At 68.2% G+C, this 56,507-nt stretch carries 56 protein-coding genes, 2 tRNA genes and 1 pseudogene; 29 read left to right on the top strand and 30 right to left on the bottom strand.

Annotated elements, in window-relative coordinates:
• Positions 1–97: 97 nt before the first annotated feature.
• From A5758_RS18770 to A5758_RS25880, 3 genes are read right to left on the bottom strand one after another with little or no spacing between them, the layout of a single operon-like run.
• Entirely contained in the window at positions 98–889 is a 792-nt protein-coding gene (locus A5758_RS18770; RefSeq protein ID WP_067206225.1) for an MBL fold metallo-hydrolase, read from the bottom strand.
• The gene (locus A5758_RS18765) at positions 886–1,350 is read right to left on the bottom strand and encodes a RidA family protein (RefSeq protein WP_067206222.1); all 465 of its coding nucleotides are present in this window, start codon (positions 1,348–1,350) and stop codon (positions 886–888) included. Before A5758_RS18765 ends, A5758_RS18770 begins: the two co-directional genes overlap by 4 nt.
• The gene (locus A5758_RS25880; RefSeq protein ID WP_007166633.1) at positions 1,351–1,512 is read right to left on the bottom strand and encodes a DUF4177 domain-containing protein; all 162 of its coding nucleotides are present in this window, start codon (positions 1,510–1,512) and stop codon (positions 1,351–1,353) included. It lies immediately after the preceding gene.
• A 77-nt stretch (positions 1,513–1,589) separates the two neighbouring features.
• Here A5758_RS25880 and A5758_RS18760 point away from each other — a divergent pair, with 77 nt between their 5' ends.
• Entirely contained in the window at positions 1,590–2,612 is a 1,023-nt protein-coding gene (locus tag A5758_RS18760; RefSeq protein WP_067206217.1) for an ArsA family ATPase, read from the top strand.
• Positions 2,609–3,778 (top strand): ArsA family ATPase, encoded by a 1,170-nt coding sequence (locus tag A5758_RS18755; protein ID WP_067206213.1) that lies wholly within the window; start codon positions 2,609–2,611, stop codon positions 3,776–3,778. The genes A5758_RS18760 and A5758_RS18755 overlap by 4 nt, the downstream gene beginning before the upstream one ends.
• A 21-nt stretch (positions 3,779–3,799) precedes the next feature.
• On the opposite strand, the gene A5758_RS18750 is transcribed toward A5758_RS18755, so the two are convergent.
• On the bottom strand, positions 3,800–4,150 hold the full coding sequence (locus tag A5758_RS18750; protein WP_067206210.1) for a WhiB family transcriptional regulator: 351 nt from the start codon (positions 4,148–4,150) through the stop codon (positions 3,800–3,802).
• Between the two features lie 364 nt (positions 4,151–4,514).
• On the opposite strand from A5758_RS18750, the gene ponA2 reads away from it, so the two are divergent.
• From ponA2 to A5758_RS18725, 5 genes are all read left to right on the top strand, one after another.
• Positions 4,515–6,944 carry a transglycosylase/D,D-transpeptidase PonA2 gene (gene ponA2 / locus A5758_RS18745; RefSeq protein ID WP_067742996.1) on the top strand — a complete coding sequence of 810 codons (2,430 nt, stop codon included), beginning with the start codon at positions 4,515–4,517 and terminating at the stop codon, positions 6,942–6,944.
• A gap of 68 nt (positions 6,945–7,012) precedes the next feature.
• Positions 7,013–7,972 carry a metallophosphoesterase gene (locus A5758_RS18740; protein ID WP_067742993.1) on the top strand — a complete coding sequence of 320 codons (960 nt, stop codon included), beginning with the start codon at positions 7,013–7,015 and terminating at the stop codon, positions 7,970–7,972.
• On the top strand, positions 7,969–9,084 hold the full coding sequence (locus A5758_RS18735) for a PLP-dependent cysteine synthase family protein (RefSeq protein ID WP_067206204.1): 1,116 nt from the start codon (positions 7,969–7,971) through the stop codon (positions 9,082–9,084). The genes A5758_RS18740 and A5758_RS18735 overlap by 4 nt, the downstream gene beginning before the upstream one ends.
• A 61-nt stretch (positions 9,085–9,145) precedes the next feature.
• Positions 9,146–9,219: transfer RNA gene (locus A5758_RS18730), tRNA-Pro, on the top strand.
• A gap of 82 nt (positions 9,220–9,301) precedes the next feature.
• Positions 9,302–9,877, top strand: a complete 576-nt coding sequence (locus A5758_RS18725; protein WP_067742990.1) for a hypothetical protein — start codon at positions 9,302–9,304, stop codon at positions 9,875–9,877.
• A 41-nt stretch (positions 9,878–9,918) separates the two neighbouring features.
• Here the strand turns inward: A5758_RS18725 and A5758_RS18720 are convergent, their stop codons facing one another.
• The gene (locus A5758_RS18720) at positions 9,919–10,221 is read right to left on the bottom strand and encodes a DUF4193 domain-containing protein (RefSeq protein ID WP_067206198.1); all 303 of its coding nucleotides are present in this window, start codon (positions 10,219–10,221) and stop codon (positions 9,919–9,921) included.
• 74 nt (positions 10,222–10,295) lie between these two features.
• Positions 10,296–10,586: a hypothetical protein gene (locus tag A5758_RS18715; protein ID WP_067742987.1), complete on the bottom strand. Its 291-nt coding sequence runs from the start codon at positions 10,584–10,586 to the stop codon at positions 10,296–10,298.
• 352 nt (positions 10,587–10,938) lie between these two features.
• Here A5758_RS18715 and A5758_RS18710 point away from each other — a divergent pair, with 352 nt between their 5' ends.
• A complete protein-coding gene (locus A5758_RS18710) occupies positions 10,939–11,631 on the top strand; it encodes an HAD family hydrolase (protein WP_067742984.1) in 693 nt (230 codons plus the stop codon).
• On the opposite strand, the gene A5758_RS18705 is transcribed toward A5758_RS18710, so the two are convergent.
• Both A5758_RS18705 and A5758_RS18700 read right to left on the bottom strand, forming a co-directional pair.
• Positions 11,599–12,099 (bottom strand): DUF6328 family protein, encoded by a 501-nt coding sequence (locus A5758_RS18705; protein WP_067206190.1) that lies wholly within the window; start codon positions 12,097–12,099, stop codon positions 11,599–11,601. The genes A5758_RS18710 and A5758_RS18705 overlap by 33 nt on opposite strands.
• Before the next feature lie 182 nt (positions 12,100–12,281).
• Positions 12,282–12,650, bottom strand: coding sequence for an STAS domain-containing protein (locus tag A5758_RS18700; RefSeq protein WP_156622699.1), 369 nt, complete (start codon positions 12,648–12,650; stop codon positions 12,282–12,284).
• A 162-nt stretch (positions 12,651–12,812) separates the two neighbouring features.
• On the opposite strand from A5758_RS18700, the gene A5758_RS18695 reads away from it, so the two are divergent.
• From A5758_RS18695 to A5758_RS18670, 6 genes are read left to right on the top strand one after another with little or no spacing between them, the layout of a single operon-like run.
• On the top strand, positions 12,813–13,715 hold the full coding sequence (locus A5758_RS18695; RefSeq protein WP_067206184.1) for an STAS domain-containing protein: 903 nt from the start codon (positions 12,813–12,815) through the stop codon (positions 13,713–13,715).
• A gap of 22 nt (positions 13,716–13,737) precedes the next feature.
• Positions 13,738–14,127, top strand: coding sequence for an STAS domain-containing protein (locus tag A5758_RS18690; RefSeq protein WP_067206181.1), 390 nt, complete (start codon positions 13,738–13,740; stop codon positions 14,125–14,127).
• Positions 14,117–14,527, top strand: a complete 411-nt coding sequence (locus tag A5758_RS18685; RefSeq protein WP_067206260.1) for an anti-sigma regulatory factor — start codon at positions 14,117–14,119, stop codon at positions 14,525–14,527. Before A5758_RS18690 ends, A5758_RS18685 begins: the two co-directional genes overlap by 11 nt.
• A 46-nt stretch (positions 14,528–14,573) precedes the next feature.
• Complete coding sequence (locus tag A5758_RS18680; protein WP_369816463.1) at positions 14,574–15,146, top strand: SpoIIE family protein phosphatase; 573 nt, start codon at positions 14,574–14,576, stop codon at positions 15,144–15,146.
• Positions 15,143–17,359 (top strand): SpoIIE family protein phosphatase, encoded by a 2,217-nt coding sequence (locus A5758_RS18675; protein WP_067742982.1) that lies wholly within the window; start codon positions 15,143–15,145, stop codon positions 17,357–17,359. The genes A5758_RS18680 and A5758_RS18675 overlap by 4 nt, the downstream gene beginning before the upstream one ends.
• Before the next feature lie 49 nt (positions 17,360–17,408).
• Entirely contained in the window at positions 17,409–18,428 is a 1,020-nt protein-coding gene (locus A5758_RS18670) for an iron-containing redox enzyme family protein (RefSeq protein ID WP_067743084.1), read from the top strand.
• Here the strand turns inward: A5758_RS18670 and A5758_RS25370 are convergent.
• The 9 genes from A5758_RS25370 to fdh all read right to left on the bottom strand — a co-directional run bounded on the left by A5758_RS25370 (position 18,376) and on the right by fdh (position 28,649).
• Positions 18,376–18,624 carry a CDGSH iron-sulfur domain-containing protein gene (locus tag A5758_RS25370; RefSeq protein ID WP_082939325.1) on the bottom strand — a complete coding sequence of 83 codons (249 nt, stop codon included), beginning with the start codon at positions 18,622–18,624 and terminating at the stop codon, positions 18,376–18,378. The genes A5758_RS18670 and A5758_RS25370 overlap by 53 nt on opposite strands.
• Positions 18,621–19,310, bottom strand: a complete 690-nt coding sequence (locus A5758_RS18665; protein ID WP_067206171.1) for a HemK2/MTQ2 family protein methyltransferase — start codon at positions 19,308–19,310, stop codon at positions 18,621–18,623. The genes A5758_RS25370 and A5758_RS18665 overlap by 4 nt, the downstream gene beginning before the upstream one ends.
• Before the next feature lie 99 nt (positions 19,311–19,409).
• Positions 19,410–19,964, bottom strand: a complete 555-nt coding sequence (locus tag A5758_RS18660) for a type 1 glutamine amidotransferase domain-containing protein (protein ID WP_067742979.1) — start codon at positions 19,962–19,964, stop codon at positions 19,410–19,412.
• 24 nt (positions 19,965–19,988) lie between these two features.
• Complete coding sequence (locus tag A5758_RS18655; RefSeq protein WP_067206165.1) at positions 19,989–21,161, bottom strand: zinc-dependent alcohol dehydrogenase; 1,173 nt, start codon at positions 21,159–21,161, stop codon at positions 19,989–19,991.
• The gene (locus A5758_RS18650; RefSeq protein ID WP_067206161.1) at positions 21,158–22,084 is read right to left on the bottom strand and encodes an SRPBCC family protein; all 927 of its coding nucleotides are present in this window, start codon (positions 22,082–22,084) and stop codon (positions 21,158–21,160) included. The genes A5758_RS18655 and A5758_RS18650 overlap by 4 nt, the downstream gene beginning before the upstream one ends.
• A gap of 181 nt (positions 22,085–22,265) precedes the next feature.
• Complete coding sequence (locus tag A5758_RS18645; protein WP_067206158.1) at positions 22,266–23,252, bottom strand: LLM class F420-dependent oxidoreductase; 987 nt, start codon at positions 23,250–23,252, stop codon at positions 22,266–22,268.
• Positions 23,253–23,298: 46 nt separating this feature from the next.
• The gene (gene nrfD, locus A5758_RS18640) at positions 23,299–24,384 is read right to left on the bottom strand and encodes an NrfD/PsrC family molybdoenzyme membrane anchor subunit (RefSeq protein ID WP_067206156.1); all 1,086 of its coding nucleotides are present in this window, start codon (positions 24,382–24,384) and stop codon (positions 23,299–23,301) included.
• 7 nt (positions 24,385–24,391) lie between these two features.
• Positions 24,392–25,363: a 4Fe-4S dicluster domain-containing protein gene (locus tag A5758_RS18635; RefSeq protein ID WP_067743081.1), complete on the bottom strand. Its 972-nt coding sequence runs from the start codon at positions 25,361–25,363 to the stop codon at positions 24,392–24,394.
• Positions 25,326–28,649, bottom strand: a complete 3,324-nt coding sequence (gene fdh / locus A5758_RS18630) for a formate dehydrogenase (RefSeq protein WP_231987355.1) — start codon at positions 28,647–28,649, stop codon at positions 25,326–25,328. The genes A5758_RS18635 and fdh overlap by 38 nt, the downstream gene beginning before the upstream one ends.
• A 252-nt stretch (positions 28,650–28,901) precedes the next feature.
• On the opposite strand from fdh, the gene A5758_RS18620 reads away from it, so the two are divergent.
• From A5758_RS18620 to A5758_RS25360, 3 genes are read left to right on the top strand one after another with little or no spacing between them, the layout of a single operon-like run.
• Positions 28,902–29,522, top strand: coding sequence for a hypothetical protein (locus A5758_RS18620; RefSeq protein ID WP_067742971.1), 621 nt, complete (start codon positions 28,902–28,904; stop codon positions 29,520–29,522).
• Positions 29,515–30,513, top strand: a complete 999-nt coding sequence (locus A5758_RS25365) for a ParA family protein (RefSeq protein WP_197503975.1) — start codon at positions 29,515–29,517, stop codon at positions 30,511–30,513. Before A5758_RS18620 ends, A5758_RS25365 begins: the two co-directional genes overlap by 8 nt.
• 3 nt (positions 30,514–30,516) lie before the next feature.
• Entirely contained in the window at positions 30,517–31,197 is a 681-nt protein-coding gene (locus A5758_RS25360; RefSeq protein WP_082939760.1) for a RelA/SpoT domain-containing protein, read from the top strand.
• Positions 31,198–31,309: 112 nt separating this feature from the next.
• Here A5758_RS25360 and selD read toward each other — a convergent pair whose 3' ends face one another.
• Positions 31,310–32,302 carry a selenide, water dikinase SelD gene (gene selD, locus A5758_RS18615; RefSeq protein ID WP_067742968.1) on the bottom strand — a complete coding sequence of 331 codons (993 nt, stop codon included), beginning with the start codon at positions 32,300–32,302 and terminating at the stop codon, positions 31,310–31,312.
• 27 nt (positions 32,303–32,329) lie between these two features.
• On the opposite strand from selD, the gene A5758_RS18610 reads away from it, so the two are divergent.
• The 3 genes from A5758_RS18610 (at position 32,330) to A5758_RS18600 (ending at position 35,420) form a co-directional block, all read left to right on the top strand.
• Positions 32,330–32,424: transfer RNA gene (locus A5758_RS18610), tRNA-Sec, on the top strand.
• Positions 32,425–32,442: 18 nt separating this feature from the next.
• Complete coding sequence (gene selA, locus A5758_RS18605) at positions 32,443–33,723, top strand: L-seryl-tRNA(Sec) selenium transferase (RefSeq protein WP_067742965.1); 1,281 nt, start codon at positions 32,443–32,445, stop codon at positions 33,721–33,723.
• On the top strand, positions 33,711–35,420 hold the full coding sequence (locus A5758_RS18600) for a selenocysteine-specific translation elongation factor (RefSeq protein ID WP_067742963.1): 1,710 nt from the start codon (positions 33,711–33,713) through the stop codon (positions 35,418–35,420). Before selA ends, A5758_RS18600 begins: the two co-directional genes overlap by 13 nt.
• On the opposite strand, the gene A5758_RS18595 is transcribed toward A5758_RS18600, so the two are convergent.
• A complete protein-coding gene (locus tag A5758_RS18595; protein WP_067206135.1) occupies positions 35,404–35,868 on the bottom strand; it encodes a GatB/YqeY domain-containing protein in 465 nt (154 codons plus the stop codon). The genes A5758_RS18600 and A5758_RS18595 overlap by 17 nt on opposite strands.
• Before the next feature lie 112 nt (positions 35,869–35,980).
• Here A5758_RS18595 and A5758_RS18590 point away from each other — a divergent pair.
• From A5758_RS18590 to A5758_RS18570, 5 genes and pseudogenes are all read left to right on the top strand, one after another.
• Positions 35,981–37,020 (top strand): annotated as a pseudogene (locus A5758_RS18590) (hypothetical protein).
• Between the two features lie 14 nt (positions 37,021–37,034).
• The gene (locus A5758_RS18585) at positions 37,035–37,688 is read left to right on the top strand and encodes a DUF4129 domain-containing protein (protein ID WP_067208899.1); all 654 of its coding nucleotides are present in this window, start codon (positions 37,035–37,037) and stop codon (positions 37,686–37,688) included.
• Positions 37,688–38,833, top strand: coding sequence for a DUF4350 domain-containing protein (locus A5758_RS18580; protein ID WP_067208956.1), 1,146 nt, complete (start codon positions 37,688–37,690; stop codon positions 38,831–38,833). The genes A5758_RS18585 and A5758_RS18580 overlap by 1 nt, the downstream gene beginning before the upstream one ends.
• A complete protein-coding gene (locus tag A5758_RS18575; RefSeq protein WP_067742951.1) occupies positions 38,830–39,807 on the top strand; it encodes a MoxR family ATPase in 978 nt (325 codons plus the stop codon). The genes A5758_RS18580 and A5758_RS18575 overlap by 4 nt, the downstream gene beginning before the upstream one ends.
• Complete coding sequence (locus A5758_RS18570) at positions 39,807–41,129, top strand: DUF58 domain-containing protein (protein WP_067742948.1); 1,323 nt, start codon at positions 39,807–39,809, stop codon at positions 41,127–41,129. Before A5758_RS18575 ends, A5758_RS18570 begins: the two co-directional genes overlap by 1 nt.
• 72 nt (positions 41,130–41,201) lie before the next feature.
• On the opposite strand, the gene A5758_RS18565 is transcribed toward A5758_RS18570, so the two are convergent.
• Positions 41,202–42,194 (bottom strand): stage II sporulation protein M, encoded by a 993-nt coding sequence (locus tag A5758_RS18565; RefSeq protein ID WP_067742945.1) that lies wholly within the window; start codon positions 42,192–42,194, stop codon positions 41,202–41,204.
• Positions 42,195–42,230: 36 nt separating this feature from the next.
• Here A5758_RS18565 and A5758_RS18560 point away from each other — a divergent pair, with 36 nt between their 5' ends.
• Complete coding sequence (locus A5758_RS18560; protein WP_067742941.1) at positions 42,231–43,109, top strand: RDD family protein; 879 nt, start codon at positions 42,231–42,233, stop codon at positions 43,107–43,109.
• On the opposite strand, the gene A5758_RS18555 is transcribed toward A5758_RS18560, so the two are convergent.
• The gene (locus tag A5758_RS18555) at positions 43,106–43,498 is read right to left on the bottom strand and encodes a hypothetical protein (RefSeq protein WP_067742938.1); all 393 of its coding nucleotides are present in this window, start codon (positions 43,496–43,498) and stop codon (positions 43,106–43,108) included. The genes A5758_RS18560 and A5758_RS18555 overlap by 4 nt on opposite strands.
• A 209-nt stretch (positions 43,499–43,707) precedes the next feature.
• Here A5758_RS18555 and A5758_RS18550 point away from each other — a divergent pair, with 209 nt between their 5' ends.
• On the top strand, positions 43,708–44,424 hold the full coding sequence (locus A5758_RS18550) for a PadR family transcriptional regulator (protein WP_067742935.1): 717 nt from the start codon (positions 43,708–43,710) through the stop codon (positions 44,422–44,424).
• Between the two features lie 27 nt (positions 44,425–44,451).
• On the opposite strand, the gene glpK is transcribed toward A5758_RS18550, so the two are convergent.
• Complete coding sequence (glpK, locus tag A5758_RS18545) at positions 44,452–45,972, bottom strand: glycerol kinase GlpK (protein ID WP_082939759.1); 1,521 nt, start codon at positions 45,970–45,972, stop codon at positions 44,452–44,454.
• An 84-nt stretch (positions 45,973–46,056) separates the two neighbouring features.
• Here glpK and A5758_RS18540 point away from each other — a divergent pair, with 84 nt between their 5' ends.
• The gene (locus A5758_RS18540; RefSeq protein ID WP_067742932.1) at positions 46,057–47,529 is read left to right on the top strand and encodes a glutamate--cysteine ligase; all 1,473 of its coding nucleotides are present in this window, start codon (positions 46,057–46,059) and stop codon (positions 47,527–47,529) included.
• Between the two features lie 20 nt (positions 47,530–47,549).
• Positions 47,550–48,230 (top strand): class I SAM-dependent methyltransferase, encoded by a 681-nt coding sequence (locus A5758_RS18535; protein WP_067208925.1) that lies wholly within the window; start codon positions 47,550–47,552, stop codon positions 48,228–48,230.
• Here A5758_RS18535 and egtE read toward each other — a convergent pair.
• The 8 genes from egtE to A5758_RS18495 form a co-directional block, all read right to left on the bottom strand.
• Positions 48,227–49,390 (bottom strand): ergothioneine biosynthesis PLP-dependent enzyme EgtE, encoded by a 1,164-nt coding sequence (gene egtE / locus A5758_RS18530; RefSeq protein ID WP_369816462.1) that lies wholly within the window; start codon positions 49,388–49,390, stop codon positions 48,227–48,229. The genes A5758_RS18535 and egtE overlap by 4 nt on opposite strands.
• On the bottom strand, positions 49,369–50,334 hold the full coding sequence (gene egtD / locus A5758_RS18525) for an L-histidine N(alpha)-methyltransferase (RefSeq protein WP_067742925.1): 966 nt from the start codon (positions 50,332–50,334) through the stop codon (positions 49,369–49,371). The genes egtE and egtD overlap by 22 nt, the downstream gene beginning before the upstream one ends.
• Positions 50,331–51,044: an ergothioneine biosynthesis protein EgtC gene (gene egtC / locus A5758_RS18520; RefSeq protein WP_067208935.1), complete on the bottom strand. Its 714-nt coding sequence runs from the start codon at positions 51,042–51,044 to the stop codon at positions 50,331–50,333. Before egtC ends, egtD begins: the two co-directional genes overlap by 4 nt.
• Positions 51,044–52,351, bottom strand: coding sequence for an ergothioneine biosynthesis protein EgtB (gene egtB, locus A5758_RS18515; RefSeq protein ID WP_067742922.1), 1,308 nt, complete (start codon positions 52,349–52,351; stop codon positions 51,044–51,046). Before egtB ends, egtC begins: the two co-directional genes overlap by 1 nt.
• Entirely contained in the window at positions 52,330–53,613 is a 1,284-nt protein-coding gene (gene egtA, locus A5758_RS18510) for an ergothioneine biosynthesis glutamate--cysteine ligase EgtA (protein WP_067742919.1), read from the bottom strand. Before egtA ends, egtB begins: the two co-directional genes overlap by 22 nt.
• Positions 53,614–53,778: 165 nt before the next feature.
• Entirely contained in the window at positions 53,779–54,426 is a 648-nt protein-coding gene (locus tag A5758_RS18505) for a sensor domain-containing protein (RefSeq protein WP_156622706.1), read from the bottom strand.
• A gap of 38 nt (positions 54,427–54,464) precedes the next feature.
• Positions 54,465–55,913: a catalase gene (locus tag A5758_RS18500; protein WP_067742913.1), complete on the bottom strand. Its 1,449-nt coding sequence runs from the start codon at positions 55,911–55,913 to the stop codon at positions 54,465–54,467.
• Between the two features lie 119 nt (positions 55,914–56,032).
• On the bottom strand, positions 56,033–56,488 hold the full coding sequence (locus tag A5758_RS18495) for a hypothetical protein (protein ID WP_067742910.1): 456 nt from the start codon (positions 56,486–56,488) through the stop codon (positions 56,033–56,035).
• Between the last annotated feature and the right edge of the window lie 19 nt (positions 56,489–56,507).

The raw sequence follows: 56,507 nt of genomic DNA, 5'->3' as shown, positions 1-56,507 counted from the left end.
ACCCCCGAGCGAGGTAAGCGCGCGAATTGCGTCGAGATCGACGTTATCGACACGTTCACTCGATCTTTTCCGCGATAGCGTCGATTTCGGCGCGAGTTCAGCGCTGCAAATAGTCCAGCTGCGCCTGAACGGACCATTCGGCCGCGTCCCAGAGTTTCTCGTCGACGTCTACATAGACGTGTTCGACGACTTGGCGCGCGGTGGCGTCGTCGCCGATGTCCCGCAACGCCGCGCGCACCTGTTCCAGCCGTTCCTGCCGGTGCACCAGGTACCCGGACGCGACGGCCTCCAGGTCCGGCAGGTCCGGCCCGTGGCCGGGCAGGACCGTACGCCGTCCCAGACCACGCAAGCGCCGCAACGATTCCAGATAGTCGGCCAGGCTGCCGTCTTCGGAATCAATGACGGCGGTGCCGCGGCCCAGCACGCTGTCGGCGGTGAGGACGGCGTCGTCGAGCACAAAGGAGAACGAGTCGGCGGTGTGGCCGGGGGTGGCCATCACCCGGATCTTGAGGCCGGCCGCGTCAATCACCTCACCATCGGTGAGGTGACCGCCAAGGCCGCGCAGAAACCCGCTACCCGCCGACCGCACCGTCGCGCCGGTCCGCTCGACCAGCTTGTCGATGCCGTCGGTGTGATCGCCGTGCCGGTGGCTGATGAGTACCAGCGTGATACGGCCCAACTCGGCGACCCGGGCGATGTGTTCGTCGTCGTCGGGCCCGGGGTCCACCACGACCAACTCGTCGCTGCCCTTGCCGCGCAGCACCCAGGTGTTGGTGCCCTCAAGCGTCATCAACCCGGGGTTGTCGGCCAACAGAACCGAGGCAGTGTCGGTGACCGCCCGCAGCGTGCCGTATGCGGGATGACGCGGCGACTCCGGCACGTCGGTCACGGTCGCGAGCCGACCTCCACGATCAGCTCCACTTCGACCGGCGCATCCAGCGGCAGCTCGGAAACGCCGACGGCCGACCGCGCGTGCGCGCCGTCCTCGCCGAACACCTCGGCGAGCAACTCCGAAGCGCCGTTGACGACGCTCGGCTGGCCGTTGAAACCCGCAGCGGAGGCGACGAAGCCGACGACCTTGACCACTCGGGTCACCGCGTCGATGCCCACCAGCGAATCGACGGCCGCCAGGGCGTTGAGCGCGCAGATCCGCGCCATCGCCTTGCCTTCTTCCAAGCTGACCTGCGCCCCGACCTTGCCGGCCCCGGCCAGCTGTCCCGCCTGCAGCGGCAGCTGACCGGCGGTGTACACCAGGTTGCCGGTCCGCACCGCGGGCACATAGGCGGCCAGCGGCGCCACCACCTCCGGAAGCGCGACCCCGAGTTCCGCGAGCCGGGCGGAAGCAGTCATCTACTTGGGACGCTTCAAATACGCGACGTGTTGCTCACCGGTTGGCCCGGGCAGTACGGACACCAACTCCCAGCCGTCGGCACCCCACTGGTCGAGAATCTGTTTGGTGGCGTGTGTGAGCAGCGGGACGGTGACGTATTCCCATGCGGTGGGTTGGCTCATGGCGCGAGCTTATCGGTCGGATGTGAACGGCTCTGGCCTGCCCGGGGGCCGGACGCCGGTCGGGCTAGCATGCGAAGGTGGCAAACACATCGAGCGGCGGTAGCGCCGTCGGCTGGCCGGCGCGGCTTTCGAAGGCCCGCCTGCATTTCGTCACCGGCAAAGGCGGTACGGGCAAGTCGACGATCGCGGCCGCACTGGCACTGACCCTGGCAGCCGGAGGCCGCAAAGTCCTTCTCGTGGAAGTCGAAGGGCGGCAAGGCATTGCGCAACTCTTCGACGTCCCGCCGCTGCCCTACCAGGAAGTCAAGATCGCGACGGCCGAACGGGGCGGTCAGGTCAACGCCCTGGCCATCGACATCGAGGCCGCGTTCCTGGAATACCTGGACATGTTCTACAACCTCGGTATCGCCGGGCGGGCGATGCGGCGCATCGGCGCCATCGAGTTCGCGACGACGATCGCGCCCGGCCTGCGTGACGTCCTGCTCACCGGCAAGATCAAGGAGTCGGTGGTGCGGCTGAACAAGGGGGCCAAGAACCCCGTCTACGACGCGGTTGTCGTCGACGCACCACCGACGGGGCGGATCGCCCGCTTCCTGGACGTCACGAAGGCCGTGTCGGATCTGGCCAAGGGCGGACCGGTGCACTCGCAGAGCGAGGGCGTGGTGAAGCTGCTGCATTCCGAGCAGACCGCCATCCACGTGGTCACTCTGCTGGAGGCGTTACCGGTGCAGGAAACCCTGGAAGCCATCGAGGAGCTCGCCGAGATGGAGCTGCCGATCGGCAGCGTGATCGTGAATCGCAACATCGCGTCCCATCTGCAGCCCGCCGACCTGGCGAAGGCCGCCGAGGGAGACGTCGACGCGGACTCCGTGCGGGCCGGGCTGGAAATGGCGGGGATCAAGCTGAACGACACCGAGTTCGCCGGGCTGCTGACCGAAACCATCGAGCACGCCACGGTGATCGCCGCGCGCGCCGAGGTCGCGCAACAACTGGACGCGCTGCAGGTGCCCCGGCTCGAGCTGCCGGCGATCTCCGACGGCGTCGACCTCGGGAGCCTCTATGAGCTTTCGGAAGCGCTTGCGCAGCAGGGGGTTCGATGAGTACCACGCCGAATAGGCTTGATATGGCCTCGATCTTGGCCGACACGTCAAACCGCGTGGTGGTGTGCTGCGGCGCCGGCGGGGTGGGCAAGACCACCACCGCGGCCGCGATGGCGTTGCGCGCGGCCGAATACGGCCGCAACGTCTGCGTTTTGACGATCGACCCGGCCAAGCGGTTGGCACAGGCCCTGGGGGTCAACGACCTCGGCAACACCCCGCAACGAGTGCCCTTGGCGCCCGAGGTCCCCGGCGAGTTGCACGCGATGATGCTCGACATGCGCCGCACGTTCGACGAAATGGTGCTCCAATACTCCGGAAACGGCCGGGCGCAGTCGATCCTGGACAACCAGTTCTATCAAACCGTCGCCAGCTCGCTCGCCGGCACGCAGGAATACATGGCGATGGAGAAGCTGGGTCAGCTACTGGCCGAGGATCGTTGGGACCTGGTGGTGGTTGACACCCCGCCGTCGCGCAACGCGCTGGACTTCCTGGACGCGCCCAAACGGCTGGGCAGCTTCATGGACAGCCGGTTGTGGCGGCTGCTGCTCGCGCCGGGCCGGGGCATAGGCCGATTAGTCACCGGCGCAATGGGTTTGGCGATGAAGGCGATGTCCACCGTGCTCGGCTCACAGATGTTGAGCGATGCGGCGGCTTTCGTACAATCGCTGGACGCCACCTTCGGCGGTTTCCGGGAGAAGGCGGATCGGACGTACGCGCTGCTCAAGAGGCGCGGCACGCAGTTCGTGGTGGTGTCGGCGGCAGAGCCCGACGCACTGCGCGAGGCCTCCTTCTTCGTCGATCGGTTGTCTCAGGAAGACATGCCGCTCGCCGGGCTGGTCTTGAACCGCACCCACCCGACGTTGTGCTCGTTGCCCGCCGAGCGGGCGATCGACGGAATCGAAACGTTGGCGGCCGAGCCGGATTCCGAGGCGGCCTCGCTGGCCGCGGCCGTGCTGAGGATTCACGCCGACCGCGCACAGACCGCCAAGCGGGAGATCAGGTTGCTGTCGCGGTTCACCGGTGCCAACCCGCACGTGCCGGTGATCGGCGTTCCCTCGCTGCCGTTCGACGTCTCGGATCTGGAAGCGTTGCGCGCGCTCGCCGATCAGATCACGTCGGCGGGCGACGACGCGACCCGCGCCACGGCCCAGGGGCCCCTTCGCTAAGAGCCCGGCCGAACCGCTGGGTCAGCCGACGTTGCGGGTTCTCCTCTTGTCGAAGAAGTCCGACCAGGACACCACTTCCGGGTGCTGCTTGAGCAGGGCCCGGCGCTGACGCTCGGTCATGCCGCCCCAGACGCCGAACTCGACTTTGTTGTCCAGCGCGTCCGCCCCGCACTCCTGCATGACCGGGCAGTGCCGGCAGATGACGGCGGCCTTGCGTTGGGCGGCCCCTCGAACGAAGAGTTCGTCCGGGTCCGTGGTCCGGCACAGTGCTTTGGAAACCCAGGCGATCCGTTCTTCGGCATCAACGCTGCGGAGTACCCCTTGTGCGGCCGCAATGTTTGTCCTACGCGCCGCAGGCCGTGTTCCTGACACGAACTGTTCCCTTCCCTACCGGCCGCTCTCACGACCGCCCTCCTGGGGTGCAGATCCACACCTGCGATCTACGCCACACTGTGTACATCGGTGTTACCTGAATCTCACCGTGTGTCTAAGTTAGGTGGTCAGCCACCAATTGCGCAACAGTCCGATAACGCCTTTTTTGGGACGGGCGTCCCGTCTCGTCTCAAAAGGGTAGGCGATCGAAGTGATCTTGCACACGTGCGCGGGGGCCCGCCTCACTGACGCACGCGCAAATTTTATCGCACTCGCGGCGGTAAAGCGCTGGTCAATGACAGGGGCAAAAAGTGGGTGAACTCGCAGCGTGGCGGCGTGACTGGGGGCCGCTACTGTAGTAGCCATGTCAGACCGCCCCCCGGCCCTTCTCACGATTTTGAAGCTCGCCGGGTATTGCTTGCTGGCCGGCGTCGTCGCCACGGCGCTGATGTTTCCGTTCGCGGGCGGATTGGGACTGGTGTCCAACCGGGCCTCCGAAGTCGTCGCCAACGGCTCGGCCCAACTCCTCGAGGGTGAGGTGCCCGCGGTCTCGACGATGGTCGACGCGAAGGGCAACACCATCGCCTGGCTGTACTCCCAGCGCCGCTTCGAAGTGCCCAGCGACAAGATCGCCAACACGATGAAGTTGGCGATCGTGTCGATCGAGGATAAGCGGTTCGCCGACCATAACGGGGTGGACTGGAAGGGCACGCTGACCGGGCTGGCGGGCTACGCGCGCGGAGACGTCGACACCCGTGGCGGTTCGACCATCGAGCAGCAGTACATCAAGAACTACCAGTTGCTGGTGACGGCGAAGACCGACGCGGAAAAGCGCGCCGCCGTGGAAACCACCCCGGCCCGCAAGCTGCGCGAGATCCGGATGGCGCTCACGCTGGACAAGACCTTCACCAAGCCCGAGATCCTGACCCGCTACCTGAACCTGGTGTCGTTCGGCAACGGTTCGTTCGGCGTGCAGGACGCGGCCCAAACCTACTTCGGCATCAACGCCTCGGACCTGAACTGGCAACAGGCGGCGCTGCTGGCGGGCATGGTGCAGTCGACCAGCGCGCTGAACCCTTACACCAACCCCGACGGCGCGCTGGCGCGGCGAAACCTGGTGCTGGACACCATGATCGAGAACATCCCTCAGGAAGCCGACGCACTGCGCGCCGCCAAGGCCACCCCGCTGGGTGTGCTGCCGCAGCCCAACGAGTTACCGCGGGGCTGTATCGCGGCCGGCGATCGCGCCTTTTTCTGCGACTACGTCCAGGAGTACCTGTCCCGCGCCGGCATCAGCAAAGAACAGGTGGCCCGCGGCGGCTACCTGATCCGTACCACGCTCGACCCGGACGTGCAGACCCCGGTCAAGGCAGCCATCGACCAGTTCGCCAGCCCGACCCTGCCCGGCATTTCCAGCGTGATGAGCGTGATTCAGCCCGGCAAGACGTCGCACAAGGTGATGGCGATGGCCAGCAACCGCACCTACGGCCTGAACCTCGACGCCGGCGAAACCATGCGACCGCAGCCGTTCTCGCTGGTTGGCGACGGCGCGGGGTCCGTTTTCAAGATCTTCACGACGGCCGCCGCCCTGGACATGGGCATGGGCACAAACGCCACGCTCGACGTGCCGAGCCGATTCCAGGCCAAGGGCATGGGTAGCGGCGGGGCCAAGGGCTGTCCCAAGGACACCTGGTGCGTGGTCAATGCCGGCAACTACCGCGGGTCGATGAACGTGACCGAGGCGCTGGCCACCTCGCCGAACACCGCGTTCGCCAAGCTGATTCAGCAGGTCGGGGTGACCCGCACGGTGGACATGGCGATCAAGCTGGGCCTGCGCTCCTACGCCGATCCCGGCACCGCCCGCGACTACAACCCCGACAGCAACGAGAGCCTGGCGGACTTCGTCAAACGGCAGAACATCGGCTCGTTCACCCTGGGCCCCATCGAGGTGAACGCGCTGGAGCTGTCCAACGTCGCCGCCACGCTGGCCTCCGGCGGCACGTGGTGCCCGCCGAACCCCATCGACAAGCTGATCGACCGGCACGGCAACGAGGTCGCGGTGACCACCGAGACCTGCGACCAGGTGGTTCCCGAAGGCCTGGCGAACACCATGGCCAATGCGATGAGCAAGGACGCGGTGGGCGGCGGCACGGCCTCCGGCTCCGCCGGTGCGGCGGGCTGGACGCTGCCGGTGTCCGGTAAGACGGGCACCACCGAGGCGCACCGCTCCTCCGGCTTCGTGGGATTCACCAACCACTACGCGGCGGCCAATTACATCTACGACGACTCCACGACGCCGACGGACCTATGTTCGTCGCCGCTGCGCCATTGCGGCGAGGGCGACCTGTACGGCGGTAACGAGCCGGCCCGCACCTGGTTCACGGCCATGAAGCCGATCGCCACCAATTTCGGGCCGGTGCAGTTGCCGCCCACCGATCCCCGGTACGTCGACGGGTCGCCCGGGTCGCGGGTGCCGAGCGTCGCCGGCCTGGACATCGACGCGGCCCGGTCGCGACTCAAGGAGGCGGGCTTCCAGGTCGCCGACCAGAACAACTTCGTCAACAGCACCGCGAAGCAGGGCGAGGTGGTCGGAACCACGCCGAGCGGCGCAACGATCCCGGGGTCGATCATCACCATCCAGGTCAGCAACGGCATCCCGCCGGCTCCTCCGCCGCCGCCCGAAGGCGGGCCGCCGCCGGTCGGGTCACAAGTGGTGGAGATCCCGGGTCTGCCCCCGATCACCATTCCGCTGCTGGCGCCGCCGCCCCCCGCGCCGGGGCAGCCGCCTCCGTAGGCCGCCATCTTTGGTGCCGCGGCGCAAGGTATGCGTTGCCAAAGCGCAACCGGCAGTAGGCTGCCAGCATGGCTGATGTTTTGCCCACGCTGATTCGCACCGGTGCCGCCGCACTCGGTTCGGCTGTCGCCGGCATCGGTTACGCCGCCGTCGTCGAGCGCAACGCCTTCGTCCTGCGCGAGATAACCATGCCCGTCCTGGCGCCCGGTTCCACGCCCCTGCGGGTGCTGCATATCAGCGATCTGCACATGCTGCCCAACCAGCGCCGCAAACAGGCTTGGCTGCGCGAGCTGAGCAACTGGGAACCCGACCTGGTGGTCAACACCGGCGACAACCTGGCCCACCCCAAGGCGGTGCCCGCGGTGGTGCAGGCCCTCGGGGATCTGCTGTCGCGGCCGGGTGTCTTCGTGTTCGGCAGCAACGACTACTTCGGCCCGCGCCTGAAGAACCCTCTGAACTATCTGACCAACCCGTCGCACCGGGTTCGCGGTGAGCCGCTGCCCTGGCAGGACCTGCGGGCGGCCTTCACCGAGCGCGGCTGGCTCGACCTCACCCATACGCGGCGCGAGTTCGAGGTGGCCGGCCTGCACGTCGCCGCCGCCGGAGTCGACGACCCGCACATCGACCGCGACCGCTACGAGACGATCGCGGGCCCGGCCAGCCCGGCCGCGAACCTGCGACTCGGGCTGACCCATTCCCCGGAGCCGCGGGTGCTGGACCGCTTCGCCGCCGACGGCTACCAACTGGTGATGGCCGGACACACCCACGGCGGCCAGGTCTGCCTGCCGCTCTACGGCGCCCTGGTGACCAACTGTGGCCTGGACCGGACCCGGGCGAAGGGACCGTCCCGGTGGGGCGTGAACATGCAGTTGCACGTCTCCGCCGGCATCGGCACCTCACCGTTCGCGCCGGTGCGTTTCTGCTGCCGGCCCGAGGCCACCCTGCTGACGTTGATCGCCACCCCGATGGGCGGCCGCGATTCGGCCAGCGACCTAAGCCGTTCGCAGCCAACAGTTTCGGTGCGTTGACCGAGCGGACCCGGATCGCGGTCCGCAGCCGCTCGCGGTGCTGGACGGACAACGCGGTCCGGCTGATCCAGGCCGACGCGCGCCGCAGCGCCGACACGCACCTGTTGCGCTACCCGCTGCCGTCGGCGTGGGCCGGGGACGGTCCCGGCGCTCAGGTGGCGCTGTACCTCAAAGACGAGACCACGCACATCACGGGCAGCCTCAAGCACCGGCTGGCCCGCTCCTTGTTCCTGTACGCGCTCTGCAACGGCTGGATCGACGAGGGCACCACCGTGGTCGAGGCGTCGTCGGGTTCGACGGCGGTGTCGGAGGCGTATTTCGCGGCCCTGCTGGGCCTGCCGTTCGTCGCCGTGATGCCGGCGTCCACCAGCTCGGCCAAGGTGGCACTGATCGAAGCCCAGGGCGGCCGTTGCCATTTCGTGCAGAACTCTGCTGAGGTGTACGCCGAGGCCGAGCGCGTCGCCCGCGACACCGGCGGGCATTACCTGGACCAGTTCACCAACGCCGAACGCGCCACCGACTGGCGGGGCAACAACAACATCGCCGAGTCGATCTTCGAGCAGATGGGCGACGAGACGCATCCCATCCCGGAGTGGATCGTGGTGGGCGCGGGCACTGGCGGCACCAGCGCGACGATCGGCCGCTACATCCGCTACCGCCGGCACGCGACCCGGCTGTGCGTCGTCGACCCGGAAAACTCCGCGTTCTTTCCCGCCTACGCCGACGACCGCTACGACGTCGTGATGCCCACCTCGTCTCGGATCGAGGGCATCGGCCGGCCGCGGGTCGAGCCGTCGTTCTTGCCCGGCGTGGTCGACCGCATGGTGTCGGTGCCCGACGCGGCGTCGGTCGCCGCCGCCCGGCACGTCAGCGCCGTTCTGGGGCGCCGCGTGGGGCCGTCGACGGGTACCAACCTCTGGGGCGCCTTCGGCTTGCTCGCCGAGCTGGTCGCCCAGCGGCGCAGCGGTTCGGTAGTCACGCTGCTCGCCGACAGCGGCGACCGCTACCACGACACCTACTTCAGCGACGAGTGGGTCAGCGCGCAGGGACTTGATCCGAGCGGTCCCGCCGAGGTACTGGCGCAGTTCGAGCGCTCCTGCCTCTGGCAATGAGCCGCCACGCCGCGGTTTGGCCAGCCGATGGGCCGGTGCGATAGGCTGTCGGAGCTTCAAGCGGGGTGTGGCGCAGCTTGGTAGCGCGCTTCGTTCGGGACGAAGAGGCCGTGGGTTCGAATCCCGCCACCCCGACTCAGTTGTATTAGCTGGCGTGACAGCCGAACGCCGAGTTTGACACTGCGGCGTTGCGGCTTTGCCGTTAAGCTCTGCCCGCATGGCGCTGGTAAGCCCGCCGCCCGAGCAGGGCGAGCCACGCGGGGTCGGCCCACAGGTCACCGGATTTGCTGCTTCCCCGGCGCCGGTCCACAGCCCCGGCCACCCCACCCTGGCGGAGATCACCCGGCGACAGCAGGAGATCCAGGCGTGGGAAGCGCTGAACGTCGGGGGCTACCGATTCGCCAAACCCGGCACCATCATCGGCGGCGTGATCTCCGCCGTGCTGGTGGTTCTCGTGCTGACGCCCATCCCTCCGAACTGGCCGTGGGACATCCCGACGATGATCCTGGCCGTCTTCACGGCGGTGGCGACCGTGACCTGCGGCCTGTTGTGGTTCGACAATCCGCACCCCGCTCCCCGCCCCGAGTCGTTGGCGATCGTGCCGTTCTCTCGGGCGGAAAACCTGCGGCTGATGCAAGACCAGCCCGTCGAGCCCTACCGCGCCATCTGTGCCTGCCCCGGCTGTGGCGACTTATCCACGCACCTGATCCGCGAGCCCGTCAAGAACGAACCGGACTGGGCGATGGTCACCCGGCGTTGCGCCGTGTGTCACCGAGAGTGGGCGCAGGCCTGAACCGGTTGTGCGCCAACGATTCAGCCCCGACCATTGCGGCACTAGGCGCAGTCGGCGCAGACGGACCTGCCCCCGTTCGAGCTGTGCAACCGGCTGCGGTGCTGCACCAGAAAACAGCTCGAGCACATGAACTCGTCGGACCGCTGGGGAATGACCGTCACCGACAGTTCCTCGCCGGACAGGTCGGCGCCGGGAAGCTCGAAGAAGTGCACATCGTTGGGGTCCTCATCGACCACCGTGGTGGCGGATCCCTGCAACGTCGGGGCTAGCTCGCGTATCGGGGACTTGTCCTGAGTTTCGGAGTCGGAGACCCGGCGTGCGTCATAGTCGCTTGCGGTCGCCATGGCAGTTCCTTCCTGCTGATGAGCCGGGTTGACGCACTTTCCTGTACTCACCCGTGGCGCAGGCAGTACCCCATTCAGGCGCGAGTTACACCGACCGGCCCGAAAATGTCACCCCGCCGGCCAGTGAGCCGCCTCAGCCGCCTGGCAATCGCGGGGTAATGCGCGAGGGCCAGGCCCAGCCACGGCGCGACGACCGACACGGTCAGCGCGACGATCGCCGCCCCTTCGTGCCCAAACAGCAGCTCGAACAGCCCGACTGCCAGACTGACGGCCCAGACCGCCACGGCCGCGAGGCCGAGCAGGGGGAAATCGCGCTCGTACTCGACCGAGTAGTTTGCTGCTCGTAACGAAACGGGCGCGACCATGATCGGCTTTTACCCGGTCATCGCCGCGATTAAACGTCTCGGCGGGCGGATTCGCGCCGGCCGGTGTTCGTTAGCTCACAGCGGTCAAATGGTCGGCGGCGGGGCGGCCTCATCGGAATTCGCGGCGTGCCAAGCAAGTTCGGCGTCGCGCACCCGTCGGTGCTCATGAGAAAGTCTGTGTATCAGGATGATTCGTGCGGCATGCGGTTCGCCGGCTGGGCCGCCGCCCGACCCGGCGGTTAACGAGCCGTAGCCGATTTGCGGATCACGCTTGGCGGTTACCCGCCGTCCCCGAACGCAAACGACGCGGCACCCCGGTGTCAGCCGGCCCCGGCCTGGGTATGCCGCGCAGATGAAACCCGCCGTTCTCTTCGATGTCGACGGAAGCCTGGTCGACTCCAACTATCTTCACGTCCACGCGTGGCTGCGCGCCTTCGACGACGAGGGCCTGCCCGTCACCGCCTGGCAGATCCACCGGTGCATCGGCATGGACGGCTCCACGCTGGTGCGAACGCTCTCCAACGACGCCCCGGACGAGGTCCAGGAGCGGCTCAGCGACGGGCACAGCCGTTACTACCGGGAGAGCACCCCGCTGCTCACGCCGCTACCGGGTGCCCGCGCGCTGCTGCGCCGCGTCGCCGAGCTGGGGCTGCAGGTGGTGCTGGCCACCTCGGCACCCGACGACGAGCTGGAGATCTTGCGCAAGGTCCTCGACTGCGACGACGTCATCTCCGAAACGACGTCCTCGCGCGACGTCGACACCGCCAAGCCCGAACCCGGCATCGTGCAGGTCGCGCTGGAGCGGGCCGGGGTGGATGCCGACCATGCCGTGTTCGTCGGGGACGCGGTGTGGGACGCACATGCCGCGGCGGGCGCCGGATTGCCCTGCATCGGGCTGCTCAGCGGCGGCATTGCGCGCGAGGAGCTGCAGGCGGCGGGCTCGGCACCGATCTTCGCCGATCCACAAGACCTGCTCGAGCACCTGGACTCGACCCGCATCTCCGAACTCGCGCTACATGCCGCGGGTGCGGAGCAGAATCGGTAGCAGCCACCAGAAGAACGTAAACAGCGTCAGCGCACACGCTCCCGCGATCAGGGCCGGGCTGCGTCCGGCCACCGCGGCGAACACGATGATCGTCACCCCGGTCAGGGCGAGGCCGAGCAGCGCCAGCCCGGCGTACGCGCAGCGGTGCGCGGCCGACACCAGCACCTGGAGACGATGGCGCCGGAAGAGCATCCGGTGCATGCCCACCGGGGCGATCAGCAGCACTGTCGCGCCCACCGAGCACCCCACAGTCGCGAGATAGGCGTCGCGCAGGAGCGGGGCGAGAACGTCGAAACGTTGCTGGAACGGCAGGGTCAGCAGGAAACCGGTGAGCAGCTGCACGCCCGTCTGCACGACGCGCAGCTCCTGCAGCAGGCTGTTCCAATTGCGGTCCAGCCGTTGGATTTCGGTTTCGCCACGCTCGTGGCTATCCCATCGCTGGTCGTCTTGAGGATTGTCGACGTCCATAGGCGTGATCATCGCACCTGTCGCATGCGCCAGCGCCGTTTCACGCAGGATGGTCGCGAAAATTCGTTATCCGCTTTCGCAAAGTGAATTGATTTCCGCGGCCGCCAATTTGGTAGCCATATATCGCAATGGACGCCGGCAATTCACCAAAAACGTTGTTGCGCAACCGCGCGCAGCGACGACTACCGGCTGATGTTGTCGTCCCGCACCGCGGTCAACGCGTCGTCCAGCGTCGGGTACAACGGGAACGTCTTGTCCAGCCCGGTCAGGTGAATCGGCCGCCTGGTCGCCGGGCCGCGCGCGACCACCCCGAACCCCGTCGCCTGGCCCAGCTTCTCGTACGTCGCCGCCAGGATCTTCAGGCCCACCGAACCGAGGAATTCCACCGCGGAGAGATCGATGACCAGTGCCGAGGGGCTCTCCGCGACAACCGCGCCGATGGCCTGTTCCAGGGCCGGCGCCGTGACCAGATCGATTTCGCCGCTGACACTGACCACGGACACCCCATCGTGGTCCTCAACCAACGTGGTAATCGAATCAGGAGCTGACAATGGCGATCCTTTGTCCTGGGCGTCAGGTGTGGTGCAAGCCTAGCCTGCGTTGCGAACTGCGAGAAGAATATGCCCTCAACACCTGCCCCGCGACAACCCAGGCTAGTCTCGCAAAATCGAGCCTGCACACAGCGGGGCGCGGACCGGCACTCGGGAGGCAATATGTCAGATTCGCCGGCGGAGTTCAGCGGCGGGGGCGCCACCGCGCAGGCGGTCAGCATTTCCAGCGAGGGCCTGCTGCCACAGCTCGTCCAGCACCTGCGGCAGAACCGCACCGTGCTGCGCGAGGAGTGGGCACGCAGGATCACCGAGGCCGAACTGCTCACCGCGATGACGCCGGAGGAGCTGTTCTCCGAGGCGACTGCCGTCTACGACAACTACGTGGAGGTGCTCGAGACCGGTAGCGTCGAGGCGCTGCAGGCCTACGCGCGCGACCTATCCGAGCGCATCATTCCGCGGGGCGTGGAAACGGACGAGGTCGTCGGCATCGTGTTGTTGCTGCGTGACGTGCTGGCGCGCTCGTTGTTCGAGAAGTACCAGACCGAATTCGAGATGCTAAATCGGGTTCTGGATGCCTACGAACCCGCGGCCAACCGCATCGCCAACACCGTGGCGGTCAGCTTCGTGCAGGAACGCGAGCGCATCATCCGCCAGCAGCAGGAAGCCATCCGCGAGCTGTCGACGCCGGTGCTGCAGGTGCGCGAACAGCTGCTGATTCTGCCGATCATCGGTGTGCTCGATTCTCAGCGCGCCCGTCAGGTCACCGAGCAACTGCTGAGAGCCATCCGCGCGAACCGCGCGAAAGTGGTGGTCATCGACATCACCGGTGTGCCGACCATCGACTCCACGGTGGCCAACCACCTGGTGCAGACGGTCGACGCGTCGGGTCTGATGGGCGCCAGCGTCATCATCACCGGCCTGTCCTCCGAAATCGCCCTGACGCTGGTGACCATCGGGCTGGACCTGTCGAAGATGAACGCCGTCGGCGACCTGCAGGGCGGCATCGAGGAAGCCGAGCGCCTGCTGGGCTACGAGGTCACTCGCACCGGCGAGCAGCCAGGATAGCTACGAGGAACACGAGCGCGCCATGCCCGTACCGATCCTGAAACAGGGTGCGATCCTCATCGCCTCGGTCCAGGCCGCGCTCAGCGACTCCGACGCCGAGCGGCTCCGCTATGACCTCATGGAGCGGGTCAGCCGGTTCCGCGCGCAGGGCATCATCGTCGACGTCACCGCCATCGACGTGATGGACTCGTTCGCGGCCCGGTCGCTGCGGACCATTGCGCACATGACGCGGCTGCGCGGCGCGGACACGGTGATCGTCGGCCTGCAGCCGGAAGTGGCCTTCGCGATGGTCCAGCTGGGTTTGGCGTTCGACGACATGAATACGGCGCTGGACCTCGAAGAAGGCCTCGCCCTGCTGAATCGCCAACTGACGCAGCGGAAGCCGACGATCGGGCGCGATGGTGGCGACTGATATCGTCGTCGCCATCGACAATTCCGACGACATCGTCGAAGCTCGCAAAGCCGGACACCAACTCGCACTCGATCTGGGATTCTCCCTCACAGACGTCACAATGATCGCGACGGCGATCTCCGAGATCGCGCGAAACATCACCAGCTACGCCGGCCGCGGCAGCGTCCGGGTCTTCGTGGCCGACCGGGAAGGCCGCAAGGCTCTGGTGGTGCGCGCCGAGGATCAGGGACCGGGCATCTTGGACATCGAGCGGGCGATGGAAGACGGGTATTCGACCGGCCGCGGGTTGGGGATGGGCCTACCGGGCTCCCGCCGGCTGATGGACAAGTTGTTCGTGGAGTCCGCGCTCGGCCGGGGGACGGTCGTCGAGATGTGGAAATGGGTCCCTCCCCGTGCGTGACAACGGCCGGTTCGGTCCGATCGAGTGGGCAAGGGCGGGCCGCCCACTGCCCAGCGAGTATGTCTCGGGCGATCGAGGCCTCGCAGTCGACATCGGCCGCGAAGCTGCGCTGTTCGGCGTGGTGGACGGCCTCGGCCACGGTCCGGATGCCGCAGCCGCTGCGCTGCGCGCCATCGAAGCGGTCAAACGCTCCAGTTCGGAGCGGCTCGAAGTATTGATCCAGCTTTGCCATCGTGTGCTGGAGGGCACCAGAGGGGTGGCGATGACGTTGGCACGGGTGGACTTCGCCGCTAACACGCTGACCTGGACGGGCGTCGGCAACGTCACCGCCGACGTGGTGGCCAAGTCCCCGACCGGCGTCCAAATCCGATCCAGCGCACGGCTTACCGCGGGAATCGTCGGCTATCGCATACCGGAAATCAGACCGGCGCAGGTTATTTCGATCCGTCCGGGAGACCTGCTCGTGATAAGCACCGACGGGATCGCCGAAAACTACCTTGACCACATCGACTTCTCGGCCACCGCAGTCGTCATCGCCGAGGAATTACTCGGTAAGGATGCCAAGGAAACCGACGATGCCATGGTGCTGACCGCTCGTCATCGGGGCGTCTCGACATGAGTGATAGCGACGAGTTCCACGCCCAGTACGCCGCGGCGCTGCGCACCTACATGGAGGCGCGTGACGAGGACAGCCTGGCGGCCGCGTATGAGCTCGGCCGCCGAGCCCTGCAGGAGGAAGTCAGCCTGCTCGCGATCATCGAGCGGCACGTCCAGCTGATCCTCGTTCTGGCCAAGGACATCCAGATAGACGCGCCGATCGCGCTGGAATTCCTGTTGCAGCTGCTGGTCCCGCTCGACATCGCCACCCGCGGCTTCCTGGACGGCACCAGGCGCTTCGCGCGCGAGCGCGCCCGCGCCGAGGGACTGGCCGACCGCGACAGATTCCGCACCGCGCTGGTCAATTCGTTGCAGGAGGGCTTCTTCGTCGCCGATCACGAGGGCTCCGTGATCGACATGAACAACGCCCTGATCGAAATACTCGGCTATCCCGCCGAGGGCCTGCCCTACCGGTGGCCGCACCCGTGGTTGGTCGACCAACAGGGCGCCCGCCAACAGCAGGCGCTGGTCCAGAGCATCGGCACCACCACCTACGAGACACCGATTCGGCACCGCGACGGGCACCTGGTCTGGGTGACGGTGAGCATCAACGCGGTGCAGGGCAGCGGCAGCGAACAAGGCGTCTTCGTGGGGACGATCCGTGACATCACCGCCGAAAGGGCCTTCGCCGCAAGGGAAAGCGCGGTGCTGCGGTTGGCGACTGCGGTGGCGGTGGCCAAAAGCGTTGACGAGCTGCTGTCCATCACTCTCGACGAGTGCAGCACGGCCATCGACGTACAACGGGTGGTCGCGATCTCCTGGCCGACCGGCGACGGCGAACCGACCGTCCAAGTGGCGGGCGAGACGTCCAAAACGTCCTGGCGCAAGCTGGATCCGTGGTTGCGTCATACCTTCGAGGTCGCGCGTCACCAGCTGCCGCTGACCGCCAAAACGGTTGAGCGACCAGACAATCCCGGCAAGGCACACGGATTGGTGGCGGTGCTCTCCGGCGCGGGCGACCTGGCGTTGTGGTTGGAGCTGCGCTCGCCGCGCTGGATCAGTGCCGAAGACCGGCTGCTGGTGACCGTCCTCATCGGCCACCTGAGCCTGGCCATGCAACACGTCCGCCAATTCGAAAGCGCCCGCGAGACATCGCTGACCCTGCAGCGCGCCCTACTGCCGACGATGCAGCCGCCCCCGGGCTTCGCCGTGCGCTACGAGCCCGCGGTCCCGCCCCTGGAAATCGGCGGCGACTGGTATGACGTGCTGCCGATCGGCGACCATCGCATCGGCATCGTCGTCGGTGACTGCGTGGGTCGCGGGCTGCCGGCCGCGGCGGTCATGGGCCAGCTACGCAGCTCGGCGCGGGCGCTGTTGATCAACGGGGCAGAGCCCGCGTTGCTGCTCGAGCAACTCGACTCGGCGGCCTCGCTCATCCCGAACGCATACTGCACCACCGTTTTCCTGGCGATCCTCGACACCGAATCCGGTGTCCTGCAATACAGCAACGCCGGCCACATGCCCGCCGTGCTCGTCGGGTCCGAGCCGGGGACGACGCTGATGTTGACCGATGCCGCGTCGGTGCCGCTCGCGGTCCGCCGCCCCGACCCCCGCCCGCAGACCAGCCGCGTGCTGCCGCCCCGCTCCACCCTGATGCTGTTCACCGACGGGCTTGTCGAGCGCAAACACGAGTCCATCGATGACGGGATGGGCCGCGCCGCAGCGGTGCTGGCGAAGACGACGACGTTGCCGTTGGACTCGGTCGCCGATGCGGTCCTGAGTGAGCTGGCGCCCGCGGCGGGGTATGACGACGATGTGGCGATGGTGATCTACCGGCACCAGCAGTCCCCGCTTCGGATCGAAAGTGAAGCCAGCGCAGGGCGGTTGGTTGGCATCCGGCATCGGTTGGCCCAATGGCTGCGCACCGCGGACGTGCCGGACGAACTGGCCGCCGACATCGTGCTGGTCGTCAACGAGGCCTGCACGAACTGCGTCGAGCACGCATACTCCGGACAACCGCCGGGCACGATGCTGCTCGACGTCGAACTCGCCGACGGCGAAATCCTCGCCCGGATCAGCGACCAGGGCTCGTGGAAGCCACCGCAGGTCAACCCCGGCAACGGTGGGCGGGGCCTGGTGCTGATGCGGGCGCTCAGCACCGCGCTCGAACTCGACTGCACCCCCGCCGGGACGACGGCCGACATCACCTTCCGGCTGCCGGCCGAGGGTGGGTAGGGGTGGCGCCGCACCGTTTGTGGCCCCTGGATTGCGGGTAGTCGTGGGCGTGACCCGCGCATCGATCATCACCGAACCCGCCCTGCCGGCGGCACACGGGCCGCTGTCGACCGCAGTCCGTCGCGCGCTGACCGGACCGCCGTCACATGACCACCTGACCCGCATCGGCGCGTCCGTGCGCGATTCGGATCCCTACGGCCTGGATCTGCAGCTGGCGCTGTGCATGTGCTACGAGCTGCACTACCGCGGCTTCGCGGGCGTCGACCCCGGCTGGGAATGGAATCCGGCGCTGCTGGCACTGCGCGGCGAGCTCGAACGCGTTTTCCTGGCCGGCGTGCGCCGCGACGTCGGGCCCATCGCATCGGATCAGACCGCCGCCGCCGAAATGGACGCCATCTCGGTCGAACCGGTCGACGGCACGGGTCCGTCGTATTACCTGCGCGACACCGGAACGTGGCAGCAGATGCGCGAGTACTTCGTCCACCGGTCCGTGTATCACCTCAAAGAGGGCGATCCGCACGCGTGGGCGATCCCGCGGCTGATGGGTGTCGCGAAAGCGGCTTTCGTGGCAATCGAATTCGACGAGTATGGCGCGGGCCAGGGTCCCCGGCTGCACCAGCAGCTTTTCGCCGATCTGATGGCGGCCGCGAATCTGGACACGACGTATCTGGCCTACGTGGACGCAGTTCACGCCGAAGCTTTGGCGGCGGTGAACCTGATGTCGCTGTTCGGGCTGCACCGCGAGTTGCGTGGCGCGGCGATCGGGCACTTCGCTTCGACGGAGATCACCTCCCCGCCGGGATCCCGGCGGATGGTGCAGGCCCTGCAGCGGATGGAGGCACCTTCGGCGTGCGTCGAGTTCTACGCCGAGCACGTCGAGGCCGACGCCGTGCACGAGCACGTGGTGCGCATAGACGTGGTCGGGGATCTCGTCGAGCGGGAGCCGCACCTCGATCGCGACATCGTGTTCGGGATCCGCGCGCACGCGGCGGTCGAAAATCGTTTGGCTGACGCGGTTATGGCGTCGTGGCAGCAGGGTCGGTCGTCGTTGCGGAGGGCGCTGGACTAGACGTCCGGCGGGCCAGGTTCCGGCATCTGCGATGGCTGGTGTCGCATAAGGGATACTTCTCGCTGCGCCGGCAGGTGCAGATCGCCACCATGAACCGGTCGGACTCGACGACCTCCCCGTTCGGCATCTCGATGCGCACCGGGCCGGACACCAGCACCGGCCCGCCGGCAACCACCTGGACCCGGGTGGTAGTCACCGCTTGTCCGCCCGGATCACGATCAGCTCCTCTTCCCGGCGTCCGCGGGGTATCAGGCCGACGCTCTCGAGCCACCTCGCCCGCGCCGTCATCACGGGGCCGAACGGTATCCATTTCGACGCAATGACTTTGGCGTCCATGCCGGCCCACTTCAGGGAATCCAGCGATTGCCGGACACCGGCGAGTGCCGAGTGCACGAGAAGCAGGGATCCCCCGTCGCACAGCAACTTCGGCGCCGCTTCGCACAGCGGGTCCAACACCATCCGGCCATCAGGGCCGGCGTTCCAGGCCCACGACGGGCCGGCGCCGGGGCCGATGTGCTCCGTGTCACCGTTCGGCGGTGTCGGCACGTACGGCGGGTTGGACACGACGACGTCGAACGGCGCGCAGTCGAGCGCATCGCTCCAAGTGCCCTTGCGCACATCGACATTCACGCCGACGGTGGCCGCGTTGTCGCGAGAGCAACCCACGGCGTGTGGGCAGATGTCGAAGGCCGTCACGTCGGCGCCACCCATCTCGGCGGCCGCGATCGCCACGAATCCGCTGCCCGTACACAAGTCGAGAACGCGCCGGCCCGGAATGAGCGCGCTTTCTCGCATCTCATTCACCAGTAATCGGGAATCGTCCTGGGGCTGATACACGTTCGAAGCAGCCGAGACAGCGGGTCCTGGATATGTTGTGGTCAACTTTGGCCTTTCGACAGATCGCCGCGGCGATCACTGCTTGGCCTGTGTAATGCCCGCAAACCGATGGGTTCAAACGGAGTGGTTAAAGGCATTTTTCGGCTAACTCGCAGGCGCATGGGCGAATTGCTTGACAATGGTCGCGCAAAACGCCGGCAGGTCCTTCGGTGAGCGACTGGTGATCAAATTGCCGTCGACGACGACCTCCTCGTCCACAACGTTTGCGCCGGCATTGCGCAGATCGGTGCGAATGGACGCGTAAGACGTCAGCGTGCGGCCCTCTGCCACACCGGCTTCCAGCAGCGTCCAGGGGCCGTGGCAGATCGCCGCGACCGGCTTTCCGGAGCCGACGAAGTCGCGCACGAAGGAGACTGCGGTGGCGTCCATCCGCAGCTTGTCCGGATTCACGGTGCCACCCGGAAGTACCAGGCCGTCGAATTCGGCTACCGACGCGTCCGACACCGCACGGTCGACTTTGAAGGTTCCGGCCGGTTCGAGGTCGTGATTGCGAGCCTGAATTTCTCCGGTCTTCAGCGAAAGCAGCTCGACCTGTGCGCCGGCCTCTTCGAGTGCCGCACGAGGTTGCTCGAATTCCACCTTCTCCACGCCGTCCGCGGCTAGAATCGCGACTTTCTTGCCTTCCAATTCATTTGCCATGGCTATTCCCCTTCACCCTTTGGATTACGTCGGATTGAGGATGACTTTGGTGCAGCGGTCCTCTTTGTTCTTGAAGATCTCGTAGCCGTGGGGCGCCTGGTCGAGGCTCAGGTGGTGGCTCACGACAATGGTCGGGTCGATGTCGCCGTTGCGAATCCGGTCCAGCAGCGGGCGCATATAGCGATGCACGTGACACTGACCGGTCTTGATGGTCAGCGATCGGTTCATGACGGCCCCGATCGGGAATTTGTCCATCAGGCCGCCGTACACCCCGACGATCGAAAGAGTGCCGCCGTTGCGGCAACTCATCGCCGCTTCCCGGATGGCATGCGGGCGTTCGGTTTCCAGGCGCGCCGCCTGCTTGACGCGGTCATAGGCATCCACCGGGGCGGACCCACTGCGCGCTTCCATGCCGACGGCGTCGATGCAATGATCGGGCCCCCGGCCGGCGGTGATGTCCCGAAGCTCCTCGAGGACCGACGTTTCGGCGAAGTTGACCGGCGTGGCGCCGATCTGCTTCGCCAGTTCGAGTCGATACGGAACACGGTCGACGGCAATGACTTTCGACGCCCCGAGCAGGAACGCGCTCATGATCGCGAACAGGCCGACCGGGCCCGCACCCCACACCGCGACCACGTCACCGGGGGTGATGTTGCACATCTCCGCACCCATGTAACCGGTCGGGAGGATGTCGGACAGGAACAGGACCTGCTCGTCGGTCAGGTCGTCTTCGATCTTGAGCGGGCCCACATCGGCGAACGGCACCCGCGCGTATTCGGCTTGACCACCGGCGAAGCCGCCGAGCATGTGCGAGTAACCGAACAGTCCCGCCGGGGAATGACCCATGAATTTCTCGGCGATCCCGGCGTTCGGATTGGAGTTCTCGCACAGCGAATACAGGTCACGCCGGCAGGCGGAGCACGCCCCGCACGCGATCGGAAACGGCACCACCACCCGATCACCGATGGCCAGGTTGTTGACCGCCTTGCCGACTTCGACCACCTCGCCCATGAACTCGTGCCCGAGCACGTCGCCGTGCTTCACGGTGGGGATGTAGCCGTCGTAGAGGTGCAGATCGGAACCGCAGATCGCCGTCGAGGTGATGCGCACGATGGCGTCGCGGTCGTTGAGGATCTTGGGGTCCGGAACGGACTCCACCTGGACGCTGTTGCGGCCCGCCCAGACGGTGGCTTTCATACGCTGGCTCCTTCGTTCGGTTGAGCGGGCTGCTGGTGCAGCTGCCGGGCCGCCGCCGTCCCTTCGGGAGACCCGTCCGAACGCAGCACCTGGCCGGTTTCAAGAATCTGCTTGAAGCGCCGGAGGTCGTCGTTGACTTGTTGTTCGGGGGACTCGCCGAACAGGCTTGCCGCCGCCTTCGCGAACAGCCCGCCGGGGATGTGGTAGCCGATCCTGACGCGAACTTCGGTGCCGTCGCCGGTGGCGGTGGGCGTGAATTCGACGCTGCCGCCGTTCTCGATCGCCGAGCCCGGCAGCGACTGCCATGCGATCCGCCGGTTGGTGTCGTCCTCGGTGATCTGCGCGTCCCACTGCACCGACTGTCCGGCCGGGGCGTTGGCGACCCAGTGCGACTGTCCGTCGGCGCCGGGGGTGACCGCTTGCAGGTGGTGCATGAAGCTCGGCAGGTTTTCCAGATCACGCCAGAACCGGTACACCTCCTCGGGCGAGCGCCGCACGGTGACCGCCGCGCGCAGCGTGCGGTGCCGGGCGCCGTTCACGTGCCGGCCGCCGCCGTTGACAGTGCGCAGTGCCGTGTAGAGGTCGAGGCCCGCTATGCCGGTGAGCAGCACGGCCGACACCGTGCCCTGCCGCCGCCGTCCCGGGCCGCGCGCGGCCACCCCGGCCATCAACAGCGCCATGTCCAGGACGTCGCCGGCCACCCGGGTCCACACCAGCTTGTCGGGGCCGCCCAGCAGCGCGGCGCCGTGGCCGCATTCACGCGCGCCCAGCGCGCGGATGACCTTTCGTGACCGGGGGGTGTCGTCGACTCCCGCAACGGCAGCAACTTTTCCCGGGGCGATCAGCTCGCTCAAACCCAGCCCGAAGCTGGCGCCGCTGAGTGCCTTGACCAGAGCGGAGGTAGTGGCGGATCGATCGCCCATCGTCAACTCTCCTTGCCTAACGGCGAACGCGAATCGGGGCAAAGGTGCTGCAAGACAGCCCCTTTGCGGATCTTCGGGTAGTCGGCGCTGCCAGCCGGTGTTCGCGCGCCGCATCGCCCGTACTCACCGGTGCGCACGATTGAAGCCGGATACCCGGGCAGCTACTGCCCAAACGTCTAGATCAACCTGCCGCTTTACGCAGCGCGGCAAGCAAAGGTTCGGCTGCTTCTTTCAGGAAGAGGTCCTGCGAGTCGCCGCCGACCTGGACCAACGCCACGTCGGTGAACCCCGCCTCCCAATAGGGCCGGACGGCCTCCACGATCGCGTCGAGGTCGGGGCCGCAGGGGATGGAATCGGCGACGTCTTCGGGCCGGACGAATTGGGTCGCGCCGGCGAAACCCGCCGGCGTCGGCAGGTCGGCGTTGACCTTCCAGCCGCCGGCGAACCAGCGGAACTGCTCGTGGGCGCGTTTTATCGCGGTCTCGCGGTCGGGGTCCCAGCACACCGGGATCTGGCCGACCACGCGTCCGCCGCCCGCCAGGTTGGCGGCCTGACGCGCGGCGTGCCAGGCGTCGACGAGCTCCCCGTCGGGCTCCACCGCGACGAAGTGGTCTGCCAGCCGGGCGAATTTGTCGACGGCCTTGGTGCCGCCCATCGCCACCGCGATGCCGACCGGGACCTCGGGCACGTCCCACAGGCGCGCGGAGTCCACCTGGAAGTAGTCGCCGGTGAAGTTCACCAGCTGGCCACCGAACAGCTCGCGGATGATCTTGATGGCTTCGCGCAGCATGTCCTGGCGACGTTCCACGGTCGGCCAGCCCTTGCCGATCACGTGCTCGTTGAGGTTCTCGCCGGTGCCCAGGCCCAGGGTGAACCGGCCGTCGGACAGGATCTGCACGGTCGCGGCCTGCTGAGCGACGATCGCCGGGTGATAGCGCATCGTGGGGCACGTCACGTACGTGTAGAGGTCGACCCGTTCGGTGGCGTGCGCCACCGCGCCCAGCACGGTCCAGGCATTGGGCGCATGCCCCTGCGTGGTCAGCCAGGGCGAGAAGTGGTCACTGCACACCTCGAAGTCGAAACCCCGCTCTTCGGCTGAAACAGCTTGCCGTACAAGGTCATTGGGTCCACTCTGCTCGGTCATCAGAGTGTAGCCAAAATTCGTCATGTTCCTATACTTACCCCGGTCCGCCTGGCGCAAACCGCGCCAGCGCTCAGCCCGCGGTGGTGATCGAGTCGCCGGCGGCCCCGGCGGCCCGGCGCGCCTCAAGCCGGCGCTTCTGGGGTTCGATCGTGTAGCGGGGATCGCGGGCCGACTCCAGCCCCGCCTCGAAGAAGCCGAACCGCAGCATTGCCGACGCCGTCAGCAGCGCCAGGCCGGACAGGGCGGCGACGCCGCGATGTCGTCCGCCGAGCAGTGCGCCCAGACCGCCCGCGGCGGCCAGCCGTTCGCTCCAGGCCAGCAGCCGGCCGGGCCTGCCTTCGTGCAGCGGTTCCCTGGTCACCGGGTCCATCCGATATTCGGTGAACCTGGCGGAGATCAGGTCAGCGGTCGCGCCGATGACGGCCAGCCTGCGAGCGGGCCCCGCCTCGGCGACCGGGGTGGTGATCATCGCCAATCCCGATGCGGCCAGGCTCGCCGAACTGACGAACACGAACGGCAGGTCTCGGTACGCGGCATTCCACGTCGGGGTCGCGGTATCGGTGAGCAGCACCGCCGTGTAGACCGCAAGTGGCGGCGCGAAGACCGCGGCTTCCAACCCGGCGGGTCCCTCCACGGCGCGCAGAACGGGGCGCAACGGCCCCAACGGGATTCGCTCACCGGTCATCCGGTCGACCTCGGACACCGCGGCCACCCCGATGCCGGCGCTGAAGAAGCTGAGGATCCACGAGCCGATGCTCATCGGCGAGGTCAGCTTGACCGTGCGCAGCATGTTGACGAAACGCTCGGGCCGGCCCAGGTCCTTGACCAGGGCGACCGCGCCCAGCATCACCGCGATCAACGCGGACAGCCTGGCGTTGCGGCGCAATGTGTCTCGCCCGGTGAGCTGGGCCCCGGCCGCGAGCAGGCCGGACCCGCCCGCGACGCCACCCAGGAACAGGTACGCCGCAACCTCATGTCCCCAGGGCGCGGGCTTGACCACCGGGCGCCCGTAGTACGAGCTGAACTCGACATCCGGGACCATCGGCATCTCGCGCGCACCGTCGCCGCCGCCCCGGCGGCCCGCCCGCCTGCCCCTGCGGCGCTTGCCGCCCGCGGGCTCCGGCGGCCGCAGGCTGTCGTATTCCGAAGTGCTCATGGGCTTTTCATCTACCCTTCCAGAACGCCACCGCCGCGGCGGCGAACATCCCTGCCGCGGCCATGCCCGCTCGTTTGAACATCTGGGGCAGGTCCGCCGTGCACACGCGCGGGTCGGGCGGCAGGCCGTAGACCTCCGGCTCGTCGAGCAGCAGGAAGATCGAGCCGGTGCCGCCCACGCCGTCGTGTTCGTTGGCGCCGTAGAGGCGGGCCTCCGTCAAACCCTGGGCGTGCAGCGCGGCGACTCGTTCCCGGGCGTTGACCACCAGGTCGTCGTGGTCACCGAACTTGATCGACGTGGTCGGGCAGGTTTGCGCGCACGCCGGGATCTGGTCTTCGACGAGGCGGTCGTAGCACAGCGTGCACTTCTGGGCGACCCCGGTGACGAACTTCTCGGCGGGACGATCGGGGCTTTTGGTGGGCGTCGCGTACGTGCCGTCGCTACGACGCTCCACCACGCCGAACGGGCACCCGGCCACGCAGGTGCCGCACCCATTGCAGACGTCGTCCTGCACGACGACGGTGCCGAACTCGGTGCGGAACAACGCGCCCGTCGGGCAGACGTCCAGGCAGCCGGCGTGGGTGCAGTGCTTACACACGTCCGACGACATCAGCCAGCGGAATTCGGGGGTGTCCGGCGGCGTGATGTCTGGGCGCGGCGCGTTGCCGGGAAGCGTCGGCATGCCCAATTCGGTTAGGGCGCGACCCGATTCGCGCGCCTGGTCGATCCGGTCGCGCCCCTGCTCGATGAACGCCACGTGCCGCCAGGTGCTGGCGCCCAGCGCGCCGGTGTTGTCGTAGGACGAACCCAGCAGCTCCAGGTCACCATCGCGGGGATTGCGGTTCCACTCCTTGCACGCGACCTCGCAGGCCTTGCAGCCGATGCAGATCGAGGTGTCGGTGAAGAATCCCTTGCGCGGCTTGGGTTCGACCCAGCCGGCGTCACTCGTCGGGTCGGTCGGTCCGCTCAGCTGACCCATCGGCTCCCCCTTCCCAGACGCCGTCGCTGATCCGCACATTGCCGGTCTCGGTGGTGGCCCCCGAGCGGGACTGATATTCGGCGATCAGGCGCAACAGGTCCTCGCCCTGTGGCCGGCGGCCCGGGCGGATGTCGCACGAGCCGGCCTTCGACTCCTGGATCTGGACGTTGGGGTCGAGTGTCACGCCGAGCAGGTCGTTGGCCGCGTCCCCGCTGACCACGGCGTCGCTGCCCACACCCCAGTGGTACGGCAGGCCGATCTGGTGCACGGTGTGGCCGTTGATCACCAGCGGGGCAACACGTTTGGTGACCAGCACCCGGGCTTCGATCGCCGCGCGCGGCGAGACGATGGTGGCCCAACCGTACGGCTCGAGTCCGCGTTCGGCGGCCAACTCCGGGGACACCTCGCAGAACATCTCCGGTTGCAGCTCCGACAGGTAGGGCAGCCAGCGGCTCATCCCACCGGCGGTGTGATGCTCGGTGAGCCGGTAGGTGGTGAACACGTACGGGTACACGTCGGCCCCCGGCTCTCCGGCGCTCGGCGCGCTCAGATTGTCCTTGCGCGGGAAGGTGATTCGTCCGGGGTTTCGCTGCTGGGGATACAGCGCGTTGGCGACCGGCGACTCCTGCGGTTCGTAGTGCGTGGGTAACGGCCCGTCGAGAAGCCCCTTCGGCGCGAACAGCCAGCCCTTGCCGTCGGCCTGCATGATGAACGGGTCGTCGCCGGCGAGCGCGTCGGGACCGCCGACGTCCGGGTCGGGCCTACTGCCCGGCGCCCGGTCGGCGACGAAGTCGGGCACGTCGTAGCCGACCCACCGTTGCTGGTCCGAGTCCCACCACACGTAGCGCTTGCGTTCGCTCCACGGCTTGCCGTCCGGGTCGGCCGACGCGCGGTTGTAGAGAATTCTCCGGTCGGCCGGCCACGCCCAGCCCCACTCCTGCTGGCTCGGCGACTCACCGCCGTGCGGGACGCGGCGCGCGGCCTGGTTGGTGGCGTTCGCGTACACGCCGGTGTAGATCCAGCAACCGGCGGCGGTCGACCCGTCGGCGCGCAACTCGGTGTACGACGACAGCGGAGCGCGGTCGGCGGCGTAATACCCGTTGATCTCGGCCAATACGGCTTCGCCGTCGGGCTCGCCGCGCTCGTCGGTCGGGTAGTCCCACGTCAGGTCCAGCAGGGGCCGGTCGCGCTCATCGGTCGACCCGGCCAACCGCTGCCTGATCCGCTTGCCGAGTTCGAAGAAGAACTGCAACTCGCTCTGGCACTGGCCCGGCGGCTCGACGGCCTTGTGCCGCCACTGCACCAGGCGCTGGGTCTGGGTGAACGATCCCGCCTTCTCCACGTGCGTGGCAGCGGGCAAGAAGAACACCTCGGTCTCGATGTCCTCCGTTTTCAGTTCGCCCGAGGCGATTTCGGGCCCGTCCTTCCACCAGGTGGCCGACTCGATGAGGTTGAGGTCGCGCACCACCAGCCACTTGAGGTGGGACATGCCCATGCGTTGCATCCGGCCGTGCGCCGACCCGACCGCGGGGTTCTGGCCCAGCAGGAAGTAGCCCTCAACCTCGTCGGCCAGCATGCCCACGACGGTCTGATACGTGCCGTGCGGGCCGGACAGCCGCGGCAGGTAGTCGTAGGCCCAGTCGTTGTCCTCGGTGGCCGCCTCCCCCCACCACGCCTTGAGCAGGCTGATCGCGTAGGCGTCGGAGTTGGCCCAAAAGCCCTTCTGCTTCTTCGATCCCACCGCGTCGAGATAGTCGGCCAGGGTGTCGTGCGTGCCCGCCTTGGGCATCGCCAGGTAGCCGGGCAGCAGGTTGAACAGGGTCGGGATGTCGGTGGAGCCCTGGATGGTGGCGTGGCCGCGCAGCGCCATGATGCCGCTGCCGGGGCGGCCGACGTTACCCAGCAGGAGCTGCAAAATGGTTGCGGTGCGGATGAATTGGGCGCCCAGGGTGTGCTGCGTCCACCCGACGGCGTACGCGAAGCACGTGGTGCGCTCGCGCCCGGAGTTCTCGACGATTGAGCGGGCCAGGTAGTCGAAATCGGCGCGGCTGATGCCGCAGACGTCCGTCACCATTTCCGGCGTGTAGCGGGCGTAGTGGCGCTTGAGGATTTGGAACACCGTGCGCGGGTGCTGCAGGGTCTCATCGCGTTTGACGCGGGCGTGCTCGAGCGGCGGGCCGCCGCTGCCGTGCTCGTGGCCCGCCGCGCTCTGCGCGGCCGACGCCCCGTGTGTATGGCCGCCACCCGGGGACTCGATCTGGCCGTTCCCCTCCTCGTCGTAGGCCCACGTCGACGTGTCGTACTGCCCGGTCTCGGGGTCGAAGCCGGAGAACAGACCGTTCAGATCCTCGGTGTCCCTGAACTTTTCGTTGATCAGGGTGGCTGCGTTAGTGTAGGCGACGACGTACTCGGAGAACCACAGATCATTGGTCAGGACGTGGTTGATCAGCGCGCCGAGCAACACCACGTCCGAACCGGCCCGGATCGGGATGTGTTTGTCCGACACCGCCGAGGTGCGGGTGAAGCGCGGGTCGACGTGGATCACCCGCGCGCCGCGGGCCCGGGCCTCCTCGACCCACTGGAAACCGACCGGGTGGCACTCGGCCATGTTGGAGCCCTGGATGACGATGCAATCGGCGTTGGCCATGTCCTGCAGTGTTTGGGTGGCGCCGCCGCGCCCGAAGGAGGCTCCCAGACCGGGAACCGTGGCGGAGTGTCAAATGCGAGCTTGGTTCTCGATCTGAATGGCGCCCGCGGCGGTGAAGAGCTTCTTGATGAAGTAGTTCTCTTCGTTGTCCAGCGTCGCCCCGCCGAGCGCGGCGATGCCCATGGTGCGGCGCAGCAGGTTGCCCTTCTTGTCGATGTCCTGCCAGGTGTGGCGGCGAGATTCGACGAACCGGTCAGCGATCATGTCGATCGCGGTGTCCAGCTCGAGGGGCTGCCATTCGGTCGCCCGCGGCGGACGATAGAGCACCTGCAGCTGCCGGCCCGGCGAGTTCACCAGCTGCTCGCTGGCAGCGCCCTTGGGGCACAAGCGGCCTCGCGAGATCGGCGAGTCGGGGTCGCCCTCGATCTGCACCACCCGCTCGTCCTTGACGTAGACGCGCTGGCCGCAACCGACCGCGCAATACGGGCAGATGCTCTGCACCACGCGGTCGGCCGTCGTCGTGCGCGGCGTGACGGCGCGGGTGCGCTTCGAGGTCACGGCCGACCCGCGGCCGAGCTTGTCCGGTGAACGCAGCTGACGCACGACGGGCCATTCCAAGAAGAGTTTCCGCATGGGCATTCCCCTACACTAGTGCGCCGCAGCTGTGCATGTCTTGGCGGCAGAGGTCGCGTTAGTCGTATCCGAGGTAGCGATCCGCGACCATTCAACCTGGGTGCCCCCATGACTTGGCACGCTCATAGCCGTAGGCACTTCACCGTCGGCCGTCGGGTCATCGTGTCCGGTTGTCGCCAATTTTGAACAGTACAGCGTTCGTCCACGCCGTAGAATTGATGGTAGATCAGTATACCCTGCACGGTGTAGATTTGAAGCATGCCCACCAACGAGGAGGAATTCTTAGCTCTGCAAGCGATCATCCAAGCTTTGCAGCCGTTCGATGCGGATGACCGCGACCGAATCTTGAAGGCTGCAGCGTTATTCCTCCAGATCCCTGCGTCGGAGCACATGGCTACATCGGGTTCATATGAAATTCGCAGTCCGAATAGGGAGCGAGCCTCCGACGTAGATTCCGAGCGAGTCAGTTTCCCGGCCTTCTCGACGCCAGACACAACATCGCCCAAGGATTTCCTGTTTGAGAAACAACCTCGAACTGACGTTGAGCGCGTCGCCGCGTTGGCGTTCTACCTCACCCACTACAGAGACACGCCTCATTTCAAGACGCTCGATCTCAGTAAGTTGAATACGGAAGCTGCGCAACCGAAGTTCGCGAACGCCGCAACCAGCGCTAGCAATGCCGTCAAGCAAGGGTATTTGGTGCCCTCAACTAAGGGGATGCGCCAGTTGAGCGCTGCGGGAGAGCGCTTCGTGGCCGCTCTCCCCGACCGCGAAGCCGCCCGAGCGGCGATGAGCACGGCGCGACCGAAGCGGCGTCCGGCCCGGAAGCCAGGAACTCCAGCATCGAGTAGTGGGCGCAAGGCAAGCAGAAGTGACTGATCGCCCTAAAGCGGCCCGGCTCTCGATCTTCAACCACAAAGGAGGGGTCGGCAAGACGACGTTGACGATGAATCTCGGCGCAGCGTTGGGGAGGCTTGGTCGGAGAGTGCTTTTAGTCGACACCGATCCCCAGTGCAACCTAACTTCTTACCTAGTTGAGTCGGACGTTGTCGACGATCTGTTGGATAAATCGGACACTGCAGAGGGTGTTACTGTCTGGTCCGCAGTAAAACCCATTTCAGACGCCACGGGGCCCGTCTCGTATGTTGGTTGCATTGAGCTGGCCATCGACGGCCTCTGGCTGATTCCGGGGGACATTAGACTGTCTGAATTCGAATCAGATTTGAACGATTTCTGGAATCAAACCCTACAGCGCAAACCAAGAGGATTCCGAGGAACAACTGCCATCAGTGACATGGTTACGGCAGCTTGCCTCGAACATGATATTGATTACGTCTTGTATGATGCCGGCCCAAATATTGGACCACTGAACCGTGTGATAATTCTCGATTGCGACTATTTCATCGTCCCGGTGGCTGCAGACCTTTTCTCACTTCGAGCCCTAAAGACTTTGGGTCGAACTTTGTCACAGTGGATCACCGAGTGGGAGACCATTACCAGCCTTGCTCCAGAAGGATTGTCACTCCTCCCGGGCCGTCCTTCCTTCCTGGGCTACATTCCAGAGGGGTTTCGAACATATGGCGGAATTCCAACAGCTCAACAAACGAAATATTTAGCGCAAATTAGCCGCGATATTAATAGCGAAGTTGTTGCGCTCCTTCGTGATATTGATCCTGAACTTGTGAGCTCGCGTCGTCGAACACACGTTCTTGCAGAAATTAAGGATTTCGGTGCCCTGGTCCCTGCATCACAGCTCTCAGGGGAGCCATTGGACTCCGTTAAAGCGGGCTCGTCTGCTCAGCGAGACGACGCGAGACGGGCCTTTACTCGTCTGGCAAAAGCCGTAGATAGCGCCGTTCGGGGAGTCTGACCCGTGGCGATCACTAACAAAGCGAAGGAGGCGCGGATCGAGCGGATCCTCGCAGAATACGACAGTAAGTTTGGAACCATCGAACTTTTTCGCACTCAACTGCTTGCAGCGCTCGAAAACTCTAGTGAGTTAGCGCCGCTGGTCCATTCATTTAAGTCACGGCCGAAAGATCGAGAGCATCTTCGCGACAAACTTCGCCGGAAAATGGACAAAGATGGTCCGAACTTTGACGTAGATCCGGAAAACCTGCTCGTCAAGATCAATGATCTGGCCGGCGTTAGAATCTTGCATCTTCATACTCGGCAAATAGCAGCAATCGACCCTGTGCTAAAAACAATTTTTGAAGAGCAAAAATATGATCTTCTCGAGGGTCCTTTCGCACGAACTTGGGATGACGAATCTCGCGAGTTCTTTGAAACCTGTGGAATCGAGGCCCAGAAAAGCCCGACGATGTACACGAGTGTTCACTACGTTGTTGGATCAGCGTCACGGACCACGGTCACTTGTGAAGTGCAGGTACGCACGCTCATGGAAGAGGTCTGGGGAGAAGTTGACCACACGTTGAACTATCCGGTGCCGACTAGCGTTCGTGCATGCCAAGAGGAGCTGAAAGTCCTTGCCCGCGTTACTTCGAGCGCCACACGCCTTGTCGATGCAATTTTCGCTGCCGCCAAAGAAAAGTGATGCGCGCGGTAACGGGGTGAAGGCGAGATGCATTTGGTCAAGCTTCGCTACCCGCAAAAGAACGGGAGCGTCGATGTTCTCGATGGTCGAGTAGCGGCAAAACCCCGCCCGCTCAGCGCACCACGATGGTGTGCTCGCCGCGCGGCACCAGCTCCCCGATCACGGGCGCGCCCGGGATCTCGCCGGCGATCAGCAGCCCGCCCGAGGTCTGCGCGTCGGCGAGCAAAAGCGCCTCCTCCGCGCTGACCGCGGAAAAGTCGACGTGCGGGGCCACCCAGTCGAGGTTGCGCCGCGTGCCCCCGCTGACGTAGCCGGCCGCCAGCGCCTCCCGCGCGCCGTCGAGGTAGGGCACCGCCGCGGCGGCGATCATCGCCGTCACGCCGCTGGCCCGCGCCAGCTTGTGCAGGTGCCCGAGCAGTCCGAAACCCGTTACGTCCGTGGCGCATTCGATACCGGCGGCCAGCGCCGCCGCGGCCGCGTCGGCGTTCAACGTGGTCATCGCCTCGATCGCCTGCTCGAAGCGCTCGCCGGTGGCCTTGTGCCTGCTGTTCAGCACGCCGACCCCGAGCGGCTTGGTCAGCGACAGCGGCGTGCCGGGCTTGCCGGAGTCGTTGCGCAGCAACCGGTTCGGGTCCGCGATCCCGGTGACGGCCAGCCCGTATTTGGGCTCCGGGTCGTCGACGCTGTGGCCGCCGGCGAGGTGGCAGCCGGCCAGGCCGCAAACGTCGAGCCCGCCGCGCAGCGTCTCGGCCGCCAGCTCGAACGGCAGCACGTCGCGCGGCCAGCCCAGCAGGTTCACGGCCACCACCGGACGCCCGCCCATCGCGTAGACGTCGGACAGCGCGTTCGTGGCCGCGATGCGGCCCCAGTCGTAGGCGTCGTCGACCACCGGGGTGAAGAAGTCCGTCGTCGCGATCAGCGCCGCGCCACCCTCGATGCGCACCACCGCGGCGTCGTCGCCATGCTCCAGGCCCACCAGCAACTCGCCGGCCGGGTCGCGCGGCGCGTTCGCCCCCAACCCGCGGACCACATCCTCCAGCTCACCGGGCGGGATCTTGCAGGCGCACCCGCCGCCGTGGGCGTACTGGGTCAGTCGATAGGTCACGCGTCCATACTTGTCCCTATGGTTCGAGGAGGCGTGTCCGGTCTGGTGACCGGCGCGGTCTTCAAAACCGTCGAACGGCAGACGCTGCCGCTGGCGGGTTCGATTCCCGTCCGCCTCCGCCATACTTCTTCGAGCCTGACATGACCGACCCGCGCCGGCGGGTGCCGCGCACCGACACGCTGCTCGCCGATCCGCGCCTGGTCGAAGCCCAACGGGTGCTGGGCCGCGATCTGGTGAAGGCCGTGATCGCCGACGCGCAGCAGCGGGCGCGCGCCGGGGAGATCGAACCCGAGCGCGTCGCCGAGCACGCCGTCGCCGCACTTCCGGCCACCGCGTCGAGCCTGCGGCCGGTCATCAACGCCACCGGCGTCGTGGTGCACACCAATCTGGGCCGGGCGCCGCTGTCGCGAGCCGCCGTCGACGCCGTGGTCGCCGCGGCGGGGACCACGGACGTGGAGCTGGACCTGGCGACGGGGCGCCGCGGCCGACGGGGCCGGGGGGCGCTGGCCGCGCTGGCCCGGGCGGTGCCCACCGCAGGCGCCGTGCACGTGGTCAACAACAACGCCGCCGCGCTGCTGCTGACGGCCCTGACACTCGCCCCGGGCAAGGAGATCGTGCTCAGCCGCGGCGAGCTCGTCGAGATCGGGGACGGGTTCCGCATCCCCGAGCTGCTGGCCTCCACCGGATCCCGGCTGCGCGAGGTCGGCACCACCAACCGCACCAGCCTGCGCGACTACGCCGGGGCGATCGGGCCGCAGACCGGTTTCATCCTCAAGGTCCATCCGTCCAACTTCCACGTCACCGGGTTCACCTCGGCGGTCGGCGTGGCGGAGTTGGCGAAACTCGGTGTGCCCCTGGTGGTCGACATCGGCTCCGGCCTGCTCTCCCCGCACCCCCTGCTGCCCGACGAGCCCGACGCCACGACGACCCTGCGCGACGGCGCCGACCTGGTCACGGCGAGCGGCGACAAGCTGCTCGGCGGCCCCCAGGCCGGCCTGCTGCTGGGCGACGCCGAGCTGATCGAGCGGCTGCGCCGGCACCCGGCGGCGCGCGCGCTGCGGGTGGACAAACTCACCCTCGCCGCCCTGGAAGCGACCCTGACCGGCCCGCCAACCCCGGTGGCCGAGGCGCTGATCGCCGACGTGGCGGAGCTGCGGTCGCGCGCCGAGTCGCTGGCCACCGCGCTGCCGGGCGCCGAGGTGGTGGATTGCATCGCGGCCGTCGGCGGCGGCGGGGCGCCGGACGTCCAGCTGCCCAGCGCCGCGGTGAGCCTGCCCGAGTCCTACGCCGCCGCGCTGCGCGCCGCCAGCCCGCCGGTCGTCGGCCGGCTCGAGGCGGGCCGGTGCCTGCTCGACCTGCGCACGGTCGCTCCCGAGGACGACGCGCGGCTGGCGGCGGCGGTGCTCGCATGTTCGTCATAGCCACCGCCGGGCACGTCGACCACGGCAAGTCCACCCTGCTGCACCGGCTCACCGGCATGTGGCCGGACCGGCTGGCCGAGGAGCGGCGCCGGGGTCTGACCATCGACCTCGGCTTCGCGTGGACCGAGCTCGGCGGGCGCCGGCTGGCGTTCGTCGACGTGCCGGGCCACGAACGGTTCGTGGCCAACATGCTCGCCGGGGTGGGCCCGGTCCCCGCCGTCATGTTCGTCGTCGCCGCGACCGAGGGCTGGATGCCGCAGTCCGACGAACACCTCGCGGCGCTGAACGCCCTCGGTGTCCGCCAAGGGCTGCTGGTGATCAGCAAGGCCGACCTCGCCGATCCCGGTCCGGCGATCGAGCAGGCGCGCGGACGGTTCGCAGCAACCTCGCTGGCCGGGGCTGCCGTCGCGATCGGCACCGACCTCGAGCGGGTGCGCGCGGAACTGCTGGCGCTGACCGACCGGCTGCCGGTTCCGGACGCGGGTGCCGACGTGCGGCTATGGGTGGACCGGAGCTTCACCGTCCGGGGCGCGGGAACGGTGGTGACCGGCACCCTGGCGGCCGGCACGATTCGGGTGGGCGACGAGCTGGAACACGCCGGCCGGCGCGTCACGGTCCGCGGGCTGCAATCGCGGAGCCGCGACGAGTCGTCGGTCGGTGCGGTGGCGCGCGTGGCGCTGAACCTGCGCGGCGTGGACCGCCGGGACATCGGCCGCGGCGACACCGTTCGGACGCCGGGCGTGTGGCTGGACACCGCGGAGATCGACGTCGCGCTGCGCTCGGCGGACGCGCTGCACCGCCAGCTGGTACTGCACATCGGGTCCGCGGCCGTGCCCGTGCAGGTGCGGCAGCTGGGTGAGGCGGCGGCCCGGCTGCGGCTGGCGAAGCCCCTGCCGCTGCGGGTTTCGGACATCGGGCTGCTGCGCGATCCCGGGGAGCACCGGATCGCGGCGGGAATCGAGGTGCTCGACGTCCGGCCGCCGGCGCTGCGTCGCCGCGGCGCGGCCAGGGATCGTGGCGCGGAGCTGGCAACCGGCCGCGTCCGTCCGCCCGATTACGCCCGGGCCGACGAGCTGCGCGCGATGGGCCTGCCGCCTTCGGGGCTACGGGTGGGCGACTGGGTGGTGGAGCCGCATTGGTGGGCCGCGCGGCGTGAGTGCGCGACCGCCGCGGTGCGGGGCTGGGCCCAGGACCACGACATCGCGGCGGGAATGCCGCTCGAGACGTTGCGGCAGCGCGCCGGCCTGCCCGCCGCTGAATTACTGCCCACGCTGCTGGAGGGCACCGGACTTCAGGTGGTCGACGGGTTGGTCCGTTCGCCGGGGGCGGCCCTGCCGGCCCGCGTCGACAAGGCGGTGCGCACCATCGAGGAGTGGCTGGCCGCCGAGCCCTTTCGGGCACCGGAGGCCGACGAACTGGCCGAGCTCAAGCTCGGGCCCCGGGAGCTGGCCGCCGCGGTGCGCGCCGGGCGGTTGACCCGGATCGCCGACGGCGTCGTGCTCGGGTCCGGCGCGCTGGACCGGGCGGCGGCCGTGCTCGCGACGCTGCCCCAGCCGTTCACCGTCAGCGACGCGCGCCGCGCGCTCTACACCACCCGCCGGGTCGCCGTGCCGTTGTTGGAGCAGCTCGACGCCCGGCGCGTCACCAGGCGGGCCCCGGACGGCACCCGGGTGGTGGTCGCTACAGCCGCTCCTTGACCGCCGCCGACAACCGGGCGCCGTCGGCCTTGCCCGCCGCGATCGCGGTGGCCGCCTTCATCACCAGCCCCATCTGCTTCATGCTCGGCCGCTCGCCGATCTCCTCGGCGACCTGGGCGATGGCGGTGTCCGCGACGTCGGCCACCTCGGCCTCGGTGAACGGCGTCGGCAGGTATTCGTCGATGATCCGCGCCTCGGCGTGCTCGTTGGCGGCGAGCTCCCCGCGGCCGTTCTGGGTGTAGATCTCCGCCGACTCGGCACGCTTGCGCGACTCCCTCGCCAGCACCTTGATGACTTCGTCGTCGGAGAGGGCTTTGGCCTGTTTGCCGGAGACTTCCTCGGTTTGGATCGCGGCGAGCAGTAGGCGCAGGGTCGCCGTGCGCAGCTTGTCCTTGCTCTTCATCGCATCGGTCAGGTCGGCCCGCAGCCGGGATTTGAGTTCGGCCATGCCAGAGACGCTACGCGCCGACCGCCTGGCCATGATTGAGAAATGCCCGGACCACCGACAGGATGGAGCCCATGACGAACGACGGGCCCGTCCGTAAACACCGCGGAACACGTTGAGCGCGCCGCCGCCTGGCTATCCGGGCTACGGCCCGCTTGGCAATACGGTCCGCCACATCTGGTTCCGGGAGCGGTCAAACCCGGCATCATCCCGCTGCGCCCGCTGACCCTGGGCGACATCTTCAATGGCGCGGTCGGCTACGTCCGCGCCAATCCGAAGGCGGCTTTGGGCTTGACCGCCATCGTGGTGGTGGTCATCCAGATCGTCACCAAGGCCGCCGTTTTCGGACCGTTGGCGGCCTACGGCAGGCTGACGACCGATCACGCCAAGGAGCTGACCACCGGGGTCGTCGGCGCGTGGTTGACGTCGATGGGCGCCGGCGTGCTGGTCGCCTGGCTGGGCGGCATGCTGCTGTCCGGGATGCTCACCGTCATCGTCGGCCGGGCGGTGTTCGGGTCGCCGATCACCATCGGCGAGACGTGGGCCAAGATCCGTGGGCGCCTGGTGCCGTTGCTCGGTCTCGCGGTGCTCGAAGGCGCGGTGATGGCGGTCGTCGCGGGGCTGGCGGCGGTGATCGTCGCGGTGCTGGCGGCCATCGGCAACCCCGCGGCGGCGGTCGTCCTGGGCCTGCCGCTCGCGCTGGCCGTGATCGCGTTGCTGGTGTTCCTGTACACGGCGGTGTTGTTTGCACCCGTGTTGATCGTGCTGGAGCGGCTACCCGTCCTTGACGCCATCACCCGATCGTTCGCGCTGGTCCGCGGCGGCTTCTGGCGGGTGCTGGGCATCCGGCTGCTGACGCTCGTGGTGACATCCGTCGTCGGGGGCGCGGTCGCCGTGCCGTTCAACATCGTCAGCCAGTTCTTCGTGATCACCTCGTCTACCGCGGCTTTCCTCATCAGCACCGTGGTCGCGTCGGTGGGCGCGGCGATCGGCGAGATCATCACAGCCCCTTTCAACGCGGGCGTCATCGCGCTGCTGTACACCGATCGCCGGATGCGCGCCGAGGCATTCGATCTGGTCCTGCAGACCGGTGCCGCCGGCGGACCGTACGCGGCCGGCTCCACCGATAACCTCTGGCTGACGCGGCCGGCCTGAGGACGAGTGAGACAGTGCCCTCCATCGACATCGACCGCGATGCCGCGCACCAGGCCGCCCAGGACGAGCTGAACAAACCGATCTACTCCAAAGGCTCGGCCGAGGAGCAAATAGCCGAATGGCTCAACGAGACGATCTACCGTCTGTTGCAGAAGACTGCCTCGCTGCCGGGTGGATGGCTCACGGCAACGGTGCTTTTCATCATGCTCGGGATCGCGCTGGCGTTCGCCGTCCACATCGCGCGGCGCACCATGCGCACCAGGCGGGGTGGCGACTACCAGTTGTTCGAAGCCGCGCAGCTCACCGCGGCCCAGCATCGCGCGACCGCCGAAAACTATGCGGCGCAGGGTGAGTGGGCCGCGGCGATTCGTCATCGACTGCGGGCCGTCGCCCGTCAGCTCGAGGAGACCGGCGTGCTGAACCCGGCACCCGGCCGTACCGCCAACGAGCTGGCCTCCGACGCCGGCGCCGCACTGCCCCATCTGGCCGGCGAATTATCGCAAGCCGCAACGGCTTTCAACGACGTCACCTACGGCGAACAACCCGGAACCCAGGGCGCGTATCGGATGATCGCCGACCTCGACGACCACCTGCGGTCCCGCTCGGCGGCCGTGCTCGCGGGGCGGGCGCAGCCCACCGCCTCCGACTCGTGGGCGCAGGTGCGGTGATGGCGACCATCGGGCGTCCCGAAGCCGCCGGCCCGACGCCGATGCAGCGCTGGCGGTCCTGGCGCTGGGTCATCCTCGCCCTGGTCGTGCTCGCCGTCATCGCCGGCGTCGATGCCTACCTGACCGCGCCGCGGCCCGGCGCCCGCATGGATCCGGCATCGACGGGTCCCGACGGAACCCATGCGCTGGTTGCCCTCCTGCGCGGCGGCGGCGTCGACGTGGTGGTCGCCGACGGCATCGCCGACGTGGAACGGGCGGCGCGGCCCGACGCGCTGATCCTGGTGGCGCAAAGCCAATATCTGACCACCCCGCTGCTGGACCGGCTGGCGAAGGCGCCCGGCGATCTGCTGCTGGTGGAGCCGACGGCGCGCACCCGCGAGGCAATGCTGCCCGGCCTGCGCGTCTCGGCGGCCGGCACCCTCGATACCGATCCAGATTGCACGTTGCGCGAGGCCACTCGGGCCGGTCCGGTGCGATTCGGGCCCAGCGACACCTACCGCGCCACCGACGGCCGGGCGATGACCCGTTGCTACGACGGTGCGTTGGTTCGCTTCCGCGACGGCGGGCGGACGATCACGGCGGTGGGCAGCACCGACTTCCTGACCAACGGCGCCCTGCTGCAGGCGGGTAACGCCGCCCTGGCGATGAACCTGGCGGGCGCTCGGCCCCGGCTGATCTGGTACGCGCCCCACCGCGTCGAGGGCGAATCACCGCCGCCCGGCTCGGTTGGCGACCTGATCCCGCAGAACGTGACGTGGATCGTCTGGCAGCTGTGCCTGGTTGTGCTGCTGGTCGCCCTGTGGCGGGGCCGTCGGCCCGGTCCGCTGGTCGCCGAGGAGCTCCCCGTCGTGGTGCGCGCTTCGGAGACCGTGGAGGGCCGCGGCCGGCTGTACCGTTCCCGCCGGGCGCGCGACCGCGCCGCCGCGGCACTGCGCACCGCCACGCTGCAGCGGCTGGTGCCCCGGCTGGGTCTGAGCATCGCGGCGCCGCCGCCGGCGGTGGCGGCCGCGGTGGCCGGGCGAAGCGGGGCCGACCCGGCATTCGTCTCCTACCAGCTGTTCGGACCGCCCCCGGCGACCGACCACGACTTGCTACAACTTGCCCGTGCGCTCGACGACATCGAAAGGCAGGTCACACGGACGTGACGCAACCATCTACCGCCTCGACCCCCACCGCTGAATCGGCGCGAGATGCGCTGCTGACGTTGCGTACCGAGCTCGCCAAGGCCGTCGTCGGTCAGGAGGGGGTGGTCAGCGGCCTGGTGATCGCGCTGCTGTGCCGCGGTCACGTGCTGCTGGAAGGCGTTCCGGGAGTGGCGAAGACGCTGCTGGTGCGCGCGCTGGCGGCCGCGCTGCAACTGGAGTTCAAGCGGGTGCAGTTCACCCCCGACCTGATGCCCGGTGATGTGACCGGTTCGCTGGTATACGACGCGCGCACCGCCGCTTTCGAGTTCCGGCCCGGCCCGGTGTTCACCAACCTGCTGCTGGCCGACGAGATCAACCGAACCCCGCCGAAAACCCAGGCCGCGCTGCTCGAGGCGATGGAGGAGCGCCAGGTCAGCGTGGAAGGCATCGCGCGGCCGCTGCCCGACCCGTTCATCGTCGCCGCGACCCAGAACCCCGTCGAATACGAGGGCACTTACCAGCTGCCCGAAGCGCAGCTGGATCGATTCCTGCTCAAGCTGAATGTCACTCTGCCGCCGCGGGATTCGGAGATCGCCATCCTCGCCCGGCACGCGCACGGCTTCGATCCCCGCGACCTGTCGGCGATCAAACCGGTGGCCGGGGCCGCCGAACTGGCGGCCGGGCGCGACGCCGTGCGCAACGTGCTGGTCGCCGACGAGATCCTGGGATACATCGTCGACACCGTCGGGGCCACCCGCTCCTCGCCCGCGTTGCAGCTGGGCGTCTCGCCGCGCGGGGCCACCGCGCTGCTGGCCACGGCGCGTTCCTGGGCCTGGCTGTCCGGCCGCAACTACGTCACCCCCGACGACGTGAAGGCCATGGCCCGCCCGACGCTGCGGCACCGGGTGATGCTGCGTCCCGAGGCCGAGCTCGAGGGGGCCACACCCGACGGTGTGCTCGACGGGATCTTGGCCTCGGTTCCGGTGCCCCGCTAGTGGTCCTGACCGGACGCACCGGGCTGGTCTCGCTGATGTGCGTCCTGCCCATTGCGGTGTCACCTTGGCCGGCAAGAACTTTCGCCGTGCTGGCGGTCACGCTGGCGGTCGTGGTGGCCGTGGACATCGGGTTGGCGGCCAGCACCAGCAGGTTGCGTTACATCCGCTCCCCGGATCGCTCGGCCCGACTCGCGCAGCAGGTGGAGGTCGGGCTGCTGATCCACAACGACGGTCGGCGGCGGTTTCGCGGCCAGGTTCGCGACGCCTGGCCGCCCAGCGCCGGCGCGCGACCGCGCATCCATCCCGTGAACATCCCCGCCGGGCAGCATCAGCACATCCAGTCCCAGCTGCGGCCGGTCCGCCGGGGCGAGCAGCGCGCCGCAGTGGTCACCGCCCGGTCCATCGGGCCGCTGGGGCTGGCGGGACGGCAAGGGTCGCAAGCGGTGCCGGGCCTGCTGCGAGTGCTGCCGCCGTTCCTGTCCCGCAAGCACCTGCCGGCGCGGCTGGCCAAACTCCGCGAGATCGACGGGCTGCTGCCCACGCTGATCCGCGGCCAGGGAACCGAATTCGACTCGCTGCGCGAGTATGTCGTCGGTGACGACGTGCGGTCGATCGACTGGCGCGCCACCGCGCGTCGCGCCGACGTCGTCGTCCGCACCTGGCGCCCCGAACGCGACCGGCGGGTGGTGATCGTGCTCGACACCGGGCGCACCTCGGCGGGCCGGGTGGGTGTCGATCCGACGGCCGCCGATCCCGCGGGGTGGCCCCGGCTGGACTGGTCGATGGATGCCGCGCTGCTGCTGGCGGCGCTCGCGTCGCGGGCCGGCGATCACGTCGACTTTCTCGCGCACGACCGGGTCAGCCGGGCCGGCGTCTTCGGCGCGTCGCGCACCGAACTGCTCGCCCAACTTGTCGAGGCGATGGCGCCCCTGCAACCCGCGCTGCTCGAACCGGATTGGACCGCAATGGTTTCCGCCATTGCGCGGCGGGCGCGCCGGCGGTCGCTGGTGGTGCTGCTGACCGACCTCAACGCGACCGCGCTCGACGAGGGCTTGCTGCCGGTGCTGCCCCAGTTGTCGGCCAAACACCACCTCATGGTGGCCGCGGTCGCCGACCCGCGAGTGGACCAACTGGCGGCCGGGCGTTCTGACCCGGCCGCCGTCTACGACGCGGCGGCTGCCGAACGATCACGCAACGACCGCCGCGCGATCGCGACCCGCCTGCGCCGCAGCGGGGTGGAGGTCGTCGATGCCCCGCCCACCGAACTGGCCCCCGCCCTGGCCGATCACTACCTGGCGATGAAGGCCACCGGTCGGCTGTAGCCCGGCGACGATGCACGCTGCGCAGCGGCGTGAGAAGAGCCGGGCAATCGGATAGAGCCCGGCGACTACCGCTCAGCTCGTGGGAATCACGTCGGGCGCGTCTTCGATGTCGCCGGTCTCCCCGGCCTTCGCCGCGCGGCGACCGAAATACACGATGTAGGTCAGGAACGCCGCCTCGGCGACGATCCCGATGCCGACCCGAACGAAGGTCGGCAGCGGCGAAGGTGTTACCAGCGCCTCGATCAACCCCGAGACCAGCAGCACACCCACCAGACCGATCGCGACCGACACGACGGCGCGACCCTGTTCGGCGAGTACTTGTCCGCGTGGCCGGTCGCCGGGCGAGATCACCGACCACCCCAGCCGCATCCCCGCCGCCCCCGCCAGGAACACCGCCGTCAGCTCCAGCAGCCCGTGCGGAATCAGCAGCCCGAGCAGCACACCGCCCTTGCCGGCCTGGAACATCAGCCCGGAGATCAGTCCCAGGTTGGCCGCGTTCTGGAACAGCACCACCGGGATCGGCAGTCCCAGCAGAACGGACAAGGCAATGCACTGCGCCGCCACCCAGGAATTGTTCACCCAGATCTGCAGCGCGAACGCCGCGGCGGGATGTTCGCTGTAGTAGGAGGCGACGTCGTGGTTCACCAATTGTTCGATGTCGCTTGGTGTTCCGGCGGCCGACTGCACCTCGGGATTGCCGGCCACCCAGAACGCCATCACGACCACCACGGCGAAGAACGCCACCGCGGTGCCCAGCCACCACCGCCACGACCGGTACGCGACCACCGGGAAAGACACCGTCCAGAACCGGGCGAACGTACCGCTCAACGGCGCGTGGGCGCCGGTCACCACGGAACGGGCGCGCGCGACGAGGCTCGAGAGCCGACCGATCAACAGCGAGTCCGACGAGGCCGAGCGCAGCATCGACAGGTGGGTGGAAACCCGTTGGTAGAGCTCGACGAGCTCGTCGACCTCGGCGCCGGTCAGCGAGCGACGCCTCGCGACCAGCCGGTCGAGGCGGTCCCACGTACCGCGATGGTGCAGCACGAATGCGTCGACGTCCACCCTGCGCAGCCTAATCGCCCTGTACCGTTCGGTGTTATGTCGGAGGTGGTGACCGGCGACGCCGTCGTGCTCGACGTGCAGATCGCCCAGTTGCCGGTGCGGGCCGTGGGCGCACTGATCGATATCGCCGTTATCGTCGTCTGCTATCTCCTCGGGCTGATGTTGTGGGCCGCCACACTGACCCAGTTCGACACCGCGCTGAGCACCGCCATCCTGCTCATCTTCACCGTGGTGGTGATCGTCGGCTATCCGGTGGTGCTGGAAACGGCAACGCGTGGACGCTCAGTGGGCAAGATCGCGATGGGTCTGCGCGTGGTGTCCGACGACGGCGGGCCAGAACGCTTCCGGCAGGCCCTGTTTCGGGCGCTGGCGGCGGTGGTGGAGATCTGGATGCTGTTCGGGAGTCCCGCCGTCATCTGCAGCATCCTGTCGCCGAAGGCCAAGCGGGTCGGCGACATCTTCGCCGGCACCGTCGTCGTGAACGAACGCGGCCCCCGCCTCGGCCCCCCGCCCGTGATGCCGCCTTCGCTGGCCTGGTGGGCCTCCTCCCTGCAACTTTCCGGCCTGTCCCCCGGTCAGGCCGAGGTCGCTCGCCAATTCCTCTCGCGGGCAACACAACTCGATCGCCAGTTACGACTGCAGATGGGCTATCGCATCGCCGGTGACGTGATGTCCCGCATCGCCCCGCCGCCCCCGCCGGGCGCGCCGCCGGAACTGGTGCTCGCCGCCGTGCTCGCCGAGCGGCACCGCCGCGAACTGGCGCGTCTTCGCCCCGCCATGCCGCCGGCAGGCGCCGCGCCGTGGCCGGCCTGGCCGCCCGCGCCACCACAGCAGACGGTCCCGTGGCCGAACCCGGGTGCACCCCAGCAGGGGCCGCCGCATACCGCGCCGGGCGGTTTCGCGCCGCCCGGTTAACCGGAGACGCTCGCCGCCATCAGGGCGACGTCGGCGATCAACAGCGCCCATCCGCACAGCGGAACGGCGATGCCGCCGCGGCGCTTCGCGGTGAAAAGGGAGATGACGATCACGACCACCGCAACCGCTGGCGCGCCGTAGAACGCGACCCCGAAATTGATCCCGCCGTGGCCAAGGTTGGGGCAACTGCGGTCGCTGCAGCCGTCGGTACTCATCACTGCGCCGAGCGCGAAGAGCATGACGATGGCGGCGGCGGGCACCGTGGCCAGCGCCAAGCCCCAGTTGACCCACGGCCACACGTTGCGCCCACCGCCGCTGCCGCCCTGCGCGGGGTCGGCCACGGTCGAGGTCCCGCTGCCCACCGAAAGGTTGGAGTTGTCAGCGTTCATCCCAGAGTTCCTACCCGCCGCCCGGCGAGTGCAAACGGGCCGGCCCGTCCGAACGGCCGTACCCGCCAGACCCAACACCGCAGGTCATGCGTCTTACCAGCGGCGTTAGAGGACGACAGCCGCCACCCCGTTGCATTCCGATAGTTTCCGATATATCGTGATACTTCGAAGTGCACAGTGCGCTTCCCCTTCAGACGTAAGGAACAGACATGAACAACCCCTTCACCCCCACGGGCGGCCCGTTCGCAGGCAGCCCCGGTTTCGGCTTCGGTCCCGACACGCATCGGCGTGCCCTGCACGGCGCCCGGCGGCGCGCTCGCCAGGAGTTCTTCGAACATCTCCGCGAGCACGGCCCCGACCACGACGGCCCGGGCTTCGGTCCCGGATTCGGCCCGGGGTTCGGCCCCGGTTTCGGTCCCGGTTTCGGTCCCGGTTTCGGCATCGGGCCGGGGGGCCGACGCGGCGGATGGCGCCGTGGCGGCGCGGGCCGCGGCAAGCGCGGCGACGTCCGCGCGGCCATCTTGGCGCTGCTGGCCGAGCGCCCCATGCACGGCTACGAGATGATTCAGCAGATCGCCGAACGCAGCAACGGGCTCTGGAAGCCCAGCCCCGGTTCGGTCTATCCGACGCTGCAGCTGTTGACCGACGAGGGCCTCATCACCGCTAGCGAAAGCGAGGGCAGCAAGAAGCTCTTCGAGCTGACCGACGAGGGCCGCGCGGCGGCCGAAAAGGTCGAGACGCCGCCGTGGGACGAGATCGCCGAAGGCGCCGACCCGGGTCACATGAACCTGCGGGCGGCCATCGGCCAGCTGTTCGGCGCGGTCGCGCAGTCCGCGCACACCGCCACCGCCGAGCAGCAGCAGCGCATCGTCGAAATCCTCAACAACGCGCGGCGCGAGGTCTACGGCATCCTCGGCGAAGACTGAGCCCCGACAGACACAGCGGACCCTGGATCAGGTCACGTCGACCCAGTCCAGGGTCCGCTGCACCGCCTTGCGCCAACCCGCGTAGCCGGCGGCGCGCTGCTCGTCGGTCCAGGCCGGCGTCCAGCGCTTGTCCTCGTGCCAGTTGGCCCGCAGGTCGGACGGATCGGCCCAGAACCCCACCGCCAAACCCGCCGCGTAGGCCGCGCCCAGTGCGGTCGTCTCGGCGACCACGGGACGCACCACGTCGACGCCGAGCACATCGGCCTGAATCTGCATGCACAGGTCGTTGCCGGTGACGCCGCCGTCGACCTTCAACACCTCAAGGCGCACACCGGAATCCGCCGCCATCGCGTCCACCACGTCGCGGCTCTGATAGCAGATCGCCTCCAGCGTCGCGCGGGCCAGGTGCGCGTTGGTGTTGAACCGCGACAGCCCGACGATCGCACCGCGGGCGTCGGATCGCCAATAGGGCGCGAACAGCCCGGAAAACGCCGGGACGAAATACACTCCGCCGTTGTCGGCGACCTGGCGCGCCAGCGACTCGCTTTGCGCCGCGCCGCTGATGATGCCCAACTGGTCGCGCAGCCACTGCACCGCAGCGCCGGTGACCGCGATCGAACCCTCAAGGGCATAAACGGGTTTCGCGTCGCCGAACTGGTAGCAGACGGTGGTCAGCAGGCCGTTTTTCGACCGCACGATCGTCTCGCCGGTGTTGAGCAGCAGGAAGTTCCCGGTGCCGTAGGTGTTCTTCGCCTCGCCCTCCGACAGGCACACCTGGCCCACCATCGCCGCGTGCTGGTCACCGAGAACGCCCGTGACCGGCACCTCGCCGCCGACCGGCCCGGCCTGCGCGGAGACGCCGTACGGTTGCGGCGACGACGACGGCGCGATCGCCGGAAGCATCGCACGCGGGATGGCGAAGAACGACAACAGCTCGTCGTCCCAGTCGAGCGTTTCCAGGTCCATCAGCATGGTCCGGCTGGCATTGGTCACGTCGGTGACGTGCACGCCGCCGCGCGGGCCTCCGGTCAGGTTCCACAACACCCAGGTGTCCGGGGTGCCGAACAGGGCGTCACCGCTCTCGGCGGCCTCGCGCACCCCGTCGACGTTATCCAGGATCCACTGCAGCTTGCCGCCAGAGAAATACGTCGCCGGCGGCAGGCCGGCCTTGCGGCGAATCACGTCGCCGCGGCCGTCTCGTTCCAGCGCCGACGCGATCCGGTCGGTGCGGGTGTCCTGCCAGACGATCGCGTTGTAGTACGGCCGCCCGGTGCGCCGATTCCACACCAGCGTGGTTTCGCGTTGGTTCGTTATACCAAGCGCGGCAATGTGTTTGGCGGTCAAGTTGGCACGGTTCAGCACCGACAACAGCACCGACGAAGTACGCTCCCAGATTTCGACCGGGTCGTGCTCGACCCAGCCGGCGCGGGGCAGGATTTGTTCGTGCTCGAGTTGATGGCGGGCCACTTCGGCCCCGTCATGATCGAAGATCATGCAGCGAGTGCTGGTGGTTCCCTGATCGATGGCGGCGACGAACTCAGCGGACACGTCAGGAGTCCATCATGTCCGGGTGAACACGACAAGCGGCCGCGTAGCTTGCGTTACCGCCGGTAACCCTGTTCCATCGGCGGTGTGGGCGAAGAGGTCAAGCGCACCACGTACACCAGCGCACATCGGCGGGAATACGGGCGCAAGCTCCAGGTATGCCTGGACGTGTTCGAGGCGATGCTGGAACAGTCGCGCTTTGACTCGGCCAAGCCGCTGACCGGCATGGAGATCGAGTGCAACCTCGTCGACGCCGACTACCAGCCCGCGATGTCGAATCGCGACGTGCTGGACGCCATCGGGGATCCGGCGTTCCAGCCGGAATTGGGCGCCTACAACATCGAATTCAACGTGCCGCCCCACGCCCTGCCCGGACACACCGCGCTCGACCTGGAAGGCGAGGTGCGGGCCAGTCTGAACGACGCCGAGATCAAGGCCGGCGTGGGCGGCGCGCACATCGTGGTGATCGGGATCCTGCCCACGCTGATGCCCGAGCATCTGACCACCGGCTGGATGAGCGACTCGAGGCGGTACGCGGCGCTCAATGACTCGATCTTCACCGCCCGCGGCGAGGACATCCCGATCAACATCTCCGGCCCCGAGCCGCTGAGCTGGCAGGCCGTGTCGATTGCGCCCGAATCCGCTTGCACCAGCATCCAATTGCACCTGCAGGTGGCCCCGGAAACGTTTGCCGCCAACTGGAACGCGGCCCAGGTGGTGGCCGGCCCGCAGCTGGCGCTGGGCGCCAACTCGCCGTACTTCTTCGGCCACCAGTTGTGGGCCGAGACCCGCATCGAGCTGTTCACCCAGTCCACCGACACCCGGCCCGAGGAGCTCAAGTCCCAGGGCGTGCGGCCGCGGGTGTGGTTCGGCGAAGGGTGGATCAGCTCGGTGCTCGACTTGTATCAAGAGAACATCCGCTACTTCCCGTCCCTACTGCCCGAGGTGTCCGACGAGGATCCCGCCGCCGAGCTGGCCGCCGGGCGCGCACCGCAACTGTCCGAATTGCGGCTGCACAGCGGCACGGTGTACCGGTGGAACCGCCCGGTCTATGACGTGGTCGACGGGCGCCCGCACCTGCGGCTGGAGAACCGGGTGCTGCCGGCCGGGCCGACCGTCGTGGACATGCTGGCCAATTCGGCCTTCTTCTACGGCGTGTTGCGCACCCTCTCCGAGGACGACCATCCCCTGTGGTCTCGCATGGACTTCGCTGCGGCACAAGGGAATTTCCTCGCGGCGGCGCGACACGGCATCGACGCCCGGCTGCATTGGCCGGGTGTGGGTGACGTGGCGGCGACCGCGTTGGTGCTGGATAAGCTGCTGCCGATCGCCGACGAGGGACTGCGCAGGTGGGGGATGGACGCCGAGGTGCGGGACCGCTTCCTCGGCGTCATCGAGGGCCGCGCGAGGTCGGGCCGCAACGGCGCCAGCTGGCAGGTATCCACCGTCCGCGCTCTGGAAGATGGCGGAATGACCAGGCCGGCTGCGCTGGCCGAGATGCTGCGCCGGTACTGCGAGCACATGCACGCCAACGAGCCGGTGCATACCTGGGAGTCCTGACCGCGGGTACGTTGAAAACCATGACGGGCGATCACGTTATGGACTGGGACAGCGCATACCGCGAACGGGCGCACTTCGCGGGTCCGCCGCCGTGGAACATCGGCGAGCCACAACCCGAGCTGGCCGCACTGGTGGCGGCCGGGAAATTCCGCAGCGACGTGCTCGACGCCGGCTGCGGGGTCGCCGAACTGTCGTTGGCGCTGGCGGCCCAGGGCTACACGGTTGTCGGTGTCGACCTCACGCCGACGGCCGTCGCGGCGGCCACCGAGGCGGCCCGGGAGCGCGGCCTGACCACGGCCAGCTTCGTGCAGGCCGACATCACGTCGTTCGGTGGTTATGACGGCCGGTTCTCCACCGTCGTCGATTCCACGCTGTTTCACTCGCTGCCGGTCGAGGGCCGCGACGGCTACCTCAGCTCCATCCACCGCGCGGCGGCGCCGGGCGCCACCCTGTTCGTGCTGGTGTTCGCCAAGGGCGCCTTCCCCGCCGAGATGGAACCGAAGCCCAACGAGGTTAACGAAGACGAACTGCGCGCCGCGGTGAGCAAGTACTGGGAGATCGACGAGATCCGGCCGGCGTTCATCCTGTCGAACGCCGTCGAGGTTCCTAACGCGCCCTTCGAATTTCCGCCGCACGACCGCGATGAGAAGGGCCGGGTGAAGATGCCGGCCTACCTGCTGACGGCGCACAAAGCGGGCTAGGACGTCGCCGCCGTCGCGGCGATCAGCGCCTCGGCGAAGGTCTGCAGATCCTCGGCCGTGGTGTCGACGTGCGGCGAGATGCGCAGCACCGGACCGGCCAGCCGCAGGGGAGCCCGGTGCACGCCGACGAAGGTGGTCAGGATCCGCCGCTCGGCGAGCAGCCACGCCCGCACCGCTTGGGGATCGGCGCCGTCGACCGGGGCCAGGGTGGTGATGGCGCTGGGCTCGTCGGCCTCCTCGACCACCGCCCAGCCGGCCACGTCGGCCAGCACCCGGCGGCTGGTGCCGCCCAACGCGGCCAGCCGCGCGCGCACGGCCTGTGGCCCGTACGCCAAGTGCTCCCCCAGCGCCAGCGAAAAGCCAACGCGCGCCGCGACATTGGCTTCGCCGAATTCAAGCTGCTGGGCGACCGTGAACGAGCCCGCGAGCCAGTCCGGCGGCGCCAGTCGCGGACGCAAGCCCTCCATCAGCTCGCGTCGCACCGCGAGCGCGCCGACACCCCGCGGCCCCGCGATCCACTTGCGCGACGACGCATACGTCACGTCGGCGCCGACCGCGCAGTCCACCTGGCCCAGCGCCTGGGCGGCGTCCACCACGAGCGGCAGCCCCAACTCGCGGCAGAGCTGCGCGATCATCGACAGCGGTTGCACCACACCGCTGTGGCTGCCGACCGCGGTGAGGTGGACCAGATCGGGCGGGTCGGCCTCGAGCGCCAGCGCCGCGTCGTCGAGCGCGACCCGGCCATCCTCGAGCGTCGGCAGCAGCTGACGGTCGAAGCCGTGGGCGGCGAAGAGCGCCAAATTGGGGCCGTATTCACCGGGCAGGCACGCCACCATGCGGCGATCGGCAGGCCAGCCGCCGAGCAGCAGATCCAGCGCGTTCAGGGAGCCGGTGGTGAACACCACCTCGGCGTCAGGCATGCCGGCCAGCGCGGCGAACGCCACCCGCCCGGCATCCAGCGCGGGTGCGGCCGCCTCGGCCGCAACGTAGCCGCCGATTTCGGACTCGTTGCGCGCGTGCAGGGCGGCGGCCTCGATCACCGCGAGGCTCTGCCGCGAACACGCCGCGCTGTCCAGGTGCAGTCCGGCCACGGGCGGGCGGCCCGCCCGCCAGCGGCCCGCAAGCGAATCGCCGGCCGTCACTTCACGGCCAACGACAATCCGAAATCACCCGCGGCGTCCGTCCAGAACCGGGTGCGGCGCAGCCCCACGCGGGCCAATTCGGCGCTCACCCCGTCCGGGCGGAACTTGCACGACACCTCGGTGAGCATCTCCTCGTCGGCCGCGAAATCGACGGTCAGGTCGAGCGCGTCGACGCGGACCCGCTGCGGACGGCTGGCGCGCAACCACATTTCGATGCGCTCCTCCTCGGCGTTCCAGCGCGCCACGTGCTGGAAGGCCTCGACGTCGAAATCGGCGTCGAGTTGCCGGTTGATCACCGCCAGCACATTGCGATTGAACGCCGCGGTCACCCCGGCCGAGTCGTCGTAGGCGCGCACCAGCCGGCCGGTGTCCTTGATCAGGTCCGTGCCCAGCAGCAGGCTGTCGCCCGGGCGCATCTGGGCGGACAGGCTCGACAGGAACTCCGTGCGCGGTCCGGGCGTCAGGTTGCCGATCGTCGACCCCAGGAACACGAACAGGCGCCGCCCGCCGGTTGGGATCTCGGTCAGGTGTTCCTCGAAATCGCCGCAGACGGCGTTGATTTCGACGCCGGCGTATTCCTGCTGGATCGCAGCCGCGGCCGTCGACAGTATGCCGGCGTCGACGTCGAACGGGACGAATCTGCGCAGCGATCCGCGTTCACGCAGCGCGTCCAGCAGCAGCCGCGTCTTCTCCGACGTCCCGCTGCCCAACTCCACCAGGGTGTCGGCCTCGCTGGCCGCCGCCACCTCGGCCGACCGCGCGCGCAGGATCTCGGCCTCCGCGCGGGTCGGATAGTACTCGGGCAACCGGGTGATCTGATCGAACAGATGGCTGCCCAGCGAATCGTAGAACCACTTGGGCGGCAACGACTTCGGCGTTCGCTGCAGGCCGTCGAACACATCCCGGCGCAACGCCTGATCCGCAGAGTCGGCGGCCAAGTGGTTGGACAAAGTCAGCGTCATCGATAACCTTCCCAGTGATCCAGCGGGGTCAGCGCGACGCCCGTCGCGGTGACCTCGACGAGGTGGCGGTCCGGCACGTCCTCCCAGCCGGGGTCGTTGTCGTAGGGCTCGCTGGCCAGCACAATGCCGTCCGCGCGGCGCAGGATGGACAACGTGTCGCCCCAGGTGGTGGCGAGCAGGCGAGAGCCGTTGGCCGCCAATATGTTCAGCCGGGCGTCCGGGTCGGCCGCCGCGATCTCGGTGATGGTGTCGCCGAGCGCGTCGAGACCCCGTTCAAAGATGACGGCCGCGAGCAATGCACTGTCGCAGACGGATTCGGCCTGCGAGCTCATGGGCAACACGGCGCGGTCCACCACGCCGTTGTGTGACAACATCCATTGACCGTCGGTGAACGGCGCCGTCGCGCTGACATCGATCGGCATGCCGACCGTCGCCGAGCGCACCGCGGCAACCACGCAGCGGCTGCGCAGCGCCGGTGCGACGGAGTCGAACGACGTGTCGCCCCACAGCGGCGCCTGGCTCCGCCAGCGGCGGGGCACTTGGCCTCCCGAAGAGTCGTCGAAAAACCCGACACCCCAACCGTCGGCGTTGAGCAGGCCGTGCTTCTGCCGGCGCGGGGCGTACGACTGCACCCGCAGCCCGTACAGCGGGTCCAGCACCAGCGAGGAGACTGTGACGTCGGCCCCGAGCCAGCCGAGGTGACGGCACATCAGGTGAAATCCTCGACGTCCCAAGCCAACCGGACGCCGGAGAAGATCTGGCGCCGGATCGGGTGGTCCCAGTTGCGGAAGCTCGGCCGCAGGATGGCGGACTCCACGGCCCACGAGCCGCCACGCAGCACCCGGTAGTCGCCGTCAAAGAACGGCTGCGAGTAGCGCTCGTAGATCATCGGAACGAATCCCGGCCAGGGCCGCAGCGGCGACGTGGTCCACTCCCACACGTCGCCGAGCATCTGTTCCGCCCCGTACGCCGAGGCGCCGGCGGGGTAGGCCCCGACGGGTGCCGGACGCAACGACGTTCCGCCCAGGTTGGCGAGGACCTCGGAGGGCGGCTGCGCTCCCCACGGGTAGCGGCGGCGGCTGTCGGTGGCCGGATCCCACGCGCAGGCCTTCTCCCATTCCACCTCGGTGGGCAGCCGCGCGCCGGCCCAGGCCGCGTATGCCTCGGCCTCGAAGTAGCAAACGTGCTGCACCGGTTCGTCGGCGGGGATGTCTTCGACGTGGCCGAACCTGCTGCGCGTTCGTGCGTCGGGGCTCCAGAACTGTGGCGCGGTCAGGCCCACGCGCTGGCGATGCTCCCAACCGCGCTCGGACCACCAGCGCGGCTGGAGGTAGCCGCCGTCTTCCATGAAGTGCCGCCACTCGCCGTTGGAGACCGGCACCCGGCCGATCCGGAACGCGGGCACCTCGACGACGTGGGCGGGACGCTCGTTGTCCAACGAATACGGTTCGCTCGCGGTGTCCACGCCCAGCACGAACGGGCCGGCGGGCACCAGCACGGAGGTGCCGGCCAGCCCGGGCCGGCCGGCCGGCAGCGCCGCCTGGTCCCGCAGCAGCGGAGCGCCGGTGCGCAGGTTCAGCGCCTGCAGCATGGTTTCGTCGTGCTGGTTTTCGTGGCTGATCACCAACGCGAACGCGAAGTCGTCCCCCTCCTCCGGCAGGGCGTCGAGGACATCGAGGGCGGCGGATCGCACAGTGCGGCAATACGCCCGCGCGCGGTCCGGCGACAGCAGCGGCAGCTCGACCCGGCTCGCGCGGGAGTGGACGAAGGCGTCGTAGAGGCCCTCGACCGCCGGCGGCAGCATGCCGGGCCGGCCGGGGTCACCGCCACGCAGCAGCCAGAACTCCTCTTGCTGACCGATGTGCGCCAGGTCCCACACCAGTGGGCTCATCAGGGGGTCGTACTGCCGGTACAGCTCGGCGTCGTCGAACTCGACCAGCCGCAACGTCCGCGTCCGCGCCCGCGCCAAATCCTCGGCAAGACTTGCCCGGAAAATCACAGCCCCCCTTGCGAGCATCGCGCCGCCTCGGTGACCGTGGCCCCGATGCCCTGTTGAATCACCTGGTCGGAGAAGTCGTCGCCGGGACATCGGCCCCGCTCGACGGCGTCGACCAGCCGCTGCATCGAATCACCGAGTTCGGGCGGCGCCAGCTGTGCGGCGACGGCCACACACTTGTTGGCCGCGGCGTACAACCGCCGGTCACGCAGTCCCGCCTGGGCCGCCGTGTCCCAGGCGGTGGCCACCGGCTCGACCGCCTCGGCCGCGGTGTCCGCCGCGACCGGGTCGTCGAGCAGGGCCACCAGAGTGAACACCACGGCCGGCCAGAAGTCGTCCGGCACGCTGTCGAGATAGCGGATTTCCAGCCACTGCCTCGGGCGCACCGGCGGGAACAGCGTGGTCAGGTGGTATTCCAGATCGGCGAGGGTGGGGCGGCGACCGCCGAGCAGCACCCGGCCGTCCACCCAGTCGGCGAATGGCACCCAATGCGTGACCGCCGTGGCGTCCGGGGCGTGCACCAGCATCACCGGCGCCTTGAGCGCGTAGCGCGCCCAGTCGGTGCCCGGGTCGTCGCCGCTGGCGCCCAGGATGGGTCCGCACCGCGCCGAGTCCATCTGCCCCCACACCCATTGCCGAGTGGAGGCCCACCCGGTGAACTCGCCGCGCAGCATCGGGGAGTTGGCGGCCATCGCGATCATGGTGGGTCCGAGTGCGTGCGCCAGCCGCACCCGATCCGCCCACCCGGCCCGCGGCCCCGCGTCCAGGTTGACCTGAATGGACGCGGTGGACGTCATCATCGCCGCGCCTGCCTCACCCGAGCGGCTGGACGCGAAAAACTGCTCCATGGCGCGGTAACGCGCGCCCGGGTTGATGCGCTTGGGCGGCCGCAGCGGATCCGCCCCGAGGAATACCAGGCCCAGCCCGGCATCGACGAACGCCGACCGCAGCACGGCCTGGTCCTGCCGCATCGCGTCGATGGCGGCCGCCACCCCGTCCGCCGGCGGGCCGGACAACTCCACCGCACCACCGGGCTCCACCGTGACCCGGCTGCCGCCCGGCAGCTCGGGCAAGGGCCCCAGAACGTCGGCGATCTCCTGCCAACCGGGCCTGCGATGCGGGTCGGCCGGATCGTGGCAGTGGGCTTCCAGTTCCAGACCCACGCGCCCCAGCGGGGCGTCCACCAAGCAACCGTCTGCGATGTAGCGCGCAGCGGTTTTGGAATCGGCCATCTCGGGACTGGCCAGATCGGAGCCTGCGGTAGTGATAGCGGCAAACGTCATATCACTATCCCTTCGGGCCTGAGCAAGCTCGAACACGCGCCTGCGGACCGCGTCCCGACACAGCCGACGGAACGGTAACCGCCACTACTTCATCTAACAGATGGCCCCGACATATTCCCGTTCGCGCCCGATTTCAAGCATGCCCGACCCGGTCCCCGAACCCGGCTACTGACCCAGCGCGTTCTGCATCGCCCCGGCCAGCACGTTGACCGCGGGCCCGGCGTTGCCAGATTGGCAGACCTTGGCCTGCAACAACACATTTTCACGCAGCCTGGTTTGATTGAAGCACCGCCGATCGGTGCCGGCCTCTTGCTTGGTCCAGTTCGCGTCGGCGGCGTCGGGCGGCCCGCCATCGAACGACCACACCTGTGTGACGCCGTTGTCCAGGTGCATCGGGGTGGTCTGGCCCGAGCAGCCCACCGTCCGATCCACCACCCGATGGAAGGCGCGGCCGGCGGCGTCGTTGCTGGCAAACACACCGACGGCCTGCTTCACGAAGTGGGTTTGGTCGGTGGCCGATGTCTGGGTGACGGCACCGTTGAACGACGCCAAGTCGGGGTCGTCGAATACCTCGGGCAAGCCGATATCGGCCCAGTTGTTGCACACCGGAACGTCCACCCAATCGCCCTGCACCGGTCGGGTGAACACCGACTCCCAGCCCATGGGCCCGCCGACGATGTTGCCGACCGACCCCTTGCCCAGGACCGCGTAATTCACCACCCCCGGCTCCGACGGGTGCGCGGCCGCAACCGGAAGTGCGACCGCGCCGCCGACGGCCAGGCCGATGGTGATGACGGCCGCGCGAACCCGCATGGTCATGAAGCGATCATGCCAGGCACGTCGGCGCGAGGTCAGCCCCCGTTTGCCCGGACGCCCTCTTCGACCTTTTTGCCGAGGTCGGGGTCGACGTTGCGCCAGTACTCGAACACACGCGACAGCACCGGCTCCTTCACACCCTTGGAGACATGCCCAATGATGTTGTGCGCCAGCCGGTCCCGGGCCTCGTCGTCGAGGACGTCGCGGACCATGGTGCCGGCCTGTCCCCAGTCGTCGTCCTCGGCGTGCAGCGTGTAGGCGGCGCGGACCATGTCGCCGTCGGCGTGCCAGCGCACCTCGGCGGCGCGGGCCGGGTCGGCGTGCGGGCCGCCGTAGGAGTTGGGCGCATACACGGGGTCGGAGACATTCTTCATCCGCATCGCGCCGTCCTTCGAATAGCTGTTCACCTCGACCTTCGGCGTGTTGACGGGGATCTGCCGATAGTTGGTCCCCAGCCTGGCGCGGTGCGCGTCGGAGTAGGAGAACCCGCGGGCCTGCAGCATCTTGTCGGGGCTCAGTCCGGTGCCGGGCACGGTGTTGTTCGGCTCGAAGGCCGCCTGCTCGATCTCGGTGTGGTAGTCGGTGACATTGCGGCTCAGCGTCACCTTGCCGACGTCGATCAGCGGGTAGTCGCCGTGCGGCCACACCTTGGTCAGGTCGAACGGGTTGAACCGGTAGTTGCGGGCCTCCTCGTACGGCATGATCTGCATCTTCAGCGTCCAGCTGGGGTGATCCCCGCCCTCGATCGCCTCATAGAGGTCGCGCTGGTGGTAGTCGCCGTCCTCGCCGGCCAGCCGGTCGGCGTCCTCCTGGGTCAGGAAGTCGACGCCCTGGTCGGTGATGAAGTGGTATTTCACCCAGAAGATTTCGCCGGCGGCGTTGATCCAGCTGTAGGTGTGGCTGCTGTATCCGTTCATGTGCCGCCACGTCTTGGGGATGCCGCGGTCACCCATCAGCCAGGTCACCTGATGCGCGGACTCCGGCGAGAGGGTCCAGAAGTCCCACTGCATGTTGTGGTCACGCAGGTTCGTTGCCTGCATACGCTTTTGGGACCGAATGAAGTGCTGGAACTTCAGCGGATCGCGCATGAAGAAGACCGGCGTGTTGTTGCCGACCAGGTCGAAATTACCTTCGCTGGTGTAGAACTTCAGCGCGAAGCCACGCGGGTCGCGCCAGGTGTCTGGGCTGCCGCGCTCGCCGGCGACCGTGGAGAACCTGGCGAGCATGTCTGTCTTGGTGCCGGGCTGGAACACCGCGGCCCGCGTGAATTTGCTGATGTCGTTGGTGACCTCGAAGGTGCCGAAGGCGCCGCCGCCCTTCGCGTGCGGCTGACGCTCCGGAATGCGCTCCCGGTTGAACTGGGCCATCTGCTCGATCAGGTAATGGTCCTGCAGCAGAATCGGACCGTCGGGACCGATGGTCAACGACTGGTCGTCGCTGGGCGCAGCGATGCCGGCGTCATTGGTGGTGAAACGCTCCGTCATGTCGCTATCTCCTCGTTTGCTGGGCTGACTCCAGGCCATGGCGACGAAAATTCCTGCGCGCCAATAACTATGCTCCTTTTCTGGACCACGTCAAGAAAAACTCGGCTTTCCGTCACCCGCTACGGACGCGGCGCCGGCGGGCTGGGTGTCGCGCTCGCGGGCGGCGGGCCGCCAGGACCGCTCAGACCCGGTCCGCCGGCCGGCCCGCCGGGTGCGCCCGGACCGCCGGGGGGCATGGGCACGATCAACCCCGGTCCGCCAACACCCCACGGGCCACCGGCGGGTCCGGGCGGACCGGACCCCCACGGTCCGGGGCCGTATCCCGGTCCCCACGGGCCGTTGCCCGGCCCGGGGCCACCGCCACCCGGGCCTCCGCCAGGTTTGAACATCTGGCCGTGGTGGTGGCAGTGGTGGTAATGCCCGAAGACGAAGGCACCGGCGAAGAACACGGTGGAGATGATGAAGACGATCCCGGCGACGATGATCACCCACGCCGCGGCCGTGTAGAGCCGCGGGGGCTTCAACCGCTCCGGGGCGGGCGGTGGCGGTGGGGGTGCAGCCTGTCTCTTATACACATCTCCGAGCCCACGAGAC

This window comes from Mycobacterium sp. 852014-50255_SCH5639931 (genome assembly GCF_001665605.1).
In the GTDB taxonomy this organism is placed as follows: Bacteria; Actinomycetota; Actinomycetes; order Mycobacteriales; family Mycobacteriaceae; genus Mycobacterium; species Mycobacterium paraffinicum.
Note: the sequence above shows the minus strand (reverse complement) of the source record. Positions and strands in the feature narration are given on the sequence as shown.

Bases quoted from the DNA above. Each gene is read 5' to 3' on its own strand.
- A5758_RS18765 (WP_067206222.1), bottom strand. From the start codon at position 1,350: ATGACTGCTTCCGCCCGGCTCGCGGAACTCGGGGTCGCGCTTCCGGAG.
- A5758_RS25880 (WP_007166633.1), bottom strand. From the start codon at position 1,512: ATGAGCCAACCCACCGCATGGGAATACGTCACCGTCCCGCTGCTCACA.
- A5758_RS18755 (WP_067206213.1), top strand. From the start codon at position 2,609: ATGAGTACCACGCCGAATAGGCTTGATATGGCCTCGATCTTGGCCGAC.
- ponA2 (WP_067742996.1), top strand. From the start codon at position 4,515: ATGTCAGACCGCCCCCCGGCCCTTCTCACGATTTTGAAGCTCGCCGGG.
- A5758_RS18740 (WP_067742993.1), top strand. From the start codon at position 7,013: ATGGCTGATGTTTTGCCCACGCTGATTCGCACCGGTGCCGCCGCACTC.
- A5758_RS18725 (WP_067742990.1), top strand. From the start codon at position 9,302: ATGGCGCTGGTAAGCCCGCCGCCCGAGCAGGGCGAGCCACGCGGGGTC.
- A5758_RS18720 (WP_067206198.1), bottom strand. From the start codon at position 10,221: ATGGCGACCGCAAGCGACTATGACGCACGCCGGGTCTCCGACTCCGAA.
- A5758_RS18715 (WP_067742987.1), bottom strand. From the start codon at position 10,586: ATGGTCGCGCCCGTTTCGTTACGAGCAGCAAACTACTCGGTCGAGTAC.
- A5758_RS18710 (WP_067742984.1), top strand. From the start codon at position 10,939: ATGAAACCCGCCGTTCTCTTCGATGTCGACGGAAGCCTGGTCGACTCC.
- A5758_RS18705 (WP_067206190.1), bottom strand. From the start codon at position 12,099: ATGGACGTCGACAATCCTCAAGACGACCAGCGATGGGATAGCCACGAG.
- A5758_RS18695 (WP_067206184.1), top strand. From the start codon at position 12,813: ATGTCAGATTCGCCGGCGGAGTTCAGCGGCGGGGGCGCCACCGCGCAG.
- A5758_RS18690 (WP_067206181.1), top strand. From the start codon at position 13,738: ATGCCCGTACCGATCCTGAAACAGGGTGCGATCCTCATCGCCTCGGTC.
- A5758_RS18675 (WP_067742982.1), top strand. From the start codon at position 15,143: ATGAGTGATAGCGACGAGTTCCACGCCCAGTACGCCGCGGCGCTGCGC.
- A5758_RS18660 (WP_067742979.1), bottom strand. From the start codon at position 19,964: ATGGCAAATGAATTGGAAGGCAAGAAAGTCGCGATTCTAGCCGCGGAC.
- A5758_RS18655 (WP_067206165.1), bottom strand. From the start codon at position 21,161: ATGAAAGCCACCGTCTGGGCGGGCCGCAACAGCGTCCAGGTGGAGTCC.
- A5758_RS18650 (WP_067206161.1), bottom strand. From the start codon at position 22,084: ATGGGCGATCGATCCGCCACTACCTCCGCTCTGGTCAAGGCACTCAGC.
- A5758_RS18645 (WP_067206158.1), bottom strand. From the start codon at position 23,252: ATGACGAATTTTGGCTACACTCTGATGACCGAGCAGAGTGGACCCAAT.
- nrfD (WP_067206156.1), bottom strand. From the start codon at position 24,384: ATGAGCACTTCGGAATACGACAGCCTGCGGCCGCCGGAGCCCGCGGGC.
- A5758_RS18635 (WP_067743081.1), bottom strand. From the start codon at position 25,363: ATGGGTCAGCTGAGCGGACCGACCGACCCGACGAGTGACGCCGGCTGG.
- A5758_RS18620 (WP_067742971.1), top strand. From the start codon at position 28,902: ATGCCCACCAACGAGGAGGAATTCTTAGCTCTGCAAGCGATCATCCAA.
- selA (WP_067742965.1), top strand. From the start codon at position 32,443: ATGACCGACCCGCGCCGGCGGGTGCCGCGCACCGACACGCTGCTCGCC.
- A5758_RS18600 (WP_067742963.1), top strand. From the start codon at position 33,711: ATGTTCGTCATAGCCACCGCCGGGCACGTCGACCACGGCAAGTCCACC.
- A5758_RS18595 (WP_067206135.1), bottom strand. From the start codon at position 35,868: ATGGCCGAACTCAAATCCCGGCTGCGGGCCGACCTGACCGATGCGATG.
- A5758_RS18580 (WP_067208956.1), top strand. From the start codon at position 37,688: ATGGCGACCATCGGGCGTCCCGAAGCCGCCGGCCCGACGCCGATGCAG.
- A5758_RS18560 (WP_067742941.1), top strand. From the start codon at position 42,231: ATGTCGGAGGTGGTGACCGGCGACGCCGTCGTGCTCGACGTGCAGATC.
- A5758_RS18555 (WP_067742938.1), bottom strand. From the start codon at position 43,498: ATGAACGCTGACAACTCCAACCTTTCGGTGGGCAGCGGGACCTCGACC.
- A5758_RS18550 (WP_067742935.1), top strand. From the start codon at position 43,708: ATGAACAACCCCTTCACCCCCACGGGCGGCCCGTTCGCAGGCAGCCCC.
- A5758_RS18535 (WP_067208925.1), top strand. From the start codon at position 47,550: ATGACGGGCGATCACGTTATGGACTGGGACAGCGCATACCGCGAACGG.
- egtD (WP_067742925.1), bottom strand. From the start codon at position 50,334: ATGACGCTGACTTTGTCCAACCACTTGGCCGCCGACTCTGCGGATCAG.
- egtC (WP_067208935.1), bottom strand. From the start codon at position 51,044: ATGTGCCGTCACCTCGGCTGGCTCGGGGCCGACGTCACAGTCTCCTCG.
- egtB (WP_067742922.1), bottom strand. From the start codon at position 52,351: ATGCTCGCAAGGGGGGCTGTGATTTTCCGGGCAAGTCTTGCCGAGGAT.
- egtA (WP_067742919.1), bottom strand. From the start codon at position 53,613: ATGACGTTTGCCGCTATCACTACCGCAGGCTCCGATCTGGCCAGTCCC.
- A5758_RS18505 (WP_156622706.1), bottom strand. From the start codon at position 54,426: ATGCGGGTTCGCGCGGCCGTCATCACCATCGGCCTGGCCGTCGGCGGC.
- A5758_RS18500 (WP_067742913.1), bottom strand. From the start codon at position 55,913: ATGACGGAGCGTTTCACCACCAATGACGCCGGCATCGCTGCGCCCAGC.